The sequence below is a fragment of the Ralstonia sp. 24A2 genome (assembly GCF_051783885.1).
In the GTDB taxonomy this organism is placed as follows: Bacteria; Pseudomonadota; Gammaproteobacteria; order Burkholderiales; family Burkholderiaceae; genus Ralstonia.
This window is the reverse complement of the sequence record NZ_JBPVZD010000003.1, coordinates 1-56,586: the sequence shown is the minus strand read 5'-3', so window position 1 is coordinate 56,586 and position 56,586 is coordinate 1. Positions and strand designations below refer to the sequence as shown.

Below are 56,586 nucleotides of genomic sequence, written 5' to 3'. Positions count from 1 at the left end.
CTGAACGGCCACGCCGTGACCAATGCGGAGCTGGGTGCGGCGGTGGCGCAGGGCTAGCGCGGCATTGCTCGTTGGGGCGGCAGACAGGTGGGTGCTTCAGGCAAACCGCGTGACGCTGTCGCCCCGGCAGAACGCCAGCAGCGTCAGTTGCCCCGCCTTGGCATGGCGGATGGCCAGCGAAGATGGTGCGGAGATCGTCGCGAGCACGGGAACGCCCACGTGCACGCACTTGCGCGCCAGCTCGAAGCTCGCACGGCTGGTCATGACGACGAAGCCATCTGCGGGGCGGGTGCCCAATCGAGTCAGCCGGCCGATCAGCTTGTCGAGCGCGTTGTGGCGGCCGACATCTTCCAGCACGTGCAGCGGCGTGTTGCCGTCTGCGGGTACCCAGCCGGCGGCATGCAAGCCGCCCGTGAGCGCATTGGCGGGCTGATGCGTGGCGATGGTGTTCATCGCATCCAGCACCTGCGCGTCTGCAAGCGATTCCACCCAGGCGGGGCGTGCGAGCGATGCGGGCGTGGTTTCGAAGGTCTGCAGGCTTTCGATACCGCACAGGCCGCAGCCGGTCGGACCGGCCAGTGCGCGGCGGTGCTCCTTCAGGCGGACGAAGCAGTGCGAGGCGATCTCGGTGTGGATCTCGATGCCATGCGTGTGGGTTTCGACATCGGCACCGCGCCAGTCGGCGCGGCTGTCGATGATGCCCTCGGATAGCGCAAAGCCCAGCGCAAAGTCTTCCAGATCGGCGGGCGAAGCCATCATCACGGCGTGTGTGATGCCGTTGAAGACGAGCGCCACCGGTGTCTCGTCGGCGACGGCGGTGGTGGCGTCTTCATGCGCGCCGGCGCGGGTGCGCCGCGTTGCCGCGGTGGAGACGACGGGCAGGCCGGCAGGATGGCGGGTGAGGGCGGTCATGCGGTGATACTCGGTACAGCGCGGCCGGCATCAAGCAGTACGACGAGCCAGCGCATGTCATCCATGGCGACACGCAGCAGGCCGGCGTCGGCCAGCGGATGCAACGCGCGCAGCACGGTGCTGGCGCGTTCGCCTACACGCTTGGTCAGCCAGGGTAGCGACACGGGCTTGCCAGGTTCGGTCTCGCGCAGTGCCGCCAGCAACCCGAGCTGCAGTGCGGACCATACCGGCTCCGCCCGCATCAGGCTTCGACCGTGGTGGCCGCCTGTGCGTCGGAGGTTCGTTCCACCTGACTTGGCACCAGCATCACCGGGATCGACTTGGACGTCGGCGTGCGCGCCTGATCGGCCACGGACGACAGCGGCACCAGCGGATTGGTCTCAGGGTAGTACGCCGCCAGGCAGCCGCGCGGGATGTCGTACGCCACTAGGCGGAAGCCATCTGCACGGCGCGTGGTGCCGTCATCCGACAGCGTGACCATATCGACCCACTCGCCGTCTTTCATGCGAATGGCGTGCAGGTCTTCCTTGTTGATGAAGACGACGCGGCGCTGGCCGAACACGCCGCGATAGCGGTCGTCCATGCCGTAGATCGTGGTGTTGTACTGGTCGTGCGAACGCACCGTGGCCAGCGTGAAGACGGTGGCATCAGCATGGCGCTCGCGGGCGCGGTGGACGGGCGTGTCGGTCGGAATGCCGTGCGTGCGGAATTCCGCCTTGCCCGACGGCGTGCTCCAGACGCGTTCCGATGCGGTGTTGCGCAGGCGGAAACCACCCGGCACGCGAATCTTCTCGTTGAAACCGGCAAAGTCGTCGAACACGGCTTCGATCCGCTCGCGGATGCGGTCATAGTCTTCCACCAGCCAGCCCCAGGGGATGGTGCTCTCGGGCAGCGTCGCCTCGGCCAGCCGCGCCACAATGGCCGGCTCCGACAGCAGGTGCGGCGAGGCCGGCGGATTGATGCCTGCCGACATGTGCACCATGCTCATCGAGTCTTCCACCGTCACACCTTGCGTGCCGCCGGCTTGTTGGTCGATTTCGGTGCGGCCCAGGCACGGCAGGATCAGCGCGGCCTTGCCATGCACGATGTGGCTTCGGTTGAGCTTGGTGGTCACGTGCACGGTCAGGTCGCACTGGCGCAGGCCGGCCCATGTAGCAGCGGTGTCCGGTGTGGCGGCTGCAAAGTTGCCGCCCATGGCAAAGAACACGCGCCCCGCGCCGTTGCGCATCGCCTCGATGGCACCGACGGTGTCATAGCCATGTTCGCGCGGTGCGCTGAAGCCAAACACCTTTTCCAGCCGATCGAGAAACGCGGGTGCGGGCTTCTCGTAGATGCCCATCGTCCGGTCACCCTGCACGTTGCTGTGGCCGCGCACCGGGCACGCACCGGCACCTGGGCGCCCGATGTTGCCGCGCAGGAGCAGCAGGTTGACGATCATCTGGATCGTCGCCACCGAGTGCTTGTGCTGCGTGATCCCCATGCCCCAGCAGGCGATCACGCTGCCGGCCTTGAGGTACGTATCGCCAGCCTGGCGGATTTCGTTTTCCGGCAGGCCCGATTCGGCCTCGATGGTCGCCCACGATTCAGCGCGCACGTCGGCGGCGAAAACATCAAAACCGCCGGTGTGCTGGGCAATGAACGCGTGATCGACGATGGCGGGCTCACCACGGCTGCGGGCCACATCGTCACGCTCGATCACGTGTTTGATGATGCCCTTGACGGTTGCCAGGTCCCCGCCAATGCGCACCTGGTGGTACTCGATGCTGATGCGCGTGGAGCCCATCGTCAGCATTTCGATCTTGCTTTGCGGATCGGCAAAGCGCTCCAGCCCGCGCTCGCGCAGCGGGTTGAACGACACGATGTTCGCCCCGCGCTTGGACGCCTCGCGCAGCTCGCCGAGCATGCGCGGGTGGTTCGTCCCCGGGTTCTGGCCGAAGATGAAGATGGCGTCGGCTTTGGTGAAGTCGTCAAGCGTGACGGTGCCTTTGCCAACGCCGATGCTGCCCCGCATGCCAGTGCCCGAAGGCTCGTGGCACATGTTGGAGCAGTCGGGGAAGTTGTTCGTGCCATACGCGCGCACGAACAACTGGTAAAGGAAGGCCGCCTCATTGCTGGTGCGGCCGGAGGTGTAGAAGATCGCCTGGTTCGGATCGGGCAGCGCACGCAGGTGCTGTGCGATCAGCGCGAAGGCGGCATCCCATTCGATCGGGATGTATTTGTCGCTGGCTGCGTCATAGACCATCGGGTGCGTCAGGCGCCCCTGGTCTTCGAGCGCGTAGTCGGACCACTCGGCCAGTTCGCGCACGGTGTGCTGCGCGAAGAACTCAGGTGTCGTGCGGCGTGACGTGGCCTCCGCGGCGACGGCTTTGACGCCGTTTTCGCAAAACTCGAACGTGGAGGCGTGGTCACGATCGGGCCACGCGCAGCCGGGGCAGTCGAAGCCGTCAGGCTGGTTGGCCGACAGCATGGTCTTGGCGCCCTTGGCTGCGATGCCCTGCGACAGCAGTTGATGCGCAACGCTCTTGAGTGCACCCCAGCCACCGGCCGGATGACGGTAAAACTCGATTTTCTGATGCTTCATGACGGCGCGGTGGCTTGATTTCAGGCGTTAAGAGAACAGAACAGCAGCTTTTTGGAGTGTAATCCAAACCCCCCAGCCCAACGGCAGGCCCACGGCTGCCCAGGCCAGCACCACAGCCACGGCCGAGCCCGGGTGTGCCGCCCATTCCAGCGACGTTTCCGGCGCCGCTACCGACGGCGTCAGATTCTTGGCTGCAACTGCGTGACGTTGTGCGTCGAGTTGCGCGTCGGTCATGAAGTGCTTCGCGTTCACCGGGCGCACCAGCAGGTTGCAGATAAAGCCCAGGACCAGCAGACCGGCCAGGATCATCATCGTGATGTCGTACACGGCAGCGCGTTCCACGCCATGGGCAATCTGGTACTCACGCAGATAGTTCACCAGCACCGGGCCCAGGATGCCGGCAGTCGACCACGCGGTCAGCAGGCGGCCGTGGATAGCGCCCACCATTTGCGTGCCGAACATGTCAGCCAGATACGCTGGCACAGTGGCAAAACCGCCGCCGTACATCGACAGAATCACGCAGAAGGCTAGGGCGAACAGCGCGATGTTGCCGGTGTGCGAAGTCCACGGAATCGACGCGTACAGCACAAAACCCAGCACGAAGAAGATCGCGTAGGTCATCTTGCGGCCCAGGCGGTCCGACAGCGATGCCCAGAAGAAACGCCCGCCGATGTTGAACAGGCTCAGCAGGCCTGTGAAGCCGGCTGCGATGGCGGCGATCTGGCCCTTCTGTGCTGCGGTCAGCTCAGTGAAGGCCGTCGTCACGCCAAGCAGCTTGCCGCCAAACACTTCCTGCAGCAGCGGCGAAGCCATGCCCAGCACACCAATGCCAGCCGACACGTTCAGGCACAGCACGGCCCAGATCAGCCAGAACTGCGGCGTTTTCAGAGCCTCGTTCACGTGTACATGGCGCTGCGTGACCATGGTGTCCTTTGTCTTGGCAGGTGAGGGCGTCCAGCCAGCCGGCTTCCAGCCAGTGGGCGGCACGCGGTAGCCCAGCGCACCGGCCATCATGAACACGAAGTAGATACCGGCCAGCACGATAAACGTTTGCGCCACACCCACGGAATCCGGCGTGGCAAACAGCTTCATCAGGCGGTCGGCCAGCGGTGCGCCGATCATTGCGCCGCCGCCAAAACCCATGATGGCCATGCCGGTCGCCATGCCGCGCTTGTCCGGAAACCACTTGATGAGCGTCGACACGGGCGAGATGTAGCCCAGCCCCAGGCCAATCCCGCCGATCACGCCAGAGCCGACCCACAGCAACCAGAGCTGATGCATCTGGATGCCGATCGCTGAGATCAGCAGACCGCCGCACCAGCACACTGCCGACACGACACCGGCCTTGCGCGGGCCGACACGTTCCAGCCAGCCGCCCCACAGCGCGGCGGAAAGGCCCAGGAAGACGAAGAACAACGTGAACATCCAGCCCAGGCTGGAGATGCGCCAGTCGCAGGTGGTGGTGAACAGCTCGGCGATCAGCGAGACATCGGCGCCGCAGGTTTGCGGTTTGGCAATGCCCAGTGCGCGGCCAAGCGGCAGCCAGAAAACAGAAAAGCCATAGGCCATGCCGATGCACAGATGGATGGCCAACGCGGCAGGCGGAACCAGCCAGCGGTTGAACCCCACCGCGGCGATGGTGCGCTCGCGCGAAAAAAATGGATGCAGTACTGCTTCGGACATCGAAATCCCCCCGGATGCGTTGATGTGCCTGGTTGCTACGGTATGAAGTGAGTTGGCCGCACCAGTCATGGCTGGTACGTACCCGCCAGCTGCAGAGGGACTGCGCCGACGTTGCCCGCGAAGATAGTGATGAGCCCTGGTCTAGATCAATAGTTGTAGAGATCCGTTGTATTGCGGGTTGCGCAACATACAGCCTAACCAAGTTATTTATGTGACCAGAAACATAAATAAACCGAGCGCACCGGCATCGCTGCCGGTGGCTAGCGCGCGACATCAAAGCGGTTGGTGTTGTGGCTGCGAGCGCCAATACTGAAGGCGGGCGGTCTCTAAGCGGTCAGACAGCGGAGGTGGGGATGACGACGCATATGCCGGATACGCATACACAGCACGGACAGGCGCGACTCGAGGCTCACGCCCTGGGTGTCGGCGAATCCGTTGTCATGGGCGTGGCTGGTACGGCGCCCGCCTTCAGCATTGCCGCCACGACAGCCACGTTGATTGCCGCTGTTGGGGCGCTCACGCCGGCCAGCCTGCTGTACTGCGGGCTGATCATGTTTGGTGTGACCTTTGCCTACCTGCACCTGAATCGCATCAATCCGCACGCGGGCGCGGCGTATGCCTGGGTGGGCGCCATCTTCAACCGCACGTTGGGCTTCTTTGCCGGCTGGGCACTGCTGGTGGCCTCGGGCGTGTTCATGGTGTCGGGCACGATCCCGGCGGCAACCGCCACGCTCACACTGGTGGCACCCTCGCTGGCTGACCAGCCTGCTGTGGTGGCGCTGGTCGCTGCCGCGTGGCTGCTGGCGGTGAGCGCGGTCATCATCAAAGGTATCAAGCTGACGAGCTATTCGCAGGTCGCCATGACGGTGGTGGAGACCGTCATCCTGATTGCGTTGATTGTGCTGGCGGTGTCGAAGTTTGGCGCCCATCCGGCGCACCCGCTGTCGTGGGCGTGGCTATCGCCCGGTGCTTTTACGCCGCAGCTTTTTGCGACTGGCGCGTTGACGGCACTGTTCTTTTTCTGGGGTTGGGATGTGACCGTCAATCTGACGGAAGAAACGCGTGACGCCAATCACGCCCCCGGCCGCGGTGCGCTGTGGGCCATGGTGATCGTGCTGGCGCTGTTCATGGGTTTTGCCGCCGTGATCCTGCTCGTGCTGAGCGACGCAGAGATCGAGCAATCCAGCACCAACGTTATCTTTGCCGTGGCCGACAAGCTGTTGCCGCGCCCGTGGAGCTACGTGGCCGTGGTGGCCGTCATGCTCAGCACGATCGGCACATTGGAGACCTCCATCCTACAGTTCACGCGCACGCTCTACGCCAAGGGGCGCGACGGCATGCTGCACGCCCGCTATGCCAGGCTGCACAAGACCTGGCACACGCCGTGGATGGCCACGGCCGTCATCACGACGATTGGGCTGGTGCTGCTGTTTGGCGCGTCGTACTTTCCGAGCATCAACGCGATCATCAAGGATTCGGTCAATGCCATCGGCTTTCAGGTGGCGTTCTACTACGGGTTGGCCGGTTTTGCGTGCGCGTGGCACTACCGGCGCGATGCGCTGCGCTCGGTGTTTGATGCGGTGTTTCTGGTGCTGTGGCCGCTGGGCAGTGCGCTGTTCTTGTGGTTCATTGCGGCCTACAGCGTGCCGACGTTCGATTGGGCGACCAACCTGATCGGCCTGGGCGGCATTGCGATCGGTATCGTTCCGCTGCTGCTCAACCGGCGGCTGGCCGAGCGCAATGGCCGCCTGGCTGGTAACCGTTAGCCGGCAACTGCCGAGTCCGGCCAGGCGCAGCGGCTGATCTGCTGGCGGAACTCATCTGCCAGCGCGTACAGGTGCGTGAAGTTCAATCGCATCTCCGCCGCGCGCTCGTGATATGGCCCAACACTTTGCGCAACGCGCTCAATGGCGCGCGCGGCATCGCCGATGGCCAGATGCCCCAGCATGCGGGACGAACCCACGATGCGATGCGAGGCTTCGATGATCTGCGCATCTACGCCGTCGTGCAGTGCCTGGTCGAGGTTGGTGAGATCCTGCTCGACCGTTTCGGTAAACAAGTCGACGATAAAGCGCCACTGCTGGAGGTCGAGCCCGAACAGCTCGGTCAGCGTACTGATGACCTGCGGGGGGAGCAGACCGGCGATGATGGCGTGACTGGCCTCGTCGGAAGCGGGGGCTGCGGGCGTGTCGCGGAAGGGCTGCATGGCGTGGCGCGTGGATTTGGGCTCGAACCCCACTTTGCGTGCCAGGCGTGCTTGCAGCAATGAGATTGGTCCGATTTGGACGCGCTCCCCGTACGAACTGATCGATGTAGAAAACAGATCGGGCGTATCGCCTGTGAGGCGATACGCCCGACTAGGCTGCGAGCGCTTGGGGCTCAGGGCAGCATGGCGGCAGTCGGCGTGACGTCCGGCTCGCGCGGCGGGGTGCCGCGATGGCGGTGCGCCCACGTGAACACCACCGGCAGCACCAGCAGCGTGAGGATCGTCGTCGTCACCATGCCGCCGACGATCACCAGCGCCAGCGGGCGTTGCGCCTCGGAGCCGATGCTGTGCGACAGCGCTGCCGGCAGCAGGCCCAGGCCTGCCAGCATGGCCGTCATGATGACCGGGCGCAGGCGCAGCGCGGCACCTTCTACCGTGGCTTCATGCAGGTTCTCGGAGTGCGCCAGGCGGTTGACGTACGAGATCAGAATCACCCCGTCCTGAATGGCAATGCCGAACAGCGACAGGAAGCCGATACCCGCCGAGATCGACAGCGTCTCGTTGGCGATATGCAGCGCCAGCAACCCGCCGATGGCCGCAAACGGTACGTTGAGCACGACCATCAGCGCGTCCTTGAAGTTGCCGAACGTGCTGTACAGCAGCAGGAAGATCACCAGGATCGTGAGCGGCACGATCACCATCAGCTTGCCCTGGGCGACCTTCATCTCGTTGAACTGGCCGTCCCACTTGACGGTGTAGCCCTCGGGCAGCTTGACGTTGTTGCCCACCACGCGCTGCGCTTCATCCACGGCACTGCCGAGGTCACGTCCGCGTACGCCGAACTTGATGGCGATGTAGCGCTTGCCCTCTTCACGGTAGATGAAGAACGGGCCGTCGGTCATCTGCACCTTGGCGATCATCGACAGCGGGATGTGCTGGCCGTCGGGTGTGTCGATCAGCAGCTCGCGGATGGCGTCGTACGATGCCCGCGACTGCTGGTTCAGGCGCACCGCCAGCCCGAACGATTTTTCGCCTTCCAGGATCTGCGTGACCGGCGAGCCGCCAATGGCGTACTGCACCAGGCTCTGCACGTCGCTCACGTTGATGTTGAAGCGTGCGGCAGCCTGGCGGTCGATGGTGACGTTCAGCGTCGGCTGGCCCAACTCACGGAAGATGCCCACGTCCACCAGACCTTGCACCTTCTTGAGCTGCGCCTGGATTTCGGTGGCCTTGGCTTCTAGCACGTCGAGGTCATTGCCGAACAGCTTGACCGAGTTCTCACCCTTCACGCCCGAGAGTGCCTCATCCACGTTGTCCTGGATGTACTGCGAGAAGTTGTATTCGATGCCTGGGATCTTCTCCAGGTGCTTGGACAGGTGCTCCACCAGTTTCGCTTTGGTCATGCCCGGGCCCCACTTGTCGGGCGAGGCGAAGTACAGGCCGTACTCCTGGTTGAACACGCCGGTGGAGTCGGTGCCGTCGTCAGGCCGGCCGATCTGTACCGAAACCTTCTGGATCTCCGGCTGCTTGGCAAAGTACGTACGCAGGTCGTTGGCGACCGAGGCGGAGTAGTCCAGGTCCACCGTGTTCGGCAGCGTGATGCGCAGCCACAGGTTGTTCTCTTCCAGCGTCGGCAGGAATTCCGTCCCCAGGAAGCTGGCGCTGTATAGCGTCAGGCCCAGCGCGGCCAGGGCGGTGGCGAACACCGTTTTCGGGCGCGCGATGAGTTTGCGCAGCAGCGGCTTGTACCAGCGCAGGATCGCACCGACAAAGGCCGGCGAATGCGGATGCAGCGACTTGCCGAACACGAACGACGTGGTGGCCGGCACGAAGGTCAGGCTCAGCACGATCGAGGCCATCAGCGCAAAGCCCATCGTGAACGCCATCGGCTTGAAGATGATGCCTTCCACGCCACCGATGAAGAACAGCGGCGAATACGCCACGATGATGATGCCCGTGGAGAAGATCATCGCGCGCTGCACTTCACTGGTGGCCTTGACGATGGCGTCTTCCAGCTTTTCGGCGCCTTCCTCCAGGTGACGCATGATGTTTTCCATCACGATCACCGCCGCATCCACAATCACGCCAAAGTCGATCGCGCCCAGCGAGATCAGGTTGGCCGGCACATGGAAGTGCTCCATGCTGATGAACGACACGCACAACGCCAGCGGAATCACCGCCGCCACCACGGCTGCGGCACGCAGGTTGCCCAGGAACACGAACAGCACCGCCAGCACCAGCGAAATGCCGACCACCAGCGTGTGTTCCACCGTACCCATGGTGATGTCGAGCAGCACCTGGCGGTCGTAGAACGGTTTGATCTGGATGCTCTTGGGCAGGATGCCGTTGTTCAGTTCGGCAACCTTGTCGCGCACCTTGGCCAGCACTTCGGTGGCATTGGCGTCGCGCTTGAGCAGCACGATGCCTTCCACCACGTCGGGCTGGTCGTTGTACTGGACCATGCCCAGGCGCTGCACGTTGCCGACTTCCACTTCGGCAATGTCGCGCACGCGCACCGGCACACCGTTGTTGGCGGCCACCACCACGTTGCGGATGTCTTCCACCGTCTGCAGCAGGCCCACGCCGCGCACCACGAACTGCTGCTCGCCGTCGCGCAGCAGGTTGCCGCCGGTGTTGTTGTTGGCGTTGCTGATGGCGGTGATGAGCTGCGTCAGCGTGATGCCGTACGACTGCAGCTTCGCCGGCGACGGCACGATGTGGTACTCCTTCACCTTGCCGCCGAAGGAGCTCACGTCTGCCACGCCCTGAACGTGCTTGAGCTCCTTGGTGATGTCGTAGTCCTGGTAGCTTTTGAGCGTGGTGAGATCCACGCCGTCGCCCACTAGGCGGAAGCGCATGATTTCACCGGTCGCGTCGGAATCCGGGCTCAGCGCAGATTGGATACCGGTGGGCAGGTTGGCCTGCGCCAGGTACTGCGAGAAGTTCTGCCGCGCCTTGAAGCTGTCGGTGCCTTCCTTGAACTTGAGCGTTACCACCGACAGCCCGAACAGCGACACCGAACGGAACGATTGCACGTCCGGCACGCCGGCCAGCGCGTTCTCGATAGGGATGGTGATCTGCTGCTCGACCTCGGTCGTGCTGCGGCCCGGCCACTGCGTAATGGCCTGCACTGACAGCGGCGCCACGCCCGGATACGCCTGCAGCGGCAGTTCGCGGAACGACAGTACGCCCACGACCAGCAGCGCAATCGCCAGGAAGACGATCAGCAGCCGCCGTTTGAGAATGCCCGCGATCGGGTTGAAGCTCATGCCTACGCCCCCGCCTTCACGATCATTTCATTGAGCAGTGCAGCACCACGCACCACCACTTGCGATGAGGCGTCCAGGCCGGACGTGACGGCAAAGCTGCCATCGGCGCCCGTGTCCTTGCCTTGCACCTGCACGCGCTTGAAGTGCTTTGCGTCGCTCTGCACGATCACGTAATAGCTGCCCCGTTCTTTGACCAGGGCGGACTTCGGCACCACCGATGCCATGCCGCTGCCGATCTGGATGCGAGCGGTCGAGTACATCTCGGGGCGCAGCAGGCCATCGGGGTTGGGCACGTCGCAGCGTACGGTGAGCGTGTGCGTGGCCGGGTCGATATTCGGGGCAATGAAGCTCACGCGGCCGGTGAAATCACGGTCGGGATACGCTGCCGTGTGCAGTGTGATCGGCTGGCCGATGTGCACGCTGGCGATGTCGTTCTCATACAGGTTGCCGGTGAACCACAGCTGGCGCGTATCGACAATGCTCATGAACGAGTCGCCCACGTTCAGAAAGGCACCCGGGTCCATGTTGCGCTTGACGATGGTGCCCGAGATGGGCGCGCGCAGCGTCATGTGCTCGGCGGGCGCGCCGCGCTTGGCAATCTGCGCGACGTCCGCGTCGGTCAGGCCCAGCACGTGCAGTCGACCCGCAGCGGATTGCACGGTGGCCTCCGCATCTTCCTGCAAGTCTTTCATGTTGGAGCCCTTGAGCTGACGCGCGGTGCTGAGCGCAAGCAGGTACTCCTTCTGGGCGGAGATGAAATCTGGCGAGTACAGCTCCGCCAGCGGCTGGCCTTCTTTCACCAGCGCGCCTTCGAACACCAGGATGCGATCCAGCCGGCCCGCCACGCGGGAAGACGCCAGCTTGGTGCGTTCGGCGTTGAAGGCCAGCTTGCCAGGGCTGGACAGCTCGACCGGCACGGTGCGCTGGCCGACTTGCGCGATCTGCACCTGCTGCGGGTCGAAGCCGCCGGCGGGGATTTCCACTGAATCGGGCTTCGGGCCCTTGGCGGCAGCCAAAGGGTGTTCTGAGCCAGAAGTGGCACTGCTGGCGGGCTTAGCAACTTCAGCAGGGGCGGCGGGCCACTTGCGCCCCACCACCACGCCAACGGCAACAGCGGCAGCCAGGGCAATCACGGCAACGACAGGAGAGAACTTCTTCATGGTCTTATTGAGCTTGAACCGGCGAACGGCCGGTGGCCGCGAGCAGTGCGTGATAGGCCTGCAAGGCCGTGGCCTGCGCCTGGGCGACTGCCAGTTCGGCGTTCTTGAGTGCGCCCTGCGCTGTTAGCAGGTCATTGAAATCGGCGTTGTTGCTGGCGTAGTTGGTCATCGTCACGCGATAGGCCGCCAGCGCCTGCGGCAGTTGCCGCTGCTTGTTGAAGTCGAGCTGCGCGAGCGTCTGGCGCAGCGTGTTGTACGAGGTGTCGACTGCCAGCAACGTCTGCTGACGCACGGACACGTCATTGGCTTCGGTGGCGATCTGGCTTTCCACCGCCTGGTTCACACCGTACTTCTCCTTGGTGAAGAACCAGAACGGGATGATCAGATCCAGCTCGATCTGATAGCTGTTCGGGCGCACGCCGTACGGCGGGTTGTCGGTCGTGACCGTGGCAATGACCTGGAAGTCAGGCAGGTAGGCCTTGCGCGCCAGCGTCACGCTCTTGCGGGCGGCGTTGATCAGCTCGGCTGACGCCTTGATCGACGGGTGCTCGCGCAGGGCCTGGTTTTCCAGCTCGGGCAGCGGCTCGTCGGGCAGGCGCACGGATTCATCGTCGGTGCGCAGCTCCAGCGGGAAGGTCGGGTCTTTGCCGATGAGGGTGTTGAGCGTCTGCAGCGTGATGTCGTACTGGCGCTGCGCGGCAAACAGATCGTTCTGTGCGCTGCTCTGCATCACCTGCGCGTTGAGAAAGTCCGCATACGCCGCCGCGTTATTGGCGTAGCGCACGCGCGTGATCTGCTTGACCTGCTCCAGGCGCGTGATGGTCAGCTTCTGCACGTCGATCTGCTTCTGCAGCGAGATCGCCTGGTAATACGTGGTCGAAAGCTGCGCGTAGAGCTGCAGATACAACGCGTCGGACTGTGCGTTGAGCGACTCGGCCTGGCGGTCGGCAATTTCAGCCGCCAGCGCTTTTTTGCCTGGAAACGGAATCTGCTGCGTCAGGTTGTACTGGCTGCCGCCCGCCCGGTTGACAGCCAGCGGAAACCCCTTGGGGATGCTGTTCCAGATGTAGCCGAGCTGCGGGTTGTTGGGCGCGGCCAATTGCGGTGGCACAGACTTGGCCGCCAGATAGGCATGGCGGGCCTGCATGAGCTGCGGATTGTTGCCTTTCAGTTCCTGCAGCAGCTCAACCAGGTTGAAACCAGGGCCGGTCACGCCCGGCACGGCCGACTTGACGGGCGGCATGGTGGCCACGGGCAAGCTGGCGGCAGCCGGCGTGGTCGGCATCGGTACCGGTGTGGCCGGTTTTGACGTGGCTGCCCAGGCCGCGCTCAGCGGCAGGCTGGTTGCCACGCACAGCGCGGCCCAGGCACGTGGATGGAATGCACCCCAATGTTTCACTGCAGAGACTCCCCTTGAGACGGGAGCGTTTTTACCGACGCGATCTTTCAAGCGCCTTTCATGACTCAGCAAGCCGTCAGGAGGTGGGAAAACGCGAAAAACCGCAGCAAATCGCTCCAAGGCGGCAGTCTGCGTCAGTTATATGACAAGACATGTCGGCCTTCTCAGGTTGGCGCAAGTGGGCACGGCAGGCCCAACCGCGTGGCCAGGGCGTCGCGCATGGCCTGCAGGCTGGCGATGCGGGCGTCGATGCTGGACAGCTTTTCGCGCAGCAGGGCGGTGACTGCGGCATCCGTGTCGGGTTGCTGCCACACCAGGTTCATGCCCTCGCCAATTTCGGCCAGCGTGAAGCCGAGCTGCTGGGCTGTGCGCACGTAGCGCACCAGTTCAACGGCTTCGGGCGGATAGGCGCGGTAACCGTTGCTGCGCCGCTGCGCACGGATCAGGCCACGCGCCTCGTAAAAGCGCAAACCGTCGCGCGAGACGCCGGTGGCGGCGGCCAGATCGCCAATGGAGAGATCGTCGGTGCGGGCGGGGAGGGTGGCGGGCATAGGGTTTCGCAACAGAAACGGGCTTGACCTTGGAGCGTACACCAGGGTTTACGGTGATGCTTCTTTCACTTCTGGAGTGTTGCCGTGGTTTCCGAATCGACTTTTATACGCATCGTGCGCGCCAGCGCCTGGTACGACCTGATCGTGTCCGCACCGTTTGCCACGCCGTGGACGTTCGCATTGCTGCATCAAGCCTTGAATGCGCTGGCCGGTGCGCTGGGTATCGGCAGCCTGCCGGCGTTCGAGCCGGCGCATCTGCTGATGGCCAACCTGATGGGGTCTGTGGTGTGCGTATGGTCGGTACTGCGACTCCGGCAGGCCAGTGTGATGCTGGGTCGCTATGATGCGGTCGCGCGTTGGCTCTTTTCAGCCTGGCAGGCGTTCGCGCTGCTGTCAGGGGCCACGCTGCTGGTGGTGCCGTTCCTGATCGTGGAGGTGAGTTTTGGGTTGCTGCAGCTGATGCCGGTGGGGCGCGTGCCCGCCCGTGCGGGCACGCAAAGCGCTTAGCGCGCGGCCGGCGCGCTGGCCGGCGCCTCGGGGGGCAGGCCGGCTGGGATGAGCGGGCCGCCGCCGAGCACCTGGCTGCGGGAGAGGATCCGCAACTGATTGTCGAGCTTGGCAGGATCAACGAAGCGTTTGACGTCTTCGCCTGCGCGGCGGGCCATTTCGGCGGAATCGACCCAGCCGGTGAGGGTGACTTTGCCCTCCGGCGACGTGCGGATGCGGATCTGGCGGGTATTCAGGGCCGTGTCCTGATCGAGTGCCGCTTTCACCTGATACGACAGCAGGGAGTCATCGGTCATGCGGGCGCCGGTGCGGTCGGGGCCATCGCCCCAGGCACACGCCGCCAGCACCGACGCGGCGGCAATGGCTGCCAACACACCGATCTGCCGGGGTACCACACCAGCCCGGACCACCAAGGACAACGAGGGGAAGCGCATCGATGCTCCTGAAAAAATGGCGACAGGCCCACATGATAAGCCTGCCGCCCTGCACCGGAACTGCGCGTCTTACGCTCTGCTGGTCAATATGCGTGACCCGGCGCGGCGGCTTGCTTGCGCTGCCACAGCGTCTGCAATGCCAGCCAGCCCGGCCCAACCGTTGCCACGATCGCGATCAGTACCCCCCATACGAAGTGGAACTCGATAGCCGAGGCTGACAGGCTTGCCCAATACGACAGCGCAGCCACGACGTTGACGAAGAACAGGCCCGCCGCCGCCAGACGGGGCACGATGCCGATCAGCATCAGCGACGGGAAGACCAGTTCACCGAATGTGCCCACCGCCGCGGCCAGCATGGGCGGCAGCAGCGGTACCTTGTATTCCTCGGTGAAGAGCAGGACGGTGGTGTCCCAGTCGTGCAGCTTGGTCAGGCCCGAGCGGAAGAACACATAGAAGATATAGGCCCGCGCGATCAGCAGGATGAGCGAGCACAACCCGCTCTGGGGGCCGGCGAAACGATCGAATGCGGCGCGGATGCGCGTGAGCGGGGCAAGCGTGGTGGTGTTCATGGTGTGTCTCCAGGGAGCGGGCTCGGGGATGCCGGGTGTGTGGACAGCGCGAGCAACCCCGCGCGGTAGAGTCCAGCCAGACAGGCGGTCAGGTCGAAATCCGCCTGCGCAGTCAGTGTTTGCGTGAGGGCTGCCTGCAACGATGGCGTTCCATCGCAGGCGGCAAGAAACAAGGCGGTGCTCGCATCGAGGTCGAGCACGACCACGCGGTGGTCTTGCACGGTGACGATCGCAGCCTCGCTCGTCCCGACGTCGATGTTGCTCAGCGTGATCGCTGCATCCGGCTGATGGGCGCGCCAGATCGACACCACCGGCCACGGCGATGCCACACACCACGCCCCGTCGATGAGACCGGCGCGCAAGGTGTCCGCCGGCTGCGCGAGCAGCGTGCCGAGTGCGGCGGCGTCCAGCGCCTCGGTGTGCGCATCCGGCGCGTAGTGCGCCCAGTGCACGCGCCATTCCAATCGCGCGACGTCGGCCAGATACGGCACGCTGCCCGCCAGCGGCGACTGCTCGATGACCTCGGGCAAGGCGTCGCCATAGCGATGCAGGTTCGCGGATGTCGAGTCCTGCACCGCCAGCGTGTCGCGCACGATGGCATCAAAGCAGTCATCGCCAACGAGTGCCCGGCAGACCGGATACGCGCCGGCCAGCGTGTTGCGCAGGATGGCCAGCCGCGCGTTGCGATAGACGGCCACGCCATGCGATTGATCGCCGCTCGCGGGTGTCGTGAGCGTGCTGATCAGGTGGGCTTCCCAGTCAGGCAGGCGCATGGTCGCTCTCCGTGACAGTGGAGTCGGCATGCCGGTCGAGAATGACTTGGGCGCGTTTGGCTTCCTGCAGCAGCACCTGCACGGGCGGGATATCGGCATCCCACTCGATGAGCGTCGGGCGAGCGCCGTGTGCGGCGATCCAGGCTTCATAGATGGCCCAGACCGGCGCATGCACGGGCGCGCTGTGTGTGTCGATCAACATGCCGTCTTCTGTGCTGAACCCGGCCAGGTGAATCTCGCCCACCAGCGTCGGGTTGATGTCGGTCAGCACCGATTCAACTGTCACGCCATGGTTGACGCTGTTGACGTAGAGGTTGTTCAGGTCCAGCAGGATGCCGCAGCCGGTGCGGCGCGCGAGTGCGGTGAGAAAGGCGCCTTCGGAGACGGCCTCATCGGCATCCACCAGCGCGCGGCAATCGATGTACGCGGCAATGTTCTCGATCAGCAGCGGCCGTTTGAGGATGTCCTGTGCACGCATGACGTTGGCGCATACAAGGTCGAGCGACTCGCGGGAATAGGGCAGGGGCAGCAGGTCGTTGACGACCTGGGCTCCGCTGCGGTTGAAGCACAGGTGCTCGGATATGGCGTTGGGCGCTACGGCATCGGCCAGCGCGGCAATCGCGCGCACGTGGTCGGTGTCCAGCCCATCGGCATTGCCGAGCCCCATGCCCACGCCGTGCAGGCTCACGGGCTGATGCGCCCGTGCGGCCAGCAGCGCGGCGCGGGCCGGGCCGCCATACAGGTAGTTCTCGCTGTGCACTTCCACCCAGGGGAAGTGGGCTTCCCCGTGAAGCAGGGCGGGAAAGTGCGGGGCGCGCAGGCCTGCGCCCGCGCACATCGGCAGAGTGGTCTGCATGGCGGTCACCCGGTCGGTCGGCTGACGCTTACTTGGACGGCGCTTGCATCGTGCCGCCCATCTGCGCGCAGGTGCCGGCCGGCACGTACTTCCACGACATCGGGTCGCGGTCGATCTTCGATTGGCCTGCGCAGGCGTGGGCGCTACCGGGGCTGGCGCAATCGTTCTGGCCGGCCTTGGCCACGCCGTAACACTTTTCCTTGCCGGCGGCGTCCGCGGCTTGCACCGGAGTCGACAGGGCGCCCAGCGCGAGCAGGCTACCCAGGGCGGCGGCGATGATGGCTTGTTGTTTCATTTGCGTTCTCCTTGATTGATCAGGTGTCTTTGACCAGCGAAGGCGTGATTGCCCCGCCGTACGGTGCGCTGCGGCAATGCGCAAACGCGTTCCGTGCAACTTGGTCGCCGCACTGACGGATTCCTGATACGGAAAACGAAAAATTTTTCTGGAAGCGAAAAGCGGTGTTGCGCGACAAAGAAAAAGGCGACCCGACATGGGTCGCCTTCAGGTGAAGTGGGCGCGCCTATCGGGCGGGTGTTGCGCGGGTGCGTGCAGCCTTCTTGGCTGCGGCTGAGCGGCCCGAGGCCCCCTTGGTCGCGGCCCCGCGCTTGGCTGCCGCAGCGCGCTCGCTGCTGGAACGCTTGGCTGCTGCACTGCGTGCCTGACGAGACAGCGCCGGTTTGGATACGGCGGCGCTGCTTTCTTGCTTCAGCACACGGGCGGTTGCACGGCTGCGCGTCGAGGTGGATTCGCTGCTGGCACGTGCGCGGCTGGTCGTCTTGCCGCTGCCGGCCTTGATGTCGCGCTCGGCTTTCTTGCGGGTGGCGGCAGAGGCCTTGCCGGTGGCGGGTGGTTTGACGGCGACGCCAGCCCGGCGCGCCTTGGATAGCCCGATGGCGATGGCCTGCTTGGTGTTCCTGGCACCGTGCTTGCCCTCGCGAATGTGATCGATCTCTTCCTTGACGAAGTTGCCAGCCTGCGTCGAGGCGGCCTTGCCGTGGCGCTTGTCGGCGCGCGCACGTTCCACGGTCTTGTGGTCCGGCATGATGACGTCCTCCGTAGGTTCGGGCGCCAGCCGGGGCCAGGATCGGCTAACCGGTGGTACCCGTATCCGGAAAGACGCAACCGGTGTTCCTGCGGTGCACCTTCAGTTCACGCGGAAATGCTCAATGCTCTGCCCGGCGTTGACGGCGCGCTGCAGCCAGTCGGGCATGTCGCCTGCGCCGTCCCAATGCTGACCATCGGCACTCATATAGACGGGGCCGGCGGGTGGCGGCGGTAAATCGAAGCAGCCCCGTGCCTGCAGGTCTTCGACCGACAGGGCATAGGTTTGCATTTGTTCCCGGATCCAGGCGATCGCGGCGTCGCGGCCTGGTTGCGGCGGGTGGCCTTCCTTCATCTTGTGCGTATGTTCTGGAGTTTTGCGTCCGCCCGGCGCTAGGGGGAGAGAGGCGGGCGCAAGGTGCGCCCGGGCCGGCGGAAAACGCACAAGAATAACAGCAGTTGGGCGGCGGATTCGTGTTGTGGGGGCTTAAGCGTATTGCATTATTTGACGGCGGCCGAATCTGCCCCCGCACGCAGCCACCGATAAGGCGACCACCCCAGGTTCATGCCGGCCGCCGCCAACAGGATGGCCCCCGCCCCCAAAAACTGGGCAAGTTGCAGACGATGCCCGAAGGCGATGATGTCCACCGCAATCGCAACGATCGGGTAGATGAACGACAGTGACCCCGTCAAATGTGTCGGCAACCGCTGAATGGCGCCATACAGCAGGATGTACATCAGCCCCGTGTGCACGACGCCCACCGTCACCAGCAGTACCCACGTATGCGCATCCGCCGGCGGGTGTGACAGGTTGGCCAGCGGCGCCAGCATCAGCACACCCACGCACACCTGAATGAGCGCAATCAGGTGCGGCGGCGTGCCGGCCAGCTTCTTGGTGATGATGGCCGCCACCGCATAGGCAAACGCCGCACCCAACGCCAGTGCAATGCCTGTCAGGTAATCCGTGCCCATGGCGGCTGCCGGCCCCACCTGCACGATCAGCACCACGCCGATAAAGGCGATGGCCAGCCACGTCAGCTTGGCCGCCGTCAGCTTCTCCGACAGAAACAGCGCCCCCAGCCCCACCAGCATGAACGGCTGCGTGTTGTAGACCGCCGTGGCAATCGAGATGGACGCCCGCGGATACGCCGCAAACAGCAGCAGCCAGTTGATGACGATGGCCACCCCGCCCAGTGCCGCAATGCCTGCGCGCTTCCACGTGATGGCGCCGCGCAGCAATCCCAGCCCCGCGCATACCGCCAGCAGCGTGATTGCGCCGAACAGGCAGCGCCAGAACACCACGTCCATCACCGGCTGGCCCGAGCGGACCACGAACCAGCCGATCGTTCCGGAAATCGCCATGGCGGCGGTCATCTCGACCGTGCCGCGTGTCTTCTCGTTCATGCCTGCCACCTTGTGCGTTGGATGTGAGAAGGATCGCACGCGAGTAGCCTGACTTCCATTGGTTTTCTGAGGCAAACTACGCATTCTTTCTAATGAAATAAGGCCAAAGACGTCAATGACCGTTGGGAGGCGTAATGAGCACGCTTGATGAGCTGGATCAGCGGATTCTGGATGTCCTGCTGACCGATTCCCGCATCTCGCTCAAGCAACTGGCGGAGCAGGTGGGGCTGTCGTCTCCGAGCGTGTCGGAGCGCTTGCGCCGGCTGGAGGAGCGTGCCGTGATCCGCCACTACACGGTCGACATCGACCCGAAGGCGCTGGGCTACCCGCTCCAGGCCATCGTGCGGGTGCGGCCCATGCCAGGCAAGCTGCATATCGTGCAGAAACTGATCGAAGAGATTCCGGAGATTGGCGAGTGCGACAAGGTGACGGGCGAGGACTGCTTTATCGCCCGGCTGTATGTGCGCTCGATCGATCAGCTCGACCACATTCTCGACCGCGTGGCGGACCACGCCGAGACCAACACCGCCATCGTCAAGGCCCAGCCGGTGCGGCGGCGTGCGCCACCGTTTACACCGGCTGACTGAGGTGTTGACAGTTATGCCGCGACGGCCTGCTGGTGGATGGCCGCGTGGGCCATGGCTTGCCGCAGATCGGCAATCAGGTCTGCCGGCGCTTCCAGCCCGACATTGAGGCGCACCAGGCGGCCACGATACTGGCGGTTCGGGCGCGCCAGGCCGGGATACGGCATCACCAGGCTGCTCGTGCCGCCCCAGCTCATGCCAATCCGGAACACACGCAATGCATCGATGAACGTGTTGACCTGCTCGGCCGACACGCTTTCCTGGAACACCACCGAGAACACGCTGGTCGCGCCCGTAAAGTCGCGCTTCCAGAGCTCGTGACCCGGGCATGACGGCAGGGCTGGGTGCAGCACGGTGGCGATGCCCTCCTGCAGATGCAGCCAGCGCGCCACCGCCAGCGTGGAGGCCTGCAGGTGTTCGAGCCGCACCCCCAAGGTTTGCAGGCCACGCAGCGCCAGGCTGCAATCATCGGGCGATGCGCCCATGCCCAGGTCGGCAAACGCGCTGCCCACGCGCTCGAACATGGCCTCCGAGTTGACGGAGACCGAGCCGAGCAGCAGGTCGCTGTGGCCGCCCACGTACTTGGTCAGCGCCTGCATGCTGATGTCGGCCCCGTGCGCGAAGGCATCGAAGTACACGCCGGCCGTATACGTGTTGTCGAGCGCCACCGGCACGCCGCGCGCATGCGCCGCTGCCACGATGGCCGGCACGTCCTGCACTTCCATCGTGACCGAGCCGGGGCTTTCGGTCCAAATGAGCGAGGTGTTCGGGCGGATGAACCCGGCAATGCCGGCGCCGATGAGCGGGTCATATGTTTCCACCTCGATGCCCATGCGCTTGAGCAGGCTGTCAGCCATGCTGCGGTTGGGCCCGTAGGCGTTGAACGGCACCAGCGCGTGGCTGCCCGCGCCGCAGCAGGCCAGGTAGACGAGGGCGATGGCCGCCTGCCCGCCCGGCACGATAAAGCTGTGGCGGGCACGCTCCAGTTGCGCAATTCGCGCGCCAAGCTCAATGGCAGTCGGCGTGCCGTAGAGGCCGTAGGTATAGCCGTGCTGGGCATGGCGCCAGTCGTCCACCACCTGCGCTGCGTTGTCGAACAGGACGGTCGAGCCCCGGTAGACCGGGGTCGCCAGCGATCGGAAGCCGCCGGGGGCAAGCGGTTCCGGGTTGACGAGCTGTGAATGCCAATGCATGGGAGGAGCCTCTGCGGATGCGTGACCACGAAATCCTATGTCACGTCAGCAGAGCAATTTCCGCTATTCTGCGCAGTCAGGCGCAAAAATTTCTCACTCAGAGCCCGCCATGGCCGCGCAGAAGCCGCTCGAACTCGACACCTTCGACATCGCCATCCTCAACGCCGTGCAGCGGTGCTACACCACGCCGCTGCGCGTGATTGGCGAGCAGGTGAATCTGTCGACCGCCGCCGTGCAGCGGCGCATCAAGCGGATGGAGGAAGCGGGCGTCATCGTCGGCAACGTGGCAGTCGTGGACCCAGAGCGGGTGGCCAAACCCATCACCGTGATCGTCGAGGTGCATGCCGAGCGCACCAATACTGCAGCGATGGCGGCGCTCAAGAAGGCGCTGTCCGGCCCCGAGGTACAGCAGTGCTACTACGTGACCGGCGAAGCGGATTTTGTCCTCATCCTCAACGTGGCCACGATGACGGAGTACGAAGCCCTCGCGCGCCGCATGTTTGACGACAACGACAACATCAAGTGGTACCGCACGGCCGTCGTGCTCAACCGCGTGAAGGTGGGGCTCGAGGTGCCGCTAGGCTAACGCTATGCGGCCCACCGCCTGCGCAAGGCGTCAATACGGGGATGAGGCTATAGTGCCCGAGCGCGTTGCCTGATAACGTTTCGCGCGCCATAACACGACGCCGGCACGACTGGCGTCCATGAAGGTACCCAAGGAGCTCCTATGCAGAATCCAAGAACAGGCATGCGGTGGATCGCCGCCGCAATCGCATCGATCAGTATCACGACCGTCGCACACGCCGCATCCGTGGCACCGGTTGCCGCAGAAAACGGGATGGTTGTCGCGGCACAGCATCTGGCCAGCAAGGTCGGTGTTGAAGTGCTCAAACGCGGCGGCAACGCGGTGGATGCCGCCGTGGCCGTGGGCTACGCGCTGGCCGTGGTCTATCCGGCCGCAGGTAACCTGGGCGGTGGTGGTTTCATGACCATCCAGCTGGCCGATGGCCGCAAGACCTTCCTCGACTTCCGTGAAGTCGCGCCGAAGGCGGCCACTGCCAATATGTACCTGGACAAGGACGGCAACGTCATCAAGGGCGCCTCCACCAAGGGTCACCTGGCCGTGGGCGTGCCGGGCACCGTGTCGGGCATGGAATACGCGCGCCAGAAGTACGGCACCATGCAACGCGCTGCACTGATCGCCCCGGCGGTTGAACTGGCTGACAAGGGCTTCGTGCTCGACCAAGGCGACGTCGATATGCTGCATACCTCCACCAAGGACTTCCAGGAAGATGCCGCCTCGGGCGCGATCTTCCTGAACAAGGGCCAGCCGTTCCAGGTGGGCGAGAAGCTGGTGCAGCACGACCTGGCCAAGACGCTGCGCGAGATCAGCAAACATGGCACCGACGGCTTCTACAAGGGCTGGGTTGGTGAAGCCATTGCTGCATCAAGCAAGGCAGGTGGTGGCCTGATTACGACTGCAGACCTGACGGGCTACAAGACGCGTGAACTGGCCCCGGTCGAGTGCGATTACCGCGGCTACCACGTGGTGTCGGCACCGCCCCCGAGCTCGGGCGGCGTGATCATCTGCGAAATGTTGAACATTCTTGAGGGCTATCCGCTCAAGGAACTGGGCTGGCACTCCGCGCAGGCCACGCACTACCAGATCGAAGCCATGCGCCACGCCTATGTGGACCGCAACAGCTACCTGGGCGACCCCGACTTCGTGAAGAACCCGCTGGACCGTCTGCTGAGCAAGGACTACGCAGCCAAGATCCGCGCCGTGATCGACCCGAAGAAGGCTGGCGTGTCGAAGGACATCAAGCCGGGCGTCGAGCCGCATGAGGGCAGCAACACGACGCACTACTCGATTGCTGACAAATACGGCAACGCGGTGTCGGTCACATACACGCTCAACGACTGGTTTGGCGCCAAGGTCACGGCCGCCAAGACGGGGGTGATCCTGAACGACGAGATGGACGACTTCACCGCCAAGGTCGGCGTGCCGAACCTGTACGGTCTGGTGCAAGGCGAAGCCAACTCGATCGCTCCGGGCAAGCGTCCGCTGTCGTCGATGAGCCCGACCATCGTCACCAAGGACGGCAAGCCCGTCATGGTGGTGGGTACGCCGGGTGGCAGCCGCATCATCACGGCTGTCATGCTGACCATGATCAACGCGATCGACTACGACATGAACGTGCAGGAAGCCGTGGATATGCCGCGCTTCCACCAGCAATGGCTGCCGGACGTGACCAACGTCGAGCCGTACGCGCTGTCGCCGGACACGCGCAAGGTGCTGACCGACATGGGCCACAACCTGGGTGCGCCCCAGCCGGCCAACCACCTGGCGGCCATCATCGTCGGTGCGCCGTCGCTGGGCGGCAAGCCGGTGGGCAACAACAAGTTCTATGGCGCGAATGACCCGCGTCGCAATACCGGTCTGGCTGCTGGTTACTGATCAGCACCGCACCACAAAAAAGCCCGCCAGAGTTTCGGCGGGCTTTTTTCATGGCTGGGTGGAAGCGTGTCAGGCCGCCGCGGTCAGCACGGGTAGATTGCCCTCGCCGAAGCCATGGTGCCCGCGCCGCTGCACGATCTCGAAGAAGATCTCGCCCGGGTGGCGTTTGACGAAGGTCTGCAGGAACAGCTTGGGCACGCCGTCGACGATCTCGCCATCAATGAGGACGCCATACTGGCGCAGGGCATGTAGATCAAGTCCATGCCCAGGCAGGCGCGCATCGACGGTGTCGTAGTAGTGCGACGGAGGCTCGACGAAGGTGAGGCCGTTGGTAGCCAGTGCAGCGGCCGTGTGCAGGATGTCGTCAGTGGCCAGCGCAATGTGCTGTACGCCTTCACCGGGGTGGTCCGGCAGGTAGGCGTGCATCAGGTGGGCGCGGTGCGTGCCTTCTTCATACAGTGGAATGCGGATCGTGCCGCACGATGACACCATCACACGGGAATCCGCCGCCACATGCCAGTTGGCGTGCAGCTCGTGGATCTCGCTGAAGCCCAGCTGGTTGCGGTAGAAATCGATCCAGTCCTGCAGGCGGCCGGCGCCGACGGTCTGCGTCAGATGGTCGACCCGCGCCAGCCCAACTCCTGCGTGGTGCCAGTCTTCATGCGCGGTAGCGGGGTCCAGCGGCCGGAAGTCGATGTCGTAGATGGAGATGTCGCCCAGGCCGCCCTTGGCGCCATGCTTGCCGCGCCAGCGGTCGACGAAATACAGGTGCGTATCGCCCACGCCCTGGATAGCGGGGATGACCAGTTCGCTCGGGCCGATCGGCTCGGCTTCAGCAGGCCACGCGCCGAGTTCGACGGCACGGTCGTAGGCGCGCTGCGCATCATCGACGCGGATGCCGATCGCGCAGATGCCCACGCCGTATTCCTCGGCCCAGCGGTGGGCGAAGGAGTCTGCCTCGGCGTTGATGAGGAAGTTCATGTCGCCTTGCCGGTACAGTGTGACGTCTTTGCTCACGTGGCGTGCGATGGCCTTGAAGCCAAATGATTGAAACATCTGCCCCAGCGCCGCGGGCTCTTGTGTCGCGAACTCGACGAACTCCAGGCCGGCGGTCTTGAAGGGCAAGTCGGCATTGCGGCCCATGTGTGAACTCCTGTGGCTGAGCAAAGAGTGGAAACACCGCATTGTGTACCACGCTCGTGGCAATGCGCATCCAACCGCCGCTATGCGGCCGCCCTTTGCAGATTCGACAGATTCGGCAACCTTGGCAGCAAGAGGAACGCGATCGACGCCAGCACCGTGCCGGCAAGCATCATCGGCACGACCATGGGCCACGCGCCCAAGCTGTGCGATGGGTTGTCGAAGGCAGCAGCGGTTTGCCCCAGGCAGAAGGCGGCCAGCATCATGATGAAGCCCGACCATGACACCGCACGCCCGGCAAGGTGCGGCAGCTCACCCACCGCGCCTGCCTGACCGCAAGGTTGATGAATGCCGTGCCCCATGCAATAGACGCCGTGCCCAAGCAGCAGCGGCCACGCTTCACCAGGAAGCAACCAGCACCCCAGCCCTTGGATGCCCGCGCCGCAAAGGCTGAGCGCTGCGCCTTGTTGCACGGTCCGCACGAGGCTTTGGTGACGCAGCAGGCGCCGGCAAACGGTGGTGCTCACGATATAGACGAGCGAGCCGGCGGCGGGTATCCAGCCGTAAAGCTCTGGTGACAGGCCAAGGTAAGCGATATAGACCATCGGCGAGAGCAGCAGGAAGCAGAAGATGCCGGCATATGTCGTGGCCGCCAGCAGCCCCCAGACGCGAAACTCCGCGCTGGCAAAAATCTCGCGTACGCCGCCTGCCTGGGTGTGCGTCTCTTGCCGGGTCTCGGCAAAGCCGTACCAGCACATCGCCCACAGCACGATCGCATACAGGCTCATGCCGGCGAGCACCCAGCGCCAACCGGCATGCTGCGCGATGTAGGCGCCAAGAATCGGTGCCGCCAACGCCACGAAACCCAGCCCGGTAAGACCACGCGCCATCACGTGCGGACCGTCGCGCGCGGGGTGCAGATCGCGCACGGCCGCACGTGCGCACACCAGGATCGCTGCCATGGAAAAACCTTGCATGGCACGCGCTGCCGTCAGCATGGATGCCGACATCGACAGGGCGCCGGCCAGCGCTGCAAGGGCGTAGCACGCCAGCCCGACCAGCAGCACCAGCCGGCGGCCGAAGCGATCGGCCAGGCTGCCCATCGGCAGTTGCCCAATGCCGAAGGCCAGCGCGAAGACCGTGAGGCTCGTGCTGGCCGAGCCCAGTGCCTGGGCAATGGCGGGTAGGGCGGGCAGATAGCTGTCGGTGGCCACCGGCTGTGCGGACAGCAGCAGCGGCAACAGCAGGGCAAAGCTCAACGTGCGACGGGTCATGGGGTGTTGGGTGGCGCCATGCGTTCAGTACGCGATGGCGGCGGTCCGCCGCAGTTCGTCTGCGGTGGCGGTACCAAAGCCGAAGAATTCCAGGTAGGCCGGAATCATCTCGAACAGCATGTCGGTACCGACCTGCACTTCGCAGCCCTTGTCGAGCACCGCGCGCAGTAGCGGGGTGTATTCCGACTTCATGACCACCTCGCCGACGAAGCAGCTGGGTGAAATGCGCGCCACGTCGAAGGGCAGCGGGTCGTCTTCCTTCATGCCCACCGGCGTGGCGTTGACGACCACGTCAAAGCCGTCGGGATCGTTCGAACCAGTGCGCACCACCAGCGCCGGGTAGTGCTCGCGCAGGCGCCGGGCCAGTGATTCGGCAGAGGCGGCGCGCGTGTCGTACAGCGCCAGTTCACCCACACCAGCCGCTGCCAGTGATGCCGCAATGGCCGAGCCCACGCCGCCGGAACCTGAGAGCAGCACGCGTGCGCCTTCAAGCTGCCGCCCCTTGCGCAGCACGCCGCGTACAAAGCCCGCGCCGTCAAACTGGTCGCCCAACAGCGTGCCGTCCTCTCGCTTGAGCACCGCATTGCAGGCGCCCGCAATGCGCACGGCAGGCGTGACCTCGTCCACAAGATCGACCGTCGTCACCTTGTGCGGCATGGTGATCAGCGCACCGCGCAAGTTGGTGAAGCGGAAGATCGACGCGAAGCTCTGCGCGTAGTCCTCCGCCTTGACTCCCATGGGCACCACAACGGCATCGATGCCTTTCTGCTCGAACCAGGGGTTGTAGATCATCGGCGACTTGAACGTCTCGGTCGGGTAGCCGATGTGGGCGATGAGGGTGGTTTTTCCGGAAATCATGGTTCAGAAGACGCGTGTTTCAGGCAGCCAGGGCGCCGGCCCGCTGGCGGGCGTACTCGGCTTTGTCGACGGGCTGGGCGGTCGGCTGTCCCAGTTCATCCATGTGGATGCGGTAGGTCTCGCGGGCGCTCATGGCCGCCACGGCGGCAACGATGGTTACGCCAAAGGCGATGGCACCCACGGTCAGCCAGATGTTGTCGGCTCCCGGGGGCGCCACGGCGGTGAAGAGGGCCGGCAGCATGGCGGTGATGGCGGTGCCGATGTTTTGCGAAATCGCCATCGCCGACACACGGGTGCGCGTCGGGAACAACTCGGGGTAGAAGCTCGGGAACACCGCGTTGTAGCCCTGGTAGACCACGCCCCACATTAGGATCGACATGGCAAACGCCAGCGGTACGTTCTTGATGCTGATGGCATACAGATAGCCAAACGCGAGCAGGCCGGCGAGCAGCGAGCCGATCACGATGGGCGGCTTGCGGCCGATGCGGTCAGACAGATCACCCACGTACGGAATGACCAGCACGGCGACGATGTTGCCCACCACCGGAATCCACAGGTAGATGTCCTTGGCAAAACCGATGCCGTAAGCCGGCTGCACCGCATAGGCCGCGCCGAAAATGGTTGCCACGACCGGAATCACGTTCATCAGCGCCATGCAGACCACGCGCAGCATGTCGGGCGTGCTGTATTTGAAAGCCTCGAGGATGGGCGAACGGGGGCGGCCCTGTTGCTGTTGCTCAGCGGTAAAGGCCGGCGTTTCGTGCACTTCGCGGCGGATGACGTAGCCCGCGACGATGACGATGAAACTCAGCAGGAACGGAATGCGCCAGCCCCAGGTGTTGAACTGTTCGGCAGGCATGTAGTGCGCCAGCGGCAAGAAGACGGCAGCCGCCAGGATCTGCCCGGCCTGCACACCCTGCAGCGTAAAGCTCGCAAAGAATCCGCGCCGGCCAAACGGTGCATGCTCCAGGATCATCGAACTGGCGCCCGAAATTTCACCGGCCACGGCAAAACCCTGGATCAGCCGCATGATGACCAGCAATGTGGGGGCCAACAGCCCAACTTGGTCATACGTCGGCAGCAGACCCACCGCGATGGTCGAAAAGCCCATCAGGAACATGCACACCAACAGCACGTTCTTGCGGCCGTGCGTGTCACCAAGATGGCCCAGCACAAACGCGCCGATCGGCCGTGCGATATACCCCACGCCGTACGTGGCCAGTGAGGCGACGATGGCCGTCTTCGGATCCCCTTTGGGGAAGAAGATCTGCGGGAAGATCAGCGCCGCGGCGGTGGCGTAAATAAAGAAGTCGTAGTACTCGAGCGCCGAGCCGATCCAGCCGCTGGCGGCGGCTTTCTTCGACTGGTGCTTGCCCAGCGGTTCGTGGGCAGGGGCTGTGGTCATGGTGGTCTCCATTGGTATCTGTGCGGCCTATCGTGCGGTGAAGGGCCGTCTCTACACGCACCGCAGCGTAGTCCGGCGCAATAGCAGGGCACAAGCGAGCTGCGGTCAAAAATGATCGATAATCGAACAATGCTGTGCGAATAACGCACGACTCAAGGGTTTCTCCGAGTTAGTGCCATGCCCGGGGGCGGCGGCGAGACGCGTGGAGAGTGCGTTGTTGGCTACAAGACCCGCATGATTGACAGCGCGGTGTCCTGCAACACTTGCAGTACGCGCTGCGAAGCGTGCTCCGTGGTTTCTTCACCGATCTGCATGTTCACGCTTAGCGCCGCAATCACGTTGCCGTGGCGATCGCGCAGCGGCACCGCCACGCCGCGCACGCCAATCTGCAACTGTTGTTCGACCACGGCGTAGTCCTGCCGGCTGGCCTTGCGGATTTCTTCCAGCAGCCGTTCGCGCTGCAGGATCGTGTACGGCGTATAGGGCGTCAGCACGCAGGTTTCCAGCCACGCCTTGACCGCCTGCTCGGGCTGCGCGGCCAGCATCATCACTCCGGCGGACGCGAGCGGCGCCGGCACGCGCGCGCCCAGCACAAAGCCCGTGCTCATGACACGGCTCGTGCTCGTGCGCGAGATGAAGACAAGCTCCCAGTCATCCAGCACGCTCAGGTACGCCACCTCACCAACCGCTGCCGTCACCTGCTGCAGGAAAGGCTGCACCGTACGCGGCAAGCGGGCCGAATCGAAGTAGGACCACCCCACCTTCAGCACGCGCGGCGTCAGGCTGAACAGCGTGCCTTCGCTCGTCAGATACCCGAGGTGCTCCAGCGTCAGCAGGTAGCGGCGCGCGGCCGTGCGCGTCAGCCCCGTCAGCTCGGCTGCCTGCGTGGGGGTCAGGCGTGGATGGTCATGGTCGAACGCCTCCAGGATGGCGAGCCCTTTCTCCAGCCCGGCGATCCAGTCACGCCGATCGAGCGGTTCTTTCTTCATGGCGATAACCCTAAAAACGCGCGATATGTGCGCACGATTGTACGATCATCGCACGTTGTTGCGCGAATGACGCTTGTGAGTACACGGGGTGCCCACCTACGCTGCGGGCATCGTCTGACCACCGCATCGCCATGAATCCGCATCGCCCAGGGCGCCATCCCAAATGCATTGCCACCGTGTGCCTGTCTGGCACGTTGCCCGAGAAACTGGAAGCGGCTGCCGCTGCCGGGTTTGATGGCATCGAGATCTTTGAGAGCGACCTGCTGAATTTCGACGGCTCGCCGGCGCGCGTGCGGCAGATGGCTGCGGACCTTGGGCTGGCGATCCTGCTGTACCAGCCGTTTCGCGATTTCGAGGCGATGCCGCGCGAACTGTTCGCCCGCAATCTGGTGCGTGCTCAGCGCAAGTTCGACGTGATGGCCGAACTGGGTGTCGAGACGGTGCTGGTGTGCAGCAACGTGCAGGACATCGCCATCGATGACCCCGTGCTTGCCGCAGACGATCTGCGCCAGATGGCCGAAGCCGCTGCGCAACGTGGGCTGCGCGTGGGCTACGAGGCGCTCGCCTGGGGCCGGCACACGCAGCGTTGGCGCCAGGCGTGGCAGATCGTCCAGCAGGCGGACCACCCTGCGCTCGGGTTGATCCTGGACAGCTTCCACACGCTGTCGCTGGGCGACACGCTGGATGGCATCCAGGACGTGCCTGCGGACAAGCTCTTCTTCGTGCAGTTCGCGGATGCGCCAAAGTTGTCGATGGACGTGCTGTCCTGGAGCCGGCATCACCGCAATTTCCCAGGGCAGGGCGATCTGCCCGTCACGGCGTTCGCGCGCGATTTGCTTGCTGCCGGTTATGTGGGGCCGCTGTCGTTGGAGGTCTTCAATGACGAGTTCCGCTCTGCCCCCGCGCGCTTGACGGCCCTGGACGGGATGCGATCACTGATCTGGCTGGAGTCGGAAGCCGGTGGCGCTGCATTGCCCGAGCCTGCCTGTTTTGCCGGCGTGGACTTCCTCGAATTTGCCGTGGATGCCTCAGCCGGGCGGGAGCTGGAGGCGCGCCTGCGTGCACTAGGGTTTGGCCTTGCCGGGCACCATCGCTCCAAGGCGGTCGATCTGTACCGGCAGGGCGGCGTGAACGTGATCCTGAACATGGAGCAGGACAGTGCGGCGTCCGAACACTTCGAGTTGCATGGGCCGTCTGTCTGTGCGATCGGCCTGAAGGTGGACGATGCCGAGCGCGCAATGACACGCGCCCGCGCGTTGTGCTGCCAGGAGTGGCGCGGGCCTGTGGGGCCGAGTGAGCGCAGCATTCCAGCGCTGCGCGCACCGGATGGCACGTTGCTCTATCTGATTGACGATCGCCACGCCGAGCGCAGCATCTACGAGAGCGATTTCATTCTGCAGCCCGAAGCGCGGCCCGATACAACTGGACTGGCCTCGATCGACCACGTTGCACAGGCGCTGCCCGCGCATCGGCTCGATAGCTTCGTGCTGTTCTATCGCGCCATCTTCGGCATGCAGGCCGAGGCGGTGCAGGAAATTGCCGACCCATACGGCCTGGTAAAAAGCCGGGCGATGGTGAGCCCGGATCGCAACCTGCGGATTCCGCTCAACGTGTCGGAAAGCGGACATACGGCAACTGGCCGCTTCATTGCCGCGTATGCGGGCTCGGGCGTGCATCACATTGCCTTCCGCACCGACCGGCTGTTCGACACCGTCGAAGCCATCGACCGCGGTGCGGCCCACATGCTGCACGTGCCCGAGAACTACTACGACGACGTGGCCGCCAGGCTGGGTCTGGACGACACGCTGCTCACACGCCTGCACGACGACGGGCTGCTCTACGACCGCGACCCCCACGGCAATTTCCTGCACGTCTACACCGAGCCCTTCCGCGAGCGCTTCTTCTTCGAGCTCGTCCAGCGTGACGGCTACCTCGGCTACGGCGCCGCAAACGCGGCTGTGCGCATGGCCGTACAAGCGCAGATGAGCCGCACCGGCGCGACGGCGGCTGACCACTAAACCACGACAACTTTGACGCCCATGGCTTGTGCGGCTGCGGGCGGTTTCCACGCAACACCACGGCTGCGCGGGCAGCCATCGCACATCCAACCCCATCACATCAAAGAGGAGACAAGGGAGCCATGAACAAGACAATGATCGCCGCACTGGTACTCGGAGCCACGAGCCTGCCGGCAGCGGCGCAAACCACCGGCGGCGTCACGCTCTATGGGCTGATCGACACCACCATCCGCTACAGCACGCATGAAAATGCGGCGGGCAACAGCAATCTGCAGATGATGGACGGCGTGCTGACCGGCAGCCGCTGGGGCCTGCGTGGCACCGAAGATATCGGCGGCGGCACCAAGGCCATGTTCATCCTGGAGTCGGGGTTCTTTCCCGACACGGGCGGCAGCCAGCAGGGTGGCCGGTTGTTCGGGCGCACAGCAGTGGTTGGCCTGGAAGGCGACTACGGCAAGCTCTACCTCGGCCGCCAGTACACGCTTGCGCACGAGGTGCTGTCTTCGTATGAGGCGATGGCGTTTGCCAACAACTCCATCGTCGGTTATCAGGGCGGCAACTACACCGGCCTGCGCTATGACAACACGGTCAAATACATCAAGTCGTTCGGTGGCCTGCAACTGGCCGGCGCGTGGACCTTTGGCGAGGCCGCCGGCAGCTTCAGCAAGAGTTCGGCCGGTGCAGGTTCGATCGTCTACAGCATGGGGTCGGCGGAAGTGGGCGCGGTGTACCAGGTCACGCACGATGTGTCTTCCGCGTTCTTCGGTGCGGTGCCGGCGGCGCAGGCCAGCAAGCAGACGGTCTGGGGCTTTGGCGGCCGGCTCGATACCGCCATTGCCACGTGGTACCTGGGCTATACGAACAGCCGGCTGGATGTGGCGGACTACAAGAATCAGGCCGCCTACGTTGGCGCGAAGGTGCCAATCTCCGGCGCGTTGAGCTTCATCGGCACCGTGCAGTACGACTGGATGAAGCATCTTGATACCAGTGGCAAGCGCCTGACCACCGCCGGCATGCTGGACTACGCGTTCAGCAAGCGCACCGATGTGTATGCGGAAGTGGACTACACGCGCCTGCAGGGTGCCTGGATTGCGCTGAACAGTGCCGCCGCATTCAACAACTCGGGCAATACCTACGGCAACAACTCACGGCTGGGCGTGATGCTTGGGGTGCGCCACAAGTTCTGAATGCGAGGGACTTCGTTGCTGTGAAATTAGCCCGCCGCGATTCGTGGCGGGCGCAATGCCTTCTTGTCTTCACACCGCTGTGCCTGCGTGCCCTGAGTGACATTTCGCCTCGAAATGTGATGCTGTCGCTGTTCTGATCGGCCAGAATACAGTTCGCGAGAAATTAAGAATTCGCGTAAAACTGTACTCTTCCGCGCTGTACTGATGTGTGCTCATGCCCATCTGCACTGTGCCTTTACGCTTCCCCTATCGAATACGCATGCGGTCTGCCGGACGTGGCGAGCCGTCAAGGGAGCACAGTCGTGGAACGGGCAAGACGGAGCACAAGTACTGACGTTGGCAGAGAACCGTGGGCAGGGAGCAGCCGATGAAGCTCTATGAGAAGTTTGCGGACGATCTCGAACGCCTGATCCGGCAAGGCGTGTATCGCCATGGAGACCGCATCCCATCGGTGCGCCAGGCCAGCCAGCAGCACCGCATCAGCATCACGACCGTGCTGCACGCGTACCTGCTGCTGGAAAGCCGCGGGCTGCTGGAGAGCCGCCCGCAGTCGGGCTACTTCGTGAACCTGCAACGCGGCAATGGCGAGCTGCACCTGCGCGAGCTGCAGCCGTCCAAGCCGATGGCGATCTCGTCGTCGGTGGACGTGAGCCGGCTGGTGCTTTCGACCCTGCGCTCGATTGGTACCAACGATGCGATACCGCTGGGCTCGCCGTATCCGGACCCTGCACTGTTCCCGTTCGAGAAGCTCAACCGTTATGCCTATACGGCGGGCCGTGAGAAGGGACTGTGGGGCGTGACGGGGGCGCTGCCGCCCGGCCATCCGCGGCTGGTGCGCCAGATCGCGCGCCGCTACCTGGAGAACGGCCTGTCGGTCGATCCCAACGAGATCATCATCACCGTGGGTGCGACGGAGGCCATGAACCTGTGCCTCCAGGCCGTTGCCAAGCCTGGCGATGTGATTGCGGTGGAGTCGCCGACGTTTTACGCCATGCTCCACGCGATCGAGCGGATGGGCATGAAAGCCATCGAGGTGGCGACGCACCCCGAATACGGCATCGACATTGCCGCGCTGGCCGCGATCGTGAAGTCGCAGCCGATTGCGGCCTGCATGGTGATGCCGAACTTCCAGAACCCGTTGGGCTTCCAGATGCCGGACGCGCGCAAGCGCGAGCTGGTGGAGTTCCTCACGCGGGTCGACATTCCCGTGATTGAGAACGGCGTCTACAACGAGCTGTACTACGGCAACGCGCACCCGAGCAGCCTGAAGTCGTACGACAAGAAGGGGCTGGTGCTGCATTGCTCGTCGTTCTCGAAGAGCCTGACGGCTGCGTACCGGATTGGCTGGGCACTGCCGGGCAGGTATCGCGATCAGGTGGAGAAGCTCAAGTTTCTGAACACGTTGACTACGCCGTCGATTCCGCAGCTGGCCATTGCGGAGTTCCTGGAGCACGACGGCTACGAGCATCACCTGCGGCGCGTCCGCAAGGCCTACGCACAGCAAGCCAACCTGATGCGGGCGATGGTCTCGCGGTTTTTTCCGGCGGGCACGCGTATGTCGAGCCCGGCAGGCGGCTACGTGTTGTGGGTGGAGCTGCCACCCAAGGTGGATGCGATGCGCTTGTATCAGCTTGCGCTTGAGCGCGGCATCACGATTGGGCCGGGCTATATGTTCTCGATCTCGGACACCTATCGGAACTACATCCGGCTCAACTACAGCAGCACGTGGTCGAGCGAAATCGAGCAGGCGGTTATCACTGTCGGCAAGCTGGTCGCGATGTGCGACCACTGAGCGGGGGCGGGTCGGTGGCTGAGGGTCAGCCACCGGTGACGGGCGGGAAGAATGCGATTTCGCAGTCCTCGCGCACGATGAACGCGCCATCGACGGTCTCCTGGTTGACGGCGGCCCGCACCGGCCGGCCGGTGCGCAGTGCCTCGGTGGTCTGCGAATTCCTTGCAGTCAGGGTGGCACGCAGCATATCGATGCTCAGCTCGGGCGCGTCGATGTCGATGGTTTCCTGCGAGATGCCCAACTGCTCGCGAATGCTGGCGAAATACCGGATGTTGAGTTTCATGGATGTGCTCACCCCCAGCGCTTCATGGCCTGTTCGTCGCCGATCTTGGTCTCGACCCATTCGGATGCGCCGCTGCGCTGGATCTCCTTCTTCCAGAACGGCGCGTGGGTCTTGAGAAAGTCCATCAGGAATTCGCAGGCGTCGAACGCCGATGCACGATGCTGCGCGGCCACCGCAACCAGTACCACCGGATTGCCTAGTGCGATGCGGCCCACACGGTGGACGATCTTCACGGCCTCGACCTGCCAACGTGCGGCCGCTTCTTCAATGAGGGTCCAGAGCGTTTGCTCGGTCATGCCTGGGTAATGTTCGAGGTCCAGCGCGACAACGTCGTCCAGGTCGCCGCTGTGCCGGACGACGCCCACGAAGTTCACGACTGCGCCGACTTTCGGGTTGCGCATGATCGGCTCAAGCTCGGCTTGAATCTCGATCGGGCCGCGTTGCAGGCGCACCTCGAAGCCTGCGGCAATATTCAATTGCTGCCTATCAGGCGGCACGGGCAGGCCCTCGACATTGGAGATGTCGGCGCTGGTCGGTACGTCAGGCAGCGTGGGTGGGTGATCGGAGGCAGGTGTCATCGCGATGCTCCATGAGGTGTCGCCGCGCTAGCGGGACGGACGGCGGGCCATTTCTGGCACCACGGTGGGCGCGGATTCGGTGGCAGGCGAGGTGTACTCGACAAAGCCGTTCTCTCGACAGAAGCCAAGCAACCGGATGCCCGCCTGCTGCGCAATGCCGATGGCTAGCGAGGTTGGGGCGGAGATCGTCGCGACCATCGGAATGCCCACGCGGGCGGCCTTGCGGACCAGTTCATAGCTGGCGCGGCTCGACAGGAACACGAAGCCCGTACGCGTATCGATCTTCAGGCGGGCGAGCTGACCGATCAGCTTGTCGAGCGCGTTATGGCGGCCCACGTCCTCAAAGACGCAGAGCACCTCGCCACTACGGGCGCACCATGCCGCGGCATGGATGCCGCCGGTCTCGCGCATCAGCACCTGGTGCGCGGGCAGTTCGCGCGCGGCGCGCTCGATGGCAGTCGCGCCGATATCGTTTGCGGTGCCCGCGTGGTCGATGCGCGCAGGGTGCAGATCGAGCAGCGCAATGCTCTCGATGCCGCAAACGCCGCACCCGGAGCGACCAGTCAGCGTGCGGCGCTTGTCCTTGAGCGCCATGAATGCCTGTTGCGAAATCGTCAGCTGTACCTCGCCACTGTCTGGCCGGAGGACGGCTTCGATGTCGAAGACGTCGGACGCTCGCTCGACAATGCCTTCGCTGAGCGCAAAGCCCAGCGCGAACGCTTCAAGGTCGATGGGCGTCGCCATCATCACCGCGTGCGAGATGCCGTTGAAGACCAGCGCAACCGGCAGCTCTTCGACCACATGATCGGCGGTCGACGCTCGGGTGCCGTTGCGGTAGCGCGTGATCGCACAGGACACGCTGCCGGCGTGGTCGGTAGGCGTGAAGCATGGCTGCATGGTGGTCCTCCTGGCGGCGCATGGGTCTCCAAGAGTAGGCGTGTCATGGCGCGCCGGACAGGCACACATTGGCCGAGTTGGGCAGAGCACAGTTTGAGAGCGGTGGCACGTTCCCGCCCGCACAGCCAACGTCAGGATTCGAGCCAACAGAGCACAGTTCTGCGCGAGCTGGCCGCGTGTGTGCTGTTTCCGTACACACCTCGTGGCAGTTGCTCGGAGCACAGTTCACGCGCGGCGAGATTTGATTGCGGGCGCCATTCCTGTCGCGCTACCGTCGGCCACGACTCGCACGAAACCGCATACGCGTCGCCTTGAAACGCTGCTGCCCAACGCGGCAGTACCCGCCGTCCCCCAGAGCCATAGACATCATGGAAATCTTCGATGCACTTCATCTCGCAAGATTGCAGTTTGCGTTCACGGTGTCTTTCCATATCGTCTTTCCGGCCATCAGCATCGGCATGGCCAGCTTTCTGGCGGTACTGGAATGGCGCTGGCTGCTGACGGGGGACCAGGCTTACAAGGACATGTTCCTGTTCTGGTCGAAGATCTTCGCCATCGGCTTTGGCATGGGTGTGGTGTCGGGCGTGGTGATGGCCTATGAGTTCGGTACCAACTGGAGCGGCTTCTCGCAGGTGGCAGGCAACATCACCGGGCCATTGCTGCACTACGAGGTGCTGACCGCGTTCTTCCTCGAGGCGGGGTTTCTCGGCATCGTGCTGTTTGGCTGGGAGCGCGTCAGCCCGCGTGCGCACTTCTTTGCCACGCTGATGGTGGCGCTGGGCACGTTGATCTCCACGTTCTGGATTCTGGCCTCGAACAGCTTCATGCAGACACCCCAGGGGTTCGCCATCGAGAACGGCCGCATCGTGCCGGTCGACTGGCTGGAGGTGGTGTTCAACCCGTCGTTTCCGTATCGCCTGGCGCATATGACGATTGCCGCGTTCATCGTGGCCGGCTTCATGGTGGCGGCATGTGGTGCCTGGCACTTGCTGCGTGGGCGGCGTGACGTGCCGGTCAAGCGCAGTTTCTCCATGGCGCTCTGGCTCCTGTTGCTGCTCGCGCCCATCCAGATCTTTATCGGTGACGCGCACGGCCTGAACACGCGCGAGTATCAGCCCGCCAAGATCGCCGCCATCGAAGGTCTGTGGGACACCGAAAAGGGCGGCACCGCACTCAACCTGTTTGGCTTGCCCGACATGGATGCCGAGGTGACCCGCTATGCGGTGCAGGTGCCGCACCTGGGCAGCCTGATCCTGACGCATAGCTGGAGTGGCGAGATTCGTGGCTTGAAGGAATTTCCGAAAGAGGAGCGGCCTTACTCGCCCATCGTCTTCTGGTCATTCCGAATCATGGCCGGGCTGGGCATGCTGATGCTGCTCACGGCGGTGCTGGGCCTGTTGCTGCGAAAAGGCGGGCGGTTGTACGAAGCCCGCTGGTTCCAGCGCTTCGTGCTCTGCATGGGCCCATCCGGCCTGGTGGCGTTGCTCGCGGGGTGGGTGACGACCGAGGTCGGCCGGCAGCCATGGACGGTCTACGGCGTGCTGCGTACGGTGGACTCCGTCTCGCCCGTCAGCGCACAACTCGCCGGAGTGTCCCTGCTGATCTTCGTCATCGTCTACTTCGTGGTGTTCGGCATGGGCGTTTATTACATGCTCAAGCTCATGCGGCGCGGGCCGGTGGCGCAAGCCGACGCGCATAGCACCGCGCTCAAGCATCCAGAGTTGCACAACCGCGCCTTGGACGCGCTGCAAGGGGAGTGAAGCCATGCAAATCGATCTGCCTGTCATCTGGGCTGGAATCATCGGGTTCGGCGTTTTCCTATACGTCATGCTGGACGGCTTCGACCTGGGCATCGGCCTGCTGTTTCCATTCTTTGAATCCAAGGTGCACCGGCAAGTGATGATGAACACGGTCGCACCCGTGTGGGATGGCAACGAGACGTTTCTCGTGCTGGGCGGTGCTGGGTTGTACGGGGCGTTTCCGGTGGTGTACTCAACGCTGCTGCCGGCCAACTACCTGCCCTTGATCCTGATGGTGGTGGGGCTGATCTTTCGTGGCGCGGCGTTCGAGCTGCGTGCCAAGGCGCGCCGCACGCAGAATCTGTGGGACCTCGCATTCATCTGCGGCTCAGCCTTGGCGGCGTTCTGCCAAGGCATCGTGCTGGGCTCGCTGCTGCAGGGGATCAGGATTGCTGATGGCCGTTTCGTTGGCGGCGCGTTCGATTGGCTGTCGCCCTTCAGCCTGTTCTGCGGGTTCGGTGTGATGTTCACCTACGCCATGCTGGGGTGCGGCTGGCTCATCATGAAGACGGAGGGTCGGCTCCAGCACGAGATGCGCCTGCTGATGCGGCCGCTCACGGGCGTGCTGCTCGGCATCATGGCGGTCATCAGCCTGTGGACGGTGATCGGGCTGCCTGCGGTGGCGCATCGCTGGTTCGGCAGCGGCAATCTGGGCTGGTTCCTGCCGGTGCCCATTCTGGTGGTGGCCTGCGTCTGGGGCATCTTCGGCACCAGCCGGCACGCGCACCATCACGCAACGCCATTCCTGCTGGCGCTCGCGCTGGTCTTCCTGGGCTACACGGGGCTGGTCATCAGCATCTGGCCGAACATCGTGCCGCCGTCATTGACGATCTGGCAGGCGTCATCCAGCCACTCGAGCCAACTCTTTGCACTCGTGGGCACCGTCATCGTGCTGCCCATCATCCTGGTCTACAACGCGATGCAATACCGCGTGTTCCGAGGCAAGGTGCGCGAGGGCGATCCGGGCTATCACCACTGATGACGACGATGAACGATCTCACGGGCACGGGTGACGCATCATGATTGTGCGGCCACGGGAGAACTGGTTCCGCATGCTGTTCGTCTGGAACGGCTCGGTGCTGCAATCCATCATTCCGCAACTGATGTTCATGGCGGTGTTCAGTAGCCTGGCCGTGATCACGCAGGGTCGAATCCTTGGCGAGAAGATCCCGCTCAATACGACGCCCTTCACGCTATTCGGTCTCGCCTTGGCAATCTTCCTGGCCTTCCGGAACAACGCCAGCTACGCGCGCTTTGACGAGGCACGGCACCTGTGGGGCAACCTGCTGATCGCATCCCGCGCGCTGACCTCGCAGATGCTGTGCTACCTGCCGGAGGGCGTCAACCAGACTGACCGCACCCGGGCAGCCGACACCGTGATTGCGTTTGTCTATGCGCTCAAGCATCAGTTGCGCAAGACGGACCCGATAGCGGATCTAACGCGCCTGCTCGGCGCTGAACAGGCGCGCGCATTGCAGCACAAATACTATCGGCCCGCAGCGATCCTCAATGACATCCGGAGCCGCCTGGTCCACCTGCAAGGCGAGACACCTGCCTCGGATACAACGCGCTGGATGCTGGACGCGCAACTCAATGAACTGGGCAAGACACTCGGCGGCTGCGAGAGGATTGCCTCCACCCCAATTCCGTTCGCCTACAGCGTGCTGTTGCATCGCACGGCGTATGCGTATTGCATGTTGTTGCCGTTCGGTCTGGTGGATTCCACGGAGTTCTTCACGCCGCTGCTGTGCGTGTTCATCTCTTACACGCTGATTGCGCTGGAGGCGATTGCCAACGAGGTGGCCGAACCGTTTGGTTTTGCGCCCAACGCGTTGCCGCTGGATGCCATCACGCGCACGATCGAGCGGTCCATCCTCGAGCTGTGTGATCGCGAGATGCCGCCGGAGGTCGTGCCGGAGCGCCCGTATCTGTTGACCTAACCATGGCTGGATCTTGGCGGATGGGAGGCTCTGATCGCGGGCGATGCTGACAGCCTTTGGTGGTGCAGGTGGGCGCTGTGCTCTTCATACGCGGCAGGGTCATCACCTGCCACATGGCGCGGGAACGTGTGTTCTCTGCGCCGTGACGGCGCGACGACAAGCGCAGTGCGCTGTACCCACGCCGGCGGCGGCCAACTGTACCTTGGAGCGACTACATCGATCAGCTAACTTAAGCGGACAGGCTCGCACGGCCGCATGGCGGCATCACTAACGCAAGCCCCCAACCCTGATGGGGGCGATGGAGATTCACATGGCAAATCGACGCGAAGTTCCCGGCATCCGGCCCTATGACGGTCCTGCCGGCGGCTGGGGCGCGCTGCGGGCGACGGCGCAGGCCGTCCACGACCAGATGGACAAGTTCCAGGCGCCGATCACGCTGATGCGAACCAACCAGCCCACGGGCTTCGATTGCCCGGGGTGCGCCTGGCCTGACAAGGAGCACCGCTCCACCTTCCAGTTCTGCGAGAACGGTGCCAAGGCTGTGACCTGGGAGGCGACAAACAAACGCGTGCCACCCGAGTTCTTTGCCACCACGACCGTATCGGAACTGCTCAAGTGGTCCGACTACGAGCTGGAAGACAAGGGCCGGCTGACGCATCCGCTTGTCTACGACCGCGAGAAAGACACCTTCCGTGCCGTCGAGTGGGAAGACGCCTTCAACCGCATCGGCGAGATCTTGCGCGGGCTTCAGCCCGAAGAGGTCGAGTTCTACACCTCCGGGCGTGCCTCGAACGAGGCAGCCTACCTCTATCAGCTCTTCGCGCGGGAATATGGCACGAACAACTTTCCGGATTGCTCGAACATGTGCCACGAGCCGACCAGCGTCGGCCTGCCGCAGTCGATCGGCATCGGCAAGGGCACGGTGTCGCTGGATGACTTTGAACACTGCGAGCTGATCATCTCCATCGGACACAATCCGGGCACCAACCATCCGCGCATGATGGGCACGCTGCACGAGGCGTCCCGGCGCAACGTGCCGATCATCGTGTTCAACCCGCTGCGCGAGCGCGCACTGGAACGCTTTGCAGACCCGCAGAACTGGCTGGAAATGGCCACGTATGGCTCGACCCGCATTGCATCGACGTACTACCAGGTCGATGGTGGTGGCGATGCTGCGGCGCTGATCGGCACCATGAAGGCGCTGCTGGCCATGGACGCCGCGCAGGGCGATGTGCTGGACCGCGACTTCATCGCAGAGCACACCCAGGGCTTTGATGCATTTGCAGCCGAGTTGGAGGCCGCGACGTGGCCCGACATCGAAAAGGCCAGTGGGTTGACGCGCGCCGAGCTGGAGCAGGTTGCGGCGGCCTACGCCAAGTCGAACGCGACCATCATCACGTACGGCATGGGCGTGACCCAGCACAATAAGGGCACAGCCAACGTACGCCTGATCGCCAACCTGCTGCTGATGCGCGGCAACTTTGGCAAGCCGGGCGCCGGCATCTGCCCGCTGCGGGGCCACTCCAACGTGCAGGGCAACCGGACGGTGGGCATTACCGAAAAACCGTCGGCCGATTTTCTCCAGCGCATTGAAAGCGTGTTCGGGTTCAAGCCGCCTGCGGAGCACGGGCATGATGCCGTCAACGGCATGCAGGCCATGATCGACGGCAAGGCGAAAGCGCTGATCTGCCTGGGCGGCAATTTTGCAGTGGCGCTGCCTGATCCCGAACAGAGCTTCCCAGCCATGGGCAAGCTGGACCTGAGCGTGCATGTCGGCACCAAGCTCAACCGCTCGCACCTGCTGGTGGCGAAGGAAACCTACGTGTTCCCCTGCCTGGGCCGGACGGAACTTGATATGCAGGCCGGTGGCCCGCAGTCGATCACCGTTGAGGATTCGATGTCGATGGTCCATGCATCGGCGGGCAAGCTGACGCCAGCTTCCGAGCACCTGCGCTCCGAGCCGGCCATCGTTGCGGGGATGGCCAAGGCGACGTTGCCGCACAGCAAGGTGCCCTGGATGGAGCTGGTTGCCGACTACGACAAGGTCCGCGACCTGATCGAGAAAACCATCCCGGGCTTCGACCGCTTCAACGAGCGCATCCGCACGCCCGGCGGCTTCCGCCTGCCGTTGCCGCCCACCGAGCGCCAATGGCCAACGCCCACCGGCAAGGCGATGTTCTCCGTGTACGGCGGGGTGCGGGAGGACGCCGATGTCCTCGGCGGCGAAGAGGTGCTGCGTCTCATCACGCTGCGCAGCCATGACCAGTACAACACCACCATCTACGCGCTGGATGATCGCTATCGCGGCGTGTTCGGCCGGCGCGACGTGCTGTTCATGAACGAGGCTGACCTTGCCGCACGCGGGCTCGAACATGGCGACCTGGTCGACATCGAGACCATTGTGTCCGGCCGGAAGCTGCGTCTGGAGAGGATCACGGCCATCGCTTACAGCATCGCGCGTGGGTCTGTGGGGGCGTATTACCCAGAAGCAAACGTGCTGGTGCCGCTGGATTACATCGACAAGGAAAGCGGCACGCCGTCTTACAAGTCCGTGCCTGTTCGGGTGCTGCGCTCTGAGGCGCCTGTATCCGCACCCGCTTAACACCCAAACGGATCGGGCCGGGATAGTCCTGGCCCGATCCGCTGTGGCGGTCGCGATCAGTGCAGCGGGCAATCGCGCGCGATCACATCGCCGATCATCGCAGCCGTGGCCCCGGAAAGCGTCCACCCGAGGTGCCCGTGGCCCGTGTTGTAGAACACGCGCGCATGCCGCCCGCGACCAACGCGCGGCATCATGTCAGGCATCATCGGGCGCAAGCCTGCCCACGGCACCACACGCGACGTGCCGATGGCAAAGTTGCGGCGCGTCCAGGCCACCAGGGGCTCGATGCGGTCAGCGCGGATGTCGCGGTTGTAGCCGTTGAACTCCGCCGTGCCGGCCACGCGGAAGCGGCCCGCGCCCAGGCGGCTGGTGACGATCTTCGCGCTCTCATCCAGCAGGCTGACCCACGGTGCGCCTTGCACGCTGGCCTCATCGTCCAGATGCACGGTGATCGAGTAGCCCTTGACCGGATACACGTTGATGCGGTCGCCTACCATCTGCGCAACGTGCCGGCTGCCGACGCCCGCGCAGACGACCAGCGCATCGGCGGCAATCTCCTGCACGACGTTGGCCGCGCTTGTGGAGAGGCGGTCGTCCAGTGTGGTCTGCAGCAGCAATCGCACGCCGCGTTCGGTGGTTTCCACGTCGCGCACGTCTACGCCTTGCATGAAGCGCACGCCGCGTTTCTCGCAAGCCTGCGCGAGGCCGCGCGTGAACTTGTGGATGTCGCCCGTGGCGTCCGACTCCGTGAAGTAGCCGCCGTAATAGTTGCCGCGCAGCGTGGGCTCGATGGCGGCAATGTCTTCGGGGCTCACCGCATGGCGCTCAAGCCCGCCGGCAACGAGCAGGGCATTGGCTTTACCTGCTGCGGTAAAGCTCGCCTTGTCGTGATAGACGTGCAGGATGCCGCGCCGCTGCAGGTCGAAATCGATCTGCTCGCGCTCGGCCATCGCAAACAGGTGCTTGCGCGCTTCGATGGCCATGCGCGTGGTCTCGATGGTGTTGCGCCGGTAGTGGGCAATGCTGGCCACGAACTCGCCGATCCACGAATACTTGTGCCACGACGGCTTGGGATTGAGCAGCAGCGGGGCGTCGTTGCGCAGCATCCATTTGATGCCTTTGAGCAGCGTGCCGGTGCTGTTCCAGACCTCGGCGTTGCTGGCGGAAAGCTGCCCGCCATTGGCGAACGAAGTTTCCATGGCCGGATACAGATGCCGGTCGAGCACCGTGACCTGATAGCCGAGTTGCGAGAGCGTGTAAGCAGTGGTGACGCCGGAAATACCGGCGCCGACGATGACGATGTGCGTCATGGCGGTCCCTATGGAGTGATGTCATGACCGGACGATCCGGTCGGCTCACCCCATCTGTCTTGGGACCTGAGAGCTTGGGCACCCGCAGCATGCGTGCCTTCCCCTTCGGTGGGCATGCGCGTGCATGCCTCTCTCCAGATTCGCAGTCGACGCCACAGTCCTTTTGCCTGAGAGTTTCCGGGGTGGTTGCTCCATCGGCGCCGGGCTTAGGTTTCAACCCGGTCTCTCCTGCGGCGTGTTGCGGCGGTGCGTGTTGCGCCCGCCGCGCGTGCGTGCTGCCAGTGGAGGCAGCGGGCTGGAGTGTGTCACGGGTTGTGACGTTCGGCAAGCCGGGCGATTGCGGGGGTGGCGTGCCGGCTGAATGCTATGCTGCGCAGCCAAGCGATCTGGGCGTCGCATTTCTACCCATTGACCAACATGGACGCGCCCGCAAGAGCACCAAGACAGAAGAGGGGATGATGGAGTCAACACCTGCACAGCAGACCACCGATTCGACGCGCGCACCGCTTGCCATTGCAACGTTGCTGCAAGCTGGTTTTGCCGTCACTTACGCGTCGGCTTACTGGGAAATGGTGCGCACGGGATCAATGTCGTTGCTGACCGCGCTGATTTCTTTGCTGGCGTGCCTGTTGCTCTATAGCGGCGTGGTGCGCCACTTGATGGGCAAACCTGCACAGTGGAGCGCGATGCTTGCAGCGGTGGGGCTGGTGTGGTCGTTTCTCAAGTGGGGCTCGGGGAATCTGTGGTCGTATCCGTTCCTGCTCGGCACCGTGATCGGCACGGTGGCTTGGGCGTTGGCGCTCAAGGCTTCGCGGCGCGTGGGCCGCTGAACATCCTATGCGTTTGACACGATGGATTGCGCATATCAAGGACGCGCTCGCCGGTCGCAGAGAATCGGCTCCTGCTATCGATAGTGGCCAGGCGCGCAGCGCCGCCGAGATCGACGCGCTCATCGCCAAGCTCAGGCAGCAATCTCCGGATACGCGCCGCGGCGCCAACGTCAGCCTGACCGATCTGGGCATCGACGATGCTTTCGTTCCGCCGTTGGTGGCCGCCACGCGCGACGCCGATGCGTACTTCCGCGCGAGCGCTGTCCATGCGCTGGCGGACTACGACCTCGGCCAATATCCGCAAGCCGAATCCGCAGTGCTGCATGCGCTGACGTACGACATCGAGGCGGACGTCCGCGCCGCAGCCGTGCTCACCCTGGGCATGCAGTCGGAGGCAGTCGCGCATATGCACCTGCCCGCATGTCTCCAAGCCCTCAAGGATCCGAGCGCCGAGGTACGGCGTGAGGCGGTGCAGGTGCTGGGGCGTTGGTCGTCCGAGCCCGTGGTTGCCGCATTGCGCGCACGGCTGCATCTGGATACCGACGTCGACGTGCGCATCTGGGCAATCCATGCACTCGCCAGATGCGACACCGCCAATGCGATGCCGGATCTGTTTGCCGCCGCGGCAGATCTTGAAGGCAGCGTGCGCGCCGCTGCATTGGGCGCGCTATGCGAATGCCTCGACACAGAAGACACCACGTTGCGCGACCTGCTGCTGGCGGCTTTGTCCGACCCCGTGCCGGAAGTTAGGCGGCAGGCGGCTGAGGGCCTGCGTTTCGGGCCGCCGCAGGTGCTGCCGGCATTGCTGGCGGTCGCCAACGACCCTGAGCCTCGCGTGCGGTTGGAGGTCGTCATTGCGCTGGGCAGGCAACGTGATGCACGGGCGGTCGCCGCGATTGCGGCGCGCGTGTTTGACGAGACGGATGAGGAGGTGCGCTACTACGCCGTCGGTTCGCTCGGTGAACAGCGTGACGCACGTGCCACGCAACACCTCATCACCGCGTTCCAGACACCCGCGCTGGGGCACCGCGTGCGTTGGGGGGCGCTGTGGGCGCTGGGTGATTGTGGTGATTTCACGGCGATGCCGGCGCTTCTCACAGCGCTGCGTGACCCCAATGCCGAATTCCGCGCACGCGCTGCCGAGTCGATCGCCATGTTGCAGAGGGGCTCGCATGCAGATGCCGAGCCGGCATTGCTGCCCGCGTTGACGCAAGCCCTGCAGGACGACGATGACAACGTGCGGGAGCAAGCCGCGCAGGCATTGGCAGCGATTTACCCGTTACCAGCGCTGCATGCTTTGCTTTCCGGTCTGCCCGAACGCGATTCTGCTGCCACCCACGCACTACAAAGCGTGATTGCCGCACGCGAGGAGGAGACCGCCGCAACGCTGGCTGCAACGCGATCAGGCCGGCGCGGCACGGTGCATTACGAATAGTCGTCACGCGACACGGTATCGATCGGTACGACGATGCTGCTCCAGCCGCCCGGCGGTGAACGTGTTCTGGTAGGCTGCAAAACCTTACCGTCTTCATTGCACTCGACCCGATGCCAACCCCAGAACCGCAAGCCGTTGCTGGCCCCGTGACCCGCAGCGCAATCTTCATTGTCGCCACCCTGAGTCCGGGTGCAGAACACGCCGAGGTTGTCCGAGCATGGTGCGCCGACGTTGCCGCGCTGGTCCGCTCGGTCGGCAAGCGTGTTCCGGCTGGTCAACTGTCGTGCGTTTGCGGCTTTGGCTCGGATGCGTGGGATGCATTGTTTGGCGCACCGCGGCCAGCGTCGCTGCATCCGTTCCGCGTGTTCGGATCGGGGGAACGTACCGCTGTCGCAACGCCGGGCGATCTCCTGCTGCATATCCGCGCAGACCAGATGGATCTCTGCTTTGAACTCGCCACGCAGCTGATCGGCCGGCTGGGCGCGGCGGTCAAGGTGGTCGATGAGGTGCATGGCTTCCGCTACTTCGACCAGCGCGCCATGGTCGGCTTTGTTGACGGCACGGAGAATCCAGAAGGCCGCGAAGCCGTTGATTTCACCGTGATCGGTGATGAGGATGTGCCTTTTGCTGGTGGGAGCTACGTGCTCGTGCAGAAGTATCTGCATGACATGGCCGGGTGGAACGCACTTTCCGTCGAGGCGCAGGAACGCATCATCGGGCGGACCAAACTGTCCGACATCGAACTGGATGACGACGTCAAGCCGTCGTGGTCGCACAGCTCTCTGACCACGCTTGAGGAAGACGGGCGGGAGGTGAAGATCCTGCGCGACAACATGCCATTCGGCCGCCCGGGTTCCGGCGAGTTCGGTACGTACTTTATCGGCTACGCCCGCTCGCCGGCTCCGATCGAGCAGATGCTCGAAAACATGTTCGTCGGCCGCCCGCCCGGCAACTATGACCGCTTGCTTGACTACAGCCGGGCAGTCACGGGCAGCCTCTTCTTCGTTCCCTCTGCAGACTTGCTGGAAGCGCTAGCCGAGCGCGGATCTGATGCCGGCAGCGCTTGAGGCGCGGCATCTTTGACGGCACTCTGTACCGCACGGATCAGCCGCGTGACCGCGTGACCGCGTGCCGCGCTGACATCTGATCTGCAGCGCAGGTATGTTCGGGGTCAATTTGAAGAGATGCGGTGCTTTTATCCGTCTAATTCAGCGATTGAATGTCAGACTGCACAAAGAATCGAAAGGTATCGCTTTAAAGCCCGGTTTAATAAGGTGTTCGCAAGGGAAATACAACACGCTGTCTAAAGACGAAATCGCCTCGGTCGTTGATCGGGGGCGACACCGGGATATCGATTTCCGAGTCTTTGACGCTGGCCGACCGCATTGCACGGTCAGCCAACAAAACAGCGGTACAACTTTCCAAGCGAGAACATCATGGGATTCCAACAAGGGTTGAGTGGCCTTGACGCTGCGTCCAAGTCGCTGGACACGATCGGCAGCAATATCGCCAATGCCAATACCGTCGGCTACAAGAAAGCGACGACGGTGTTTGGCGATGTGTATGCGCGCTCGCTGGTCGGCGCGTCGGACAACCAGATCGGGCAGGGTGTGAACGTGACGCGTGTGTCGCAGTCCTTTACCCAGGGCAATGTCACGCGTACGGGCAATCCGCTGGATCTCGCGATCAACGGCACGGGCTTCTACCGCATGGTGGACCCGGGCAGCGGTCAGGTGTCGTACACGCGTAATGGCCAGTTCCAGACCGACAAGAACGGCTACATCATCTCTGCCACCGGTCAAAACCTGACCGGCTACGGCGTGGATTCGACCGGCAAGGTCAACACGGCCGTGCTGACCAACCTGCAGATTCCGGTGAACGATCTGGCGCCGCTGGGCACGACCAACACTACGTTTGGCGTCAACCTTGATGCGGGTGCAAAGCTGCCGGCCACCACGCCGTTCTCGTCCACCAACTCGCAAACGTTCAGCCATTCGGTGTCGCAGCAGGTGTATGACGGCACGGGCAAGGCGCATATGCTCACCAACTACTACGTGCGCACGGCCACCGGCTGGGATGTGCACGCCATGGTGGATGGCGCTGCCCCCACCGGCGGCAACCCGATTACCTCGCTCACCTTCAATGGCAACGGCCAGTTGACGTCCACCCCCACCAAGATTCCGGTGGCGTTTGCCGGCATGAGCATCGGCAATATCGACCTGACAGGCACTACGCAATACGGCGGCGGCTACAACGATACGGCCCCCGGTGTTTCGCAAGACGGCTATGCCACCGGTCGCCTGGCCAGCTACGCCGTGGGCAACGACGGTACGGTGATGGCGCGCTACTCGAACGGCCGCACCTCCGTGCTGGGTCAGGTCGCCATGGCCAACTTCAAGGCACCGGACGGCCTGCAGAACATTGGCGGCAACCAGTGGGTAGAGACCTCCAATTCGGGTGCCGCAAACCTTGGTACACCGGGCATGGGCTCGTTTGGTTTGCTGCAGTCCCAGTCGGCAGAGCAGTCGAACGTGGACCTCTCGGCCGAGCTGGTCAACATGATCGTTGCCCAGCGTTCGTACCAGGCGAACGCGCAGACCATCAAGACACAGGATTCGATCCTGCAGACACTCGTCAGCCTGCGTTGATCGCGCACGGCAATTGACAACCCGCCTGGGGCAATGCCGGCATGCCGGAGCCTCGGGCGGCTTCCTCCCAATTCTGACGAGAGGCCTCCAATTGATTCGCTCCCTGTGGATTTCCAAGACGGGGATGGACGCCCAGCAAACACAACTGGACGTCGTCTCCAACAACCTGGCGAACGTCAACACGACGGGTTTCAAGCGCTCGCGTGCCGTGTTCGAAGATCTGCTGTACCAGACTGCACGCGAGCCCGGCGCACAGTCGTCGCAGCAGACCACGCTGCCGTCGGGCATGCAGATCGGTACCGGCACGCGCGTTGTTGCCACGACGCGGTTGCACACGCAAGGCAACCTGACCAAGACCGGCAACTCGACCGACGTGGCGATCAACGGCAACGGCTTCTTCCAGGTGCAGATGCCGGATGGCACGCTGGCCTATACGCGTGACGGCAATTTCCAGATCAACGCGCAGGGACAGCTCGTGACATCGAGCGGCTACGCGGTGCAGCCGGCGATCACCGTGCCGCAGAACGCCAAGAGCCTGACGGTCGGCAAGGACGGGGTGGTGACGATCACCACGGCCGGTTCGGTCAACAACACGCAAGTGGGGACGTTCCAGCTGGCCAGCTTCATCAACCCGTCCGGCCTGCGCAGCATGGGCGAGAACCTGTACGCAGAGACGGAAGCTTCCGGCACGGCCAACCTGGCTGCGCCCGGTTCCAATGGCGTTGGCGTGCTCAACCAGAACTACGTGGAAACGTCCAACGTGAACGTCGTGGAAGAAATGATCCAGATGATCCAGACGCAGCGTGCGTACGAGATCAACAGCAAAGCCGTGCAGACGTCCGACCGCATGCTGGAAAAAGTGGCGCAACTCAAGTAACTCACCGCGCCCCTGATCGGGCCGATTCTTCTCCTTGCAACCATGAGTTCTTCTCTTCTGAACATTGGCGCATCGGGCCTGCGCGCTGCGGGCATCCACCTGCAGGTGACAGGCAACAACATCGTCAACGCCAACACGCCCGGCTATTCGCGCCAGGAAGCCGTGCAGACGCAGAATGTGCCGCTGTATGCCGGTGTCGGCTATCTGGGGCAAGGCACTGATGTCGCCACCGTCAAGCGCATCTACGACCAGTTCCTGACCACCCAGGTGCAAAACGGTCATGCCGCCACCAGTGCTGCCAGCCAGCTCAGCAGCCTGCTGACCGGCCTGGACAAATACATGGGGGACCCCAATAGCGGGCTGAGCTCGGCGCTCACGAGTTTCTTCAATGCAGCTGATGGTTTGGCTTCCAAGCCGTCGGATACCACGGCGCGGCAGGTCTTCCTGAACGCGGCCGCTGGTCTGCAGAACCGCTTCAATGCGATTGCCGGGCAGATGAATGCGCTGTCCGGCCAGGTCAATACACAGGTGCAGACGCAAGTCAGCACCGTCAACGGCACCGCCAAGCAGATCGCCGCGCTCAACGAGCAGATCACCAAGGCGGAGAGCTCAACCGGCCAGCCCGCCAATGACTTGCGTGATCAGCGCGATCAGCTGGTCCAGACGCTGAACAAATCCATCAAGGCCAGTGCCGTGCAGACGAGCGAAGGCCAGTACAACGTCTACATCGGCAACGGGCAGGCCCTGGTGCAGGGCAATCAGAGCTTTGAGCTGACGACGGTGTCATCGCCGTACGATTCGACGCAGCTCTCCGTGGGCTACAAGAGCCCGGCAGGTATCGTCAGCGTTGACGACAGCCAGCTTGGCGGCGGTGCCCTGGGTGGGTTGATGGAGTTCCGCCGCAATACGCTCATTCCTGCGCAAAACAGCCTGGGCCGTCTGGCGGCGGCGACGTCGTCGGCCGTCAACACGCAGAACAGGCTGGGCATGGATGCCAACGGCAAGATGGGCTCGGACCTGTTCTCTGTGGCGGGCCCCAGCGTTGCACCCAGCAGCAGCAACACCGGCAACGGCACGCTGACGGCCACTATCACCAATGCCAACGCGGGGCAGGGGTATGACTATCAGGTGAAGTATCAGGGTGGCGCCTATACGGTGTCGCGCTATCCCGATGGTTCCGGCGCGGTCACGGTCACCAGTTGGCCGACCACGGTGGATGGCGTCACGCTCAACCTCGGCGGCACGATGAGCAACGGGGACGTGTTCCTCGTGCGCCCGACCGCCAACGCAGCGTCCAGCATGAAGACGCTGACGAACGACTACCACGCGGTCGCCGCAGCTTCCCCCGTGGTGGCGGATCTGGGCAGCAATAACAAGGGCAGTGGGGCGGTCACGTCCGTCGGCGTGAATGCAGGCTACGCAGCAACGCCGCTCGCCTCGCCGGTCTCGCTCACGTACAACGCGGCGGCCGGTGGCACGCTTTCCGGCTTCCCGGGCAGCGTCACGGTCACCGTCAACGGTACGTCGACCACGTATACCGGCACCGCGCCGTACACGCAGGGTGCAACGTATGCGTTCAACGGCGTCCAGATGACGATGACGGGCGCGCCCGCCAACGGCGACACCTTCAAGCTCTCACCCAACAGCGCCAACAGTACTGATAACGGCAACGCCAGCGCGTTGGCCAAGCTGCGCAATGCCACGCTGCTCGACGGCGGTACCACGTCGATCGGCTCGGCGTGGAACAGCCTCACCACACAGGTGGGTGTGCAGACCAATGAGGCCAACGGTAACCTGACCGCGCAGGCGGGGCTGCTGTTGAGCGCCACGCGGCAGCAGCAATCGGTGTCAGGCGTGAGCCTGGACGAGGAGGCGATGAACCTGATGCGGTATCAGCAGGCCTACCAGGCGTCAGCCAAGGTCATGCAAACGGCAAACAGCCTGTTTGATTCGCTGTTGTCCATTGCAGGGCGTTGAGATCGGGTGATGTCTGCCTGAACCGGGCCAGCGTTATGCTGGCCCGACGCATTTGGGGTCAAGCCGGCGCCGGGCTTGTCGCGGCGATCAGGTGTGAGGGCAGTTGCAGCGGCTTGCCGTAGCCAAAGCAGTGTTGTGCCAGCGGGAAAGTGCCTTGCCGAACCTCGTCGGCATACTGCGCGACGGCCTCACGCATGACGGCATTGATGTCCGCATAGCGTTTGACGAAGCGCGGCGTGTAGGCGTCGAAGCCGCCCACCATGTCTTCGGTCACCAGCACCTGGCCATCGCACGTGGCGGAGGCGCCGATGCCGATGGTCGGGATCGTGAGCGTTTCAGTGATGTGCCGCGCCAGTGCCTCGGCGGTGCCCTCGATGACAACCGAGAACGCGCCAGCCTGCTCCACTGCGCGCGCTGCCTCGAAGATGCGTGCCGCCGACGCGGCATCGAGCCCCTGTGCCTTGAAGCCACCGGTGGCGTTAGCCTGCTGCGGCATTAGCCCGATATGCGCCATGACCGGCACACCACGTTCGGTCAGGAAACGGATGGTGTCGGCCATTTCCACGCCGCCTTCCAGCTTGACCGCCTGCGCGCCGGTTTCACTCAGCAGACGCGCCGCGCTGCGGGATGCCTGCGCGGGAGACTCCTGGTACGTCCCGAACGGCAGGTCGACCACCACGCAGGCCCGCGTCGACCCGCGCACCACCGCCGCGCCGTGCGCGATCATCATCTCGAGCGTGACGCCCAACGTGCTGGGCATGCCGTACAGCACCATGCCCAGCGAATCACCGACGATGATCACATCGGCATGCGCATCGACCAGGCGAGCCATAGGGGTGGAATAGGCCGTCAGCGAGACCAGGCTGCCGGCACCTTTGCGTGCGCGCAGTGCGGTAACGGTGTGGCGGGAGAGGGCGGTATGTGTGCTCATAGAACGTTGCCGAACAGTGGATGCATCACGGTATCATCCGCGGCGCGCGCCTGATCCCGCGCGGAGGACACCCTATGCTGCTCGCAGGACAAGCTCGCAACGCCTACGTGGTTCCGCCAATGGCAGTGCTGCCGCGGCCGCTGTTCGTGCGGGCGTTCGAGATTCCCGGCAACGGTTGGGTGGAATCCCACAGTCATCCCTGGGCGCAGTTCACTTACGCCACCGCCGGCGTGATCGAGATCGATACCCCACTGGGCCGTCATCTGCTGCCGCCGCACTACGCGATGTGGATTCCGCCGGACATGCCGCACGCCGTGTCGACGCGCGAATGCGTGGCCTTCCACAGCCTCTATCTCGATGCGGCCGCGTTTGGTGCCCATCCACCACGTGCAGGCGCGATGCTGTGCGTGACACCGTTGCTGCGCGAACTGGTGGCAGCAACCGCCGAATTGCCGGTGAACTACGACATGAACGGCCCCGACGGCGCCCTGGTGTGCCTGATCATGGATCGCATCCGGCGTCTGCGCGCTGCGCCGTTATCTGTGCCAATGCCGAGCGACACGCGCCTGCTCAAGATTGCGCGCGCATTGCACGTTGATCCGGGCGACCCTCGCACGCTGGACGATTGGGCCAGTCAGGTTGGGGCCACCCGCCGCACGCTATCGCGCCTGTTTCGGCAGGACACCGGGTTGTCGTTCGTCGAGTGGCGGCAAGCGCTGCGGCTGCTTGCCGCATTGCCCTTGCTGGAGGCTGGTACTGCCGTGAGTGCGGTTGCCGAGCAATTGGGCTACGCGTCGGTATCCGCATTTATCGCGGTCTTCCAGTCCCGTTTCCAGGTCACGCCGGGGATGTTTGCCCGCACCCGGCAACTGGCAGGCAAGGTGGACTTGCCGGCGGCGCTACCTGCCTAGGGCTCGTCCTTCAAATATTTCCTTCACCAGTCTCGGCGTCTGGCGCTCCGTAGTAGAGCACGCCAAGCTGGATCGGCGCACGGCCGGCAGCCTTGCGCAGCTGGTTCGTGTCACGCAGCGAGTACGCGCAGCCGCAGTATTCCTGCTGATAGAAGTTCTCGCGCTTGCTGATCTCGATCATGCGGGCCGAGCCGCCGCCCTTGCGCCAGTTGAACTCCCAGTACATCAGGTCCGGGTAGTGCGAGGCCGCGCGTACGCCGCTCTCGTTGATCTGCTGCATGTTCTTCCAGCGCGAAATGCCGAGTGAGCTGGTCATGACCGGGAACCCGTGCTCGTGCGCATACAGCGCCGTGCGCTCGAACCGCATGTCGAAACACATCGTGCAGCGCACGCCGCGCTCGGGTTCGTGTTCCATGCCCTTGGCGCGCGCGAACCAGTTGTCGCGGTCGTAGTCCGCGTCAATGAAGGGGATGCCGAACTTCTCCGCAAAACGGATGTTTTCATCTTTGCGCAGGTCGTATTCCTTACGCGGATGAATGTTCGGGTTGTAAAAGAAGATCGTGTAATCGATGCCGGAAGCCAACATGGCTTCCATGACTTCACCGGAGCACGGCGCGCAGCAGGAATGCAGCAGCACCTTGCTGTGACCGCCCGGCAGCGGCAACGCCTTGCGTTCAATGGGTGTCGTGGGCGTTGTCATGAGGCTCCTTGTGTCCCGAGATGGGGCTCAGGGCGTGCGCGATTGCGATTTATGAATGAAATTCATTTAATTAAAAAAACACATCATTTTACTTCATGTAAGCGGATTTTTAGAATCGGCGGATCGATTTGACTCCACCGGAATATTCAGAAGATGACCACCGTCCACAACCTCGGTTTTCCCCGCATCGGCGCCAAGCGCGAACTCAAGTTCGCCCTCGAGTCCTATTGGAAGGGGGAATCGTCGCGCGATGCGCTGAAGGGCCTCGGCGCTCAACTGCGCCAGCGCCACTGGCAGAACCAGCAAGGCCTGGACCTCGTGCCGGTGGGCGACTTTGCGTTCTATGACCAGGTGCTGGACATGAGCTTCACGCTCGGCAACCTGCCGGAGCGCGTGCGTGATTTCCACGGCGATGCACTGGACAACTACTTCCGCGTGGCGCGTGGGCGCTCGGCGCAGTCTGCAGAACATGCCGCCTGCTGCGGTGGCGTGGCAGCCGGTGAAATGACCAAGTGGTTCGACACCAACTATCACTACATCGTCCCCGAGTTCGCCGCCGATACGGCATTCAAGCTGGACGCCTCACGCTTGGTCGAGCAACTGGCCGAAGCTCGCGCGCAAGGCGTGCGTGCCAAGCCGGTCATCGTCGGTCCGGTCACGTACCTCGCGTTGGGCAAGGCCAAGGACGACTCCGACAAGCTCGCACTGCTGCCGCGTCTGCTGCCGGTGTATGCCGATCTGCTTGCCGCGCTGGCCGCGCAGGGCGTGGAATGGGTGCAGATTGACGAGCCCGTGCTGGTGACCGAGCTGGCGCCGGAATGGCAGAGCGCCTTCCGCACCGTTTATGCCGCGTTGGCCGAGAGCCCGGTCAAGCTGCTGCTGGCGACGTACTTCGGTCAACTGCAAGAGAACCTGTCGCTGGTGGCTGAGTTGCCCGTCCAAGGCGTGCACCTGGATGCCGTCAACGCGCGCCAGGAAGTCGCTGCCCTGATCGCAAAGTTGCCGGCCGACCGCGTGGTCTCGTTGGGCGTGATCAACGGCCGCAACATCTGGAAGACGGATCTCAACGGCGTGCTGGACTGGCTGGAGCCGGTAGTGAAGCAACTGGGCGATCGCCTGTGGATTGCTCCGTCGTGCTCCCTGCTGCACGTGCCGGTCGACCTGAACAACGAGCAGAAGCTCGATGCCGACGTGAAGTCCTGGCTGGCCTTTGCATTGCAGAAGCTCGACGAACTCAAGGTGCTGGCCGTGGCGCTGCGCCAGGGGCGTGACGCTGCCAAGGACGCGCTGTCGGCCAACCGTGCCGCCATCGACGCACGCCGCAACTCCCCGCGCGTACATAACCCGGTCGTGAAGGCGGCGGTCAACAAGATCACCCGCGCGCTGGGTGAGCGCCAGAACGCCTACAGTGTGCGTGCCCCGAAGCAAACCGCGCTACTGAAGCTGCCCGCGTTCCCGACCACGACGATTGGCTCGTTCCCGCAAACGGCGGAAATCCGCCACGCACGAAGCCAATTCAAGGCAGGTGGGTTGGACGCGGCCGGCTACAAGCAGGCCATGCAGGCAGAGATCGAGCGCAGCGTGCGCGAGCAGGAAGCCCTGGGCCTGGACGTGCTGGTGCACGGTGAAGCCGAGCGCAACGACATGGTCGAATACTTTGGCGAACAACTGCAGGGTTACGCCTTCAGCCAGTTCGGCTGGGTGCAGTCGTATGGCTCGCGCTGCGTGAAGCCACCCATCCTGTTCGGCGACATCAGCCGCCCGAACGCCATGACCGTCGAATGGATCCAGTACGCCCAGTCGCTTACCAACAAGCCGATGAAAGGCATGCTCACAGGCCCGGTCACCATCCTGAACTGGTCGTTCGTGCGCGACGACCAGCCGCGCTCGGTGTCGTGCTACCAACTGGCCCTGGCGATCCGTGAAGAAGTGCTGGACCTGGAGCGCGCCGGCATCAGCGTGATCCAGATCGACGAGGCCGCCTTGCGTGAAGGTCTGCCGCTGCGCCGCGCGCAATGGCAGGAGTACCTGGACTGGGCGGTGGAATCGTTCCGCATCACCGCCAACGGCGTGCGTGATGAAACGCAGATCCATACCCACATGTGCTACTCGGAGTTCAACGACATCATCAAGTCGATTGCCGATATGGATGCCGATGTGATCACGATCGAGACCTCGCGTTCGGCTATGGAGCTGCTCGACGCGTTCGACAACTTCAAGTATCCCAACGAGATCGGCCCGGGCGTGTACGACATTCACTCGCCGAACATCCCCACGCAGGACCACATCGTGCAACTGATGCGCAAGGCCGCCGAGCGCATTCCGCAGGAGCGTCTGTGGGTCAATCCGGACTGCGGTCTGAAGACGCGCCAGTGGGCCGAGGTGATTCCAGCGCTGACCAATATGGTTGCTGCCGCGAAGACGCTGCGCGGTCAGTAAGCGCGCCGCCGGCTGCGCAGTTGGGCGTCTGTCTCTCTCCATATATGTAAGGAGATCCGTTGCCCCGGCGTGCCCCGGGGCAATGCCGTTCCCGGGCTCCTTTCATATGTAAATGCAGCCGCCAACGCGTCAATCGAGTCGTCCGCGAGGGCGCGGCTGCTGTTTTTGAATTATTTTTTCTGCCC

Annotated in this window: 50 protein-coding genes and 1 riboswitch (1 of these 51 only partly in view); of the genes, 21 read left to right on the top strand and 29 right to left on the bottom strand. The window is 63.9% G+C overall.

The annotated features are described in order from the left end of the window. Nucleotides 1–57, top strand: the 3' portion of a protein-coding gene (locus tag ACS13N_RS17710) for a 4-oxalocrotonate tautomerase (RefSeq protein ID WP_438932934.1). 360 nt of this gene lie to the left of the window's left edge; 57 of the gene's 417 nt are visible here — the last part of the coding sequence; its start codon lies beyond the left edge, outside the window; its stop codon occupies nucleotides 55–57. Nucleotides 58–96: 39 nt separating this feature from the next. Here the strand turns inward: ACS13N_RS17710 and fdhD (ACS13N_RS17705) are convergent, their stop codons facing one another. The 4 genes from fdhD (ACS13N_RS17705) to ACS13N_RS17690 are packed head-to-tail and all read right to left on the bottom strand — an operon-like array spanning nucleotide 97 to nucleotide 5,176. Continuing rightward, entirely contained in the window at nucleotides 97–912 is an 816-nt protein-coding gene (fdhD, locus tag ACS13N_RS17705) for a formate dehydrogenase accessory sulfurtransferase FdhD (protein ID WP_438932933.1), read from the bottom strand. Beyond that, nucleotides 909–1,154 carry a MarR family transcriptional regulator gene (locus tag ACS13N_RS17700; protein ID WP_438932932.1) on the bottom strand — a complete coding sequence of 82 codons (246 nt, stop codon included), beginning with the start codon at nucleotides 1,152–1,154 and terminating at the stop codon, nucleotides 909–911. The genes fdhD (ACS13N_RS17705) and ACS13N_RS17700 overlap by 4 nt, the downstream gene beginning before the upstream one ends. Then, the gene (locus tag ACS13N_RS17695; protein WP_438932931.1) at nucleotides 1,154–3,493 is read right to left on the bottom strand and encodes an FdhF/YdeP family oxidoreductase; all 2,340 of its coding nucleotides are present in this window, start codon (nucleotides 3,491–3,493) and stop codon (nucleotides 1,154–1,156) included. Before ACS13N_RS17695 ends, ACS13N_RS17700 begins: the two co-directional genes overlap by 1 nt. Before the next feature lie 27 nt (nucleotides 3,494–3,520). Continuing rightward, nucleotides 3,521–5,176: an OFA family MFS transporter gene (locus ACS13N_RS17690; protein WP_438932930.1), complete on the bottom strand. Its 1,656-nt coding sequence runs from the start codon at nucleotides 5,174–5,176 to the stop codon at nucleotides 3,521–3,523. Between the two features lie 353 nt (nucleotides 5,177–5,529). Between ACS13N_RS17690 and ACS13N_RS17685 the strand changes: the two genes are divergently transcribed. Beyond that, the gene (locus ACS13N_RS17685) at nucleotides 5,530–6,942 is read left to right on the top strand and encodes an APC family permease (RefSeq protein WP_438932929.1); all 1,413 of its coding nucleotides are present in this window, start codon (nucleotides 5,530–5,532) and stop codon (nucleotides 6,940–6,942) included. On the opposite strand, the gene ACS13N_RS17680 is transcribed toward ACS13N_RS17685, so the two are convergent. From ACS13N_RS17680 to ACS13N_RS17660, 5 genes are all read right to left on the bottom strand, one after another. Then, a complete protein-coding gene (locus tag ACS13N_RS17680; RefSeq protein WP_438932928.1) occupies nucleotides 6,939–7,442 on the bottom strand; it encodes an Hpt domain-containing protein in 504 nt (167 codons plus the stop codon). The genes ACS13N_RS17685 and ACS13N_RS17680 overlap by 4 nt on opposite strands. 113 nt (nucleotides 7,443–7,555) lie before the next feature. Beyond that, nucleotides 7,556–10,651 carry an efflux RND transporter permease subunit gene (locus tag ACS13N_RS17675; RefSeq protein ID WP_438932927.1) on the bottom strand — a complete coding sequence of 1,032 codons (3,096 nt, stop codon included), beginning with the start codon at nucleotides 10,649–10,651 and terminating at the stop codon, nucleotides 7,556–7,558. A 2-nt stretch (nucleotides 10,652–10,653) separates the two neighbouring features. Then, complete coding sequence (locus tag ACS13N_RS17670; RefSeq protein ID WP_438932926.1) at nucleotides 10,654–11,811, bottom strand: efflux RND transporter periplasmic adaptor subunit; 1,158 nt, start codon at nucleotides 11,809–11,811, stop codon at nucleotides 10,654–10,656. 4 nt (nucleotides 11,812–11,815) lie between these two features. Next, nucleotides 11,816–13,210, bottom strand: a complete 1,395-nt coding sequence (locus tag ACS13N_RS17665; protein WP_438932925.1) for a TolC family protein — start codon at nucleotides 13,208–13,210, stop codon at nucleotides 11,816–11,818. Nucleotides 13,211–13,374: 164 nt separating this feature from the next. Next, on the bottom strand, nucleotides 13,375–13,761 hold the full coding sequence (locus ACS13N_RS17660) for a MerR family transcriptional regulator (RefSeq protein WP_438932924.1): 387 nt from the start codon (nucleotides 13,759–13,761) through the stop codon (nucleotides 13,375–13,377). A gap of 84 nt (nucleotides 13,762–13,845) precedes the next feature. Between ACS13N_RS17660 and ACS13N_RS17655 the strand changes: the two genes are divergently transcribed. Continuing rightward, nucleotides 13,846–14,268, top strand: coding sequence for a hypothetical protein (locus ACS13N_RS17655; protein ID WP_438932923.1), 423 nt, complete (start codon nucleotides 13,846–13,848; stop codon nucleotides 14,266–14,268). Here ACS13N_RS17655 and ACS13N_RS17650 read toward each other — a convergent pair. From ACS13N_RS17650 to ACS13N_RS17615, 8 genes are all read right to left on the bottom strand, one after another. After that, complete coding sequence (locus ACS13N_RS17650) at nucleotides 14,265–14,702, bottom strand: BON domain-containing protein (protein WP_438932922.1); 438 nt, start codon at nucleotides 14,700–14,702, stop codon at nucleotides 14,265–14,267. The genes ACS13N_RS17655 and ACS13N_RS17650 overlap by 4 nt on opposite strands. 83 nt (nucleotides 14,703–14,785) lie before the next feature. After that, on the bottom strand, nucleotides 14,786–15,271 hold the full coding sequence (locus tag ACS13N_RS17645; protein ID WP_438932921.1) for a DoxX family protein: 486 nt from the start codon (nucleotides 15,269–15,271) through the stop codon (nucleotides 14,786–14,788). Continuing rightward, entirely contained in the window at nucleotides 15,268–16,044 is a 777-nt protein-coding gene (locus tag ACS13N_RS17640) for an HvfC/BufC family peptide modification chaperone (protein ID WP_438932920.1), read from the bottom strand. The genes ACS13N_RS17645 and ACS13N_RS17640 overlap by 4 nt, the downstream gene beginning before the upstream one ends. Beyond that, complete coding sequence (gene bufB, locus ACS13N_RS17635) at nucleotides 16,031–16,900, bottom strand: MNIO family bufferin maturase (protein ID WP_438932919.1); 870 nt, start codon at nucleotides 16,898–16,900, stop codon at nucleotides 16,031–16,033. The genes ACS13N_RS17640 and bufB overlap by 14 nt, the downstream gene beginning before the upstream one ends. A gap of 28 nt (nucleotides 16,901–16,928) precedes the next feature. After that, nucleotides 16,929–17,195 (bottom strand): BufA1 family periplasmic bufferin-type metallophore, encoded by a 267-nt coding sequence (locus ACS13N_RS17630; RefSeq protein ID WP_438932918.1) that lies wholly within the window; start codon nucleotides 17,193–17,195, stop codon nucleotides 16,929–16,931. Between the two features lie 226 nt (nucleotides 17,196–17,421). Next, nucleotides 17,422–17,943 (bottom strand): DNA-binding protein, encoded by a 522-nt coding sequence (locus ACS13N_RS17625; RefSeq protein WP_438932917.1) that lies wholly within the window; start codon nucleotides 17,941–17,943, stop codon nucleotides 17,422–17,424. Between the two features lie 102 nt (nucleotides 17,944–18,045). Next, the gene (locus ACS13N_RS17620) at nucleotides 18,046–18,234 is read right to left on the bottom strand and encodes an H-NS family nucleoid-associated regulatory protein (RefSeq protein WP_438932916.1); all 189 of its coding nucleotides are present in this window, start codon (nucleotides 18,232–18,234) and stop codon (nucleotides 18,046–18,048) included. A 209-nt stretch (nucleotides 18,235–18,443) separates the two neighbouring features. Further along, on the bottom strand, nucleotides 18,444–19,346 hold the full coding sequence (locus tag ACS13N_RS17615) for a DMT family transporter (protein WP_438932915.1): 903 nt from the start codon (nucleotides 19,344–19,346) through the stop codon (nucleotides 18,444–18,446). A 134-nt stretch (nucleotides 19,347–19,480) separates the two neighbouring features. On the opposite strand from ACS13N_RS17615, the gene ACS13N_RS17610 reads away from it, so the two are divergent. Next, on the top strand, nucleotides 19,481–19,933 hold the full coding sequence (locus tag ACS13N_RS17610) for an Lrp/AsnC family transcriptional regulator (protein WP_438932914.1): 453 nt from the start codon (nucleotides 19,481–19,483) through the stop codon (nucleotides 19,931–19,933). An 11-nt stretch (nucleotides 19,934–19,944) separates the two neighbouring features. On the opposite strand, the gene ACS13N_RS17605 is transcribed toward ACS13N_RS17610, so the two are convergent. Beyond that, entirely contained in the window at nucleotides 19,945–21,162 is a 1,218-nt protein-coding gene (locus ACS13N_RS17605; protein ID WP_438934439.1) for a cystathionine beta-lyase, read from the bottom strand. A 70-nt stretch (nucleotides 21,163–21,232) separates the two neighbouring features. Here ACS13N_RS17605 and ACS13N_RS17600 point away from each other — a divergent pair, with 70 nt between their 5' ends. After that, nucleotides 21,233–21,709: an Lrp/AsnC family transcriptional regulator gene (locus tag ACS13N_RS17600; RefSeq protein WP_438932913.1), complete on the top strand. Its 477-nt coding sequence runs from the start codon at nucleotides 21,233–21,235 to the stop codon at nucleotides 21,707–21,709. Between the two features lie 141 nt (nucleotides 21,710–21,850). Next, a complete protein-coding gene (gene ggt, locus ACS13N_RS17595; RefSeq protein ID WP_438932912.1) occupies nucleotides 21,851–23,581 on the top strand; it encodes a gamma-glutamyltransferase in 1,731 nt (576 codons plus the stop codon). 69 nt (nucleotides 23,582–23,650) lie between these two features. Here the strand turns inward: ggt and ACS13N_RS17590 are convergent, their stop codons facing one another. From ACS13N_RS17590 to ACS13N_RS17570, 5 genes are all read right to left on the bottom strand, one after another. After that, nucleotides 23,651–24,724, bottom strand: coding sequence for a 4-hydroxyphenylpyruvate dioxygenase family protein (locus ACS13N_RS17590; RefSeq protein ID WP_438932911.1), 1,074 nt, complete (start codon nucleotides 24,722–24,724; stop codon nucleotides 23,651–23,653). An 80-nt stretch (nucleotides 24,725–24,804) separates the two neighbouring features. Next, nucleotides 24,805–25,995, bottom strand: a complete 1,191-nt coding sequence (locus tag ACS13N_RS17585) for an MFS transporter (protein ID WP_438932910.1) — start codon at nucleotides 25,993–25,995, stop codon at nucleotides 24,805–24,807. 24 nt (nucleotides 25,996–26,019) lie between these two features. Continuing rightward, entirely contained in the window at nucleotides 26,020–26,853 is an 834-nt protein-coding gene (locus tag ACS13N_RS17580) for a shikimate dehydrogenase family protein (protein ID WP_438932909.1), read from the bottom strand. Between the two features lie 19 nt (nucleotides 26,854–26,872). After that, complete coding sequence (locus ACS13N_RS17575; protein ID WP_438932908.1) at nucleotides 26,873–28,258, bottom strand: MFS transporter; 1,386 nt, start codon at nucleotides 28,256–28,258, stop codon at nucleotides 26,873–26,875. A gap of 221 nt (nucleotides 28,259–28,479) precedes the next feature. Further along, nucleotides 28,480–29,247: an IclR family transcriptional regulator domain-containing protein gene (locus tag ACS13N_RS17570; RefSeq protein ID WP_438932907.1), complete on the bottom strand. Its 768-nt coding sequence runs from the start codon at nucleotides 29,245–29,247 to the stop codon at nucleotides 28,480–28,482. 131 nt (nucleotides 29,248–29,378) lie between these two features. On the opposite strand from ACS13N_RS17570, the gene ACS13N_RS17565 reads away from it, so the two are divergent. The 3 genes from ACS13N_RS17565 (at nucleotide 29,379) to ACS13N_RS17555 (ending at nucleotide 34,244) form a co-directional block, all read left to right on the top strand. Further along, on the top strand, nucleotides 29,379–31,265 hold the full coding sequence (locus tag ACS13N_RS17565; protein ID WP_438932906.1) for a bifunctional sugar phosphate isomerase/epimerase/4-hydroxyphenylpyruvate dioxygenase family protein: 1,887 nt from the start codon (nucleotides 29,379–29,381) through the stop codon (nucleotides 31,263–31,265). 122 nt (nucleotides 31,266–31,387) lie between these two features. Further along, complete coding sequence (locus ACS13N_RS17560) at nucleotides 31,388–32,452, top strand: porin (protein WP_438932905.1); 1,065 nt, start codon at nucleotides 31,388–31,390, stop codon at nucleotides 32,450–32,452. 367 nt (nucleotides 32,453–32,819) lie between these two features. Beyond that, complete coding sequence (locus tag ACS13N_RS17555; RefSeq protein WP_438932904.1) at nucleotides 32,820–34,244, top strand: PLP-dependent aminotransferase family protein; 1,425 nt, start codon at nucleotides 32,820–32,822, stop codon at nucleotides 34,242–34,244. A 25-nt stretch (nucleotides 34,245–34,269) separates the two neighbouring features. Here the strand turns inward: ACS13N_RS17555 and moaD are convergent, their stop codons facing one another. From moaD to fdhD (ACS13N_RS17540), 3 genes are read right to left on the bottom strand one after another with little or no spacing between them, the layout of a single operon-like run. After that, nucleotides 34,270–34,527 (bottom strand): molybdopterin converting factor subunit 1, encoded by a 258-nt coding sequence (gene moaD, locus ACS13N_RS17550; RefSeq protein ID WP_438932903.1) that lies wholly within the window; start codon nucleotides 34,525–34,527, stop codon nucleotides 34,270–34,272. A gap of 8 nt (nucleotides 34,528–34,535) precedes the next feature. After that, entirely contained in the window at nucleotides 34,536–35,105 is a 570-nt protein-coding gene (locus tag ACS13N_RS17545) for a molybdenum cofactor biosynthesis protein MoaE (RefSeq protein ID WP_438932902.1), read from the bottom strand. A gap of 27 nt (nucleotides 35,106–35,132) precedes the next feature. Beyond that, nucleotides 35,133–36,002 (bottom strand): formate dehydrogenase accessory sulfurtransferase FdhD, encoded by an 870-nt coding sequence (fdhD, locus tag ACS13N_RS17540; protein WP_438932901.1) that lies wholly within the window; start codon nucleotides 36,000–36,002, stop codon nucleotides 35,133–35,135. 368 nt (nucleotides 36,003–36,370) lie between these two features. Here fdhD (ACS13N_RS17540) and ACS13N_RS17535 point away from each other — a divergent pair, with 368 nt between their 5' ends. From ACS13N_RS17535 to ACS13N_RS17520, 4 genes are all read left to right on the top strand, one after another. Next, nucleotides 36,371–37,762, top strand: a complete 1,392-nt coding sequence (locus ACS13N_RS17535) for a cytochrome ubiquinol oxidase subunit I (protein WP_438932900.1) — start codon at nucleotides 36,371–36,373, stop codon at nucleotides 37,760–37,762. A gap of 4 nt (nucleotides 37,763–37,766) precedes the next feature. Next, nucleotides 37,767–38,780, top strand: coding sequence for a cytochrome d ubiquinol oxidase subunit II (gene cydB / locus ACS13N_RS17530; RefSeq protein WP_438932899.1), 1,014 nt, complete (start codon nucleotides 37,767–37,769; stop codon nucleotides 38,778–38,780). Nucleotides 38,781–38,820: 40 nt separating this feature from the next. Further along, on the top strand, nucleotides 38,821–39,741 hold the full coding sequence (locus ACS13N_RS17525) for a bestrophin family protein (RefSeq protein ID WP_438932898.1): 921 nt from the start codon (nucleotides 38,821–38,823) through the stop codon (nucleotides 39,739–39,741). 310 nt (nucleotides 39,742–40,051) lie between these two features. After that, nucleotides 40,052–42,343 carry an FdhF/YdeP family oxidoreductase gene (locus tag ACS13N_RS17520; protein ID WP_438932897.1) on the top strand — a complete coding sequence of 764 codons (2,292 nt, stop codon included), beginning with the start codon at nucleotides 40,052–40,054 and terminating at the stop codon, nucleotides 42,341–42,343. 56 nt (nucleotides 42,344–42,399) lie between these two features. Here ACS13N_RS17520 and ACS13N_RS17515 read toward each other — a convergent pair whose 3' ends face one another. Then, nucleotides 42,400–43,653: a D-amino acid dehydrogenase gene (locus ACS13N_RS17515; protein ID WP_438932896.1), complete on the bottom strand. Its 1,254-nt coding sequence runs from the start codon at nucleotides 43,651–43,653 to the stop codon at nucleotides 42,400–42,402. A 145-nt stretch (nucleotides 43,654–43,798) separates the two neighbouring features. Beyond that, nucleotides 43,799–43,894: riboswitch (glycine riboswitch) on the bottom strand. Nucleotides 43,895–44,108: 214 nt separating this feature from the next. On the opposite strand from ACS13N_RS17515, the gene ACS13N_RS17510 reads away from it, so the two are divergent. The 6 genes from ACS13N_RS17510 (at nucleotide 44,109) to flgK (ending at nucleotide 51,420) form a co-directional block, all read left to right on the top strand. Next, on the top strand, nucleotides 44,109–44,483 hold the full coding sequence (locus ACS13N_RS17510) for a hypothetical protein (protein WP_438932895.1): 375 nt from the start codon (nucleotides 44,109–44,111) through the stop codon (nucleotides 44,481–44,483). Nucleotides 44,484–44,490: 7 nt separating this feature from the next. Continuing rightward, nucleotides 44,491–45,918, top strand: a complete 1,428-nt coding sequence (locus ACS13N_RS17505) for a HEAT repeat domain-containing protein (protein WP_438932894.1) — start codon at nucleotides 44,491–44,493, stop codon at nucleotides 45,916–45,918. Nucleotides 45,919–46,028: 110 nt separating this feature from the next. Further along, nucleotides 46,029–46,985 (top strand): Dyp-type peroxidase, encoded by a 957-nt coding sequence (locus tag ACS13N_RS17500; RefSeq protein WP_438932893.1) that lies wholly within the window; start codon nucleotides 46,029–46,031, stop codon nucleotides 46,983–46,985. Between the two features lie 369 nt (nucleotides 46,986–47,354). Continuing rightward, entirely contained in the window at nucleotides 47,355–48,566 is a 1,212-nt protein-coding gene (gene flgE, locus ACS13N_RS17495; protein WP_438932892.1) for a flagellar hook protein FlgE, read from the top strand. A gap of 91 nt (nucleotides 48,567–48,657) precedes the next feature. Beyond that, on the top strand, nucleotides 48,658–49,443 hold the full coding sequence (gene flgG, locus ACS13N_RS17490) for a flagellar basal-body rod protein FlgG (protein WP_438932891.1): 786 nt from the start codon (nucleotides 48,658–48,660) through the stop codon (nucleotides 49,441–49,443). Between the two features lie 42 nt (nucleotides 49,444–49,485). Next, nucleotides 49,486–51,420 carry a flagellar hook-associated protein FlgK gene (gene flgK / locus ACS13N_RS17485; protein WP_438932890.1) on the top strand — a complete coding sequence of 645 codons (1,935 nt, stop codon included), beginning with the start codon at nucleotides 49,486–49,488 and terminating at the stop codon, nucleotides 51,418–51,420. Nucleotides 51,421–51,478: 58 nt separating this feature from the next. Here the strand turns inward: flgK and panB are convergent, their stop codons facing one another. After that, complete coding sequence (gene panB / locus ACS13N_RS17480) at nucleotides 51,479–52,351, bottom strand: 3-methyl-2-oxobutanoate hydroxymethyltransferase (protein ID WP_438932889.1); 873 nt, start codon at nucleotides 52,349–52,351, stop codon at nucleotides 51,479–51,481. Nucleotides 52,352–52,425: 74 nt separating this feature from the next. Here panB and ACS13N_RS17475 point away from each other — a divergent pair, with 74 nt between their 5' ends. Further along, on the top strand, nucleotides 52,426–53,262 hold the full coding sequence (locus tag ACS13N_RS17475; protein ID WP_438932888.1) for an AraC family transcriptional regulator: 837 nt from the start codon (nucleotides 52,426–52,428) through the stop codon (nucleotides 53,260–53,262). A 10-nt stretch (nucleotides 53,263–53,272) separates the two neighbouring features. Here the strand turns inward: ACS13N_RS17475 and ACS13N_RS17470 are convergent, their stop codons facing one another. After that, entirely contained in the window at nucleotides 53,273–53,962 is a 690-nt protein-coding gene (locus ACS13N_RS17470; protein ID WP_438932887.1) for an epoxyqueuosine reductase QueH, read from the bottom strand. Nucleotides 53,963–54,115: 153 nt separating this feature from the next. Here ACS13N_RS17470 and metE point away from each other — a divergent pair, with 153 nt between their 5' ends. Next, nucleotides 54,116–56,401 (top strand): 5-methyltetrahydropteroyltriglutamate--homocysteine S-methyltransferase, encoded by a 2,286-nt coding sequence (metE, locus tag ACS13N_RS17465; RefSeq protein WP_438932886.1) that lies wholly within the window; start codon nucleotides 54,116–54,118, stop codon nucleotides 56,399–56,401. Nucleotides 56,402–56,586 lie beyond the last annotated feature (185 nt).

What these genes read in the sequence shown, in the direction of transcription:
- fdhD (WP_438932933.1), bottom strand. Translation starts at nt 912, where the DNA reads ATGACCGCCCTCACCCGCCATCCTGCCGGCCTGCCCGTCGTCTCCACC.
- ACS13N_RS17700 (WP_438932932.1), bottom strand. Translation starts at nt 1,154, where the DNA reads ATGCGGGCGGAGCCGGTATGGTCCGCACTGCAGCTCGGGTTGCTGGCG.
- ACS13N_RS17695 (WP_438932931.1), bottom strand. Translation starts at nt 3,493, where the DNA reads ATGAAGCATCAGAAAATCGAGTTTTACCGTCATCCGGCCGGTGGCTGG.
- ACS13N_RS17690 (WP_438932930.1), bottom strand. Translation starts at nt 5,176, where the DNA reads ATGTCCGAAGCAGTACTGCATCCATTTTTTTCGCGCGAGCGCACCATC.
- ACS13N_RS17685 (WP_438932929.1), top strand. Translation starts at nt 5,530, where the DNA reads ATGACGACGCATATGCCGGATACGCATACACAGCACGGACAGGCGCGA.
- ACS13N_RS17675 (WP_438932927.1), bottom strand. Translation starts at nt 10,651, where the DNA reads ATGAGCTTCAACCCGATCGCGGGCATTCTCAAACGGCGGCTGCTGATC.
- ACS13N_RS17670 (WP_438932926.1), bottom strand. Translation starts at nt 11,811, where the DNA reads ATGAAGAAGTTCTCTCCTGTCGTTGCCGTGATTGCCCTGGCTGCCGCT.
- ACS13N_RS17660 (WP_438932924.1), bottom strand. Translation starts at nt 13,761, where the DNA reads ATGCCCGCCACCCTCCCCGCCCGCACCGACGATCTCTCCATTGGCGAT.
- ACS13N_RS17650 (WP_438932922.1), bottom strand. Translation starts at nt 14,702, where the DNA reads ATGCGCTTCCCCTCGTTGTCCTTGGTGGTCCGGGCTGGTGTGGTACCC.
- ACS13N_RS17645 (WP_438932921.1), bottom strand. Translation starts at nt 15,271, where the DNA reads ATGAACACCACCACGCTTGCCCCGCTCACGCGCATCCGCGCCGCATTC.
- ACS13N_RS17640 (WP_438932920.1), bottom strand. Translation starts at nt 16,044, where the DNA reads ATGCGCCTGCCTGACTGGGAAGCCCACCTGATCAGCACGCTCACGACA.
- bufB (WP_438932919.1), bottom strand. Translation starts at nt 16,900, where the DNA reads ATGCAGACCACTCTGCCGATGTGCGCGGGCGCAGGCCTGCGCGCCCCG.
- ACS13N_RS17630 (WP_438932918.1), bottom strand. Translation starts at nt 17,195, where the DNA reads ATGAAACAACAAGCCATCATCGCCGCCGCCCTGGGTAGCCTGCTCGCG.
- ACS13N_RS17625 (WP_438932917.1), bottom strand. Translation starts at nt 17,943, where the DNA reads ATGCCGGACCACAAGACCGTGGAACGTGCGCGCGCCGACAAGCGCCAC.
- ACS13N_RS17620 (WP_438932916.1), bottom strand. Translation starts at nt 18,234, where the DNA reads ATGCAAACCTATGCCCTGTCGGTCGAAGACCTGCAGGCACGGGGCTGC.
- ACS13N_RS17615 (WP_438932915.1), bottom strand. Translation starts at nt 19,346, where the DNA reads ATGAACGAGAAGACACGCGGCACGGTCGAGATGACCGCCGCCATGGCG.
- ACS13N_RS17610 (WP_438932914.1), top strand. Translation starts at nt 19,481, where the DNA reads ATGAGCACGCTTGATGAGCTGGATCAGCGGATTCTGGATGTCCTGCTG.
- ACS13N_RS17600 (WP_438932913.1), top strand. Translation starts at nt 21,233, where the DNA reads ATGGCCGCGCAGAAGCCGCTCGAACTCGACACCTTCGACATCGCCATC.
- ggt (WP_438932912.1), top strand. Translation starts at nt 21,851, where the DNA reads ATGCAGAATCCAAGAACAGGCATGCGGTGGATCGCCGCCGCAATCGCA.
- ACS13N_RS17590 (WP_438932911.1), bottom strand. Translation starts at nt 24,724, where the DNA reads ATGGGCCGCAATGCCGACTTGCCCTTCAAGACCGCCGGCCTGGAGTTC.
- ACS13N_RS17585 (WP_438932910.1), bottom strand. Translation starts at nt 25,995, where the DNA reads ATGACCCGTCGCACGTTGAGCTTTGCCCTGCTGTTGCCGCTGCTGCTG.
- ACS13N_RS17580 (WP_438932909.1), bottom strand. Translation starts at nt 26,853, where the DNA reads ATGATTTCCGGAAAAACCACCCTCATCGCCCACATCGGCTACCCGACC.
- ACS13N_RS17575 (WP_438932908.1), bottom strand. Translation starts at nt 28,258, where the DNA reads ATGACCACAGCCCCTGCCCACGAACCGCTGGGCAAGCACCAGTCGAAG.
- ACS13N_RS17570 (WP_438932907.1), bottom strand. Translation starts at nt 29,247, where the DNA reads ATGAAGAAAGAACCGCTCGATCGGCGTGACTGGATCGCCGGGCTGGAG.
- ACS13N_RS17565 (WP_438932906.1), top strand. Translation starts at nt 29,379, where the DNA reads ATGAATCCGCATCGCCCAGGGCGCCATCCCAAATGCATTGCCACCGTG.
- ACS13N_RS17560 (WP_438932905.1), top strand. Translation starts at nt 31,388, where the DNA reads ATGAACAAGACAATGATCGCCGCACTGGTACTCGGAGCCACGAGCCTG.
- ACS13N_RS17555 (WP_438932904.1), top strand. Translation starts at nt 32,820, where the DNA reads ATGAAGCTCTATGAGAAGTTTGCGGACGATCTCGAACGCCTGATCCGG.
- moaD (WP_438932903.1), bottom strand. Translation starts at nt 34,527, where the DNA reads ATGAAACTCAACATCCGGTATTTCGCCAGCATTCGCGAGCAGTTGGGC.
- ACS13N_RS17545 (WP_438932902.1), bottom strand. Translation starts at nt 35,105, where the DNA reads ATGACACCTGCCTCCGATCACCCACCCACGCTGCCTGACGTACCGACC.
- fdhD (WP_438932901.1), bottom strand. Translation starts at nt 36,002, where the DNA reads ATGCAGCCATGCTTCACGCCTACCGACCACGCCGGCAGCGTGTCCTGT.
- ACS13N_RS17535 (WP_438932900.1), top strand. Translation starts at nt 36,371, where the DNA reads ATGGAAATCTTCGATGCACTTCATCTCGCAAGATTGCAGTTTGCGTTC.
- cydB (WP_438932899.1), top strand. Translation starts at nt 37,767, where the DNA reads ATGCAAATCGATCTGCCTGTCATCTGGGCTGGAATCATCGGGTTCGGC.
- ACS13N_RS17525 (WP_438932898.1), top strand. Translation starts at nt 38,821, where the DNA reads ATGATTGTGCGGCCACGGGAGAACTGGTTCCGCATGCTGTTCGTCTGG.
- ACS13N_RS17520 (WP_438932897.1), top strand. Translation starts at nt 40,052, where the DNA reads ATGGCAAATCGACGCGAAGTTCCCGGCATCCGGCCCTATGACGGTCCT.
- ACS13N_RS17515 (WP_438932896.1), bottom strand. Translation starts at nt 43,653, where the DNA reads ATGACGCACATCGTCATCGTCGGCGCCGGTATTTCCGGCGTCACCACT.
- ACS13N_RS17510 (WP_438932895.1), top strand. Translation starts at nt 44,109, where the DNA reads ATGATGGAGTCAACACCTGCACAGCAGACCACCGATTCGACGCGCGCA.
- ACS13N_RS17505 (WP_438932894.1), top strand. Translation starts at nt 44,491, where the DNA reads ATGCGTTTGACACGATGGATTGCGCATATCAAGGACGCGCTCGCCGGT.
- ACS13N_RS17500 (WP_438932893.1), top strand. Translation starts at nt 46,029, where the DNA reads ATGCCAACCCCAGAACCGCAAGCCGTTGCTGGCCCCGTGACCCGCAGC.
- flgE (WP_438932892.1), top strand. Translation starts at nt 47,355, where the DNA reads ATGGGATTCCAACAAGGGTTGAGTGGCCTTGACGCTGCGTCCAAGTCG.
- flgK (WP_438932890.1), top strand. Translation starts at nt 49,486, where the DNA reads ATGAGTTCTTCTCTTCTGAACATTGGCGCATCGGGCCTGCGCGCTGCG.
- panB (WP_438932889.1), bottom strand. Translation starts at nt 52,351, where the DNA reads ATGAGCACACATACCGCCCTCTCCCGCCACACCGTTACCGCACTGCGC.
- ACS13N_RS17475 (WP_438932888.1), top strand. Translation starts at nt 52,426, where the DNA reads ATGCTGCTCGCAGGACAAGCTCGCAACGCCTACGTGGTTCCGCCAATG.
- ACS13N_RS17470 (WP_438932887.1), bottom strand. Translation starts at nt 53,962, where the DNA reads ATGACAACGCCCACGACACCCATTGAACGCAAGGCGTTGCCGCTGCCG.
- metE (WP_438932886.1), top strand. Translation starts at nt 54,116, where the DNA reads ATGACCACCGTCCACAACCTCGGTTTTCCCCGCATCGGCGCCAAGCGC.